The 56,519-nt window shown below is 69.8% G+C and carries 53 protein-coding genes (1 of these 53 only partly in view); 12 read left to right on the top strand and 41 right to left on the bottom strand.

The features are described 5' to 3' along the window. The first annotated feature begins 623 nt into the window (after positions 1-623). The 3 genes from PC39_RS05805 to trhA all read left to right on the top strand — a co-directional run bounded on the left by PC39_RS05805 (position 624) and on the right by trhA (position 4,081). On the top strand, positions 624-1,859 hold the full coding sequence (locus PC39_RS05805) for an NAD(P)/FAD-dependent oxidoreductase (protein ID WP_353252417.1): 1,236 nt from the start codon (positions 624-626) through the stop codon (positions 1,857-1,859). A gap of 66 nt (positions 1,860-1,925) precedes the next feature. Beyond that, positions 1,926-3,311, top strand: coding sequence for an oxygen-independent coproporphyrinogen III oxidase (gene hemN, locus PC39_RS05800; RefSeq protein WP_353252416.1), 1,386 nt, complete (start codon positions 1,926-1,928; stop codon positions 3,309-3,311). 104 nt (positions 3,312-3,415) lie between these two features. Further along, on the top strand, positions 3,416-4,081 hold the full coding sequence (trhA, locus tag PC39_RS05795; RefSeq protein ID WP_353252415.1) for a PAQR family membrane homeostasis protein TrhA: 666 nt from the start codon (positions 3,416-3,418) through the stop codon (positions 4,079-4,081). Positions 4,082-4,257: 176 nt separating this feature from the next. On the opposite strand, the gene PC39_RS05790 is transcribed toward trhA, so the two are convergent. Both PC39_RS05790 and PC39_RS05785 read right to left on the bottom strand, forming a co-directional pair. Next, a complete protein-coding gene (locus tag PC39_RS05790) occupies positions 4,258-5,823 on the bottom strand; it encodes a UbiD family decarboxylase (protein WP_353252414.1) in 1,566 nt (521 codons plus the stop codon). Between the two features lie 8 nt (positions 5,824-5,831). Further along, the gene (locus PC39_RS05785) at positions 5,832-7,136 is read right to left on the bottom strand and encodes an acyl-CoA dehydrogenase family protein (protein ID WP_353252413.1); all 1,305 of its coding nucleotides are present in this window, start codon (positions 7,134-7,136) and stop codon (positions 5,832-5,834) included. A gap of 176 nt (positions 7,137-7,312) precedes the next feature. Here PC39_RS05785 and ubiU point away from each other — a divergent pair, with 176 nt between their 5' ends. The 3 genes from ubiU to ubiT are packed head-to-tail and all read left to right on the top strand — an operon-like array spanning position 7,313 to position 9,702. Further along, positions 7,313-8,320, top strand: coding sequence for a ubiquinone anaerobic biosynthesis protein UbiU (gene ubiU / locus PC39_RS05780; protein WP_353252412.1), 1,008 nt, complete (start codon positions 7,313-7,315; stop codon positions 8,318-8,320). Positions 8,321-8,326: 6 nt separating this feature from the next. Beyond that, positions 8,327-9,214: a U32 family peptidase gene (locus tag PC39_RS05775; RefSeq protein WP_353252411.1), complete on the top strand. Its 888-nt coding sequence runs from the start codon at positions 8,327-8,329 to the stop codon at positions 9,212-9,214. Further along, complete coding sequence (gene ubiT, locus PC39_RS05770; protein WP_353252410.1) at positions 9,211-9,702, top strand: ubiquinone anaerobic biosynthesis accessory factor UbiT; 492 nt, start codon at positions 9,211-9,213, stop codon at positions 9,700-9,702. The genes PC39_RS05775 and ubiT overlap by 4 nt, the downstream gene beginning before the upstream one ends. On the opposite strand, the gene PC39_RS05765 is transcribed toward ubiT, so the two are convergent. From PC39_RS05765 to PC39_RS05750, 4 genes are all read right to left on the bottom strand, one after another. Further along, positions 9,681-10,937, bottom strand: a complete 1,257-nt coding sequence (locus PC39_RS05765; RefSeq protein ID WP_353252409.1) for a D-amino acid dehydrogenase — start codon at positions 10,935-10,937, stop codon at positions 9,681-9,683. The two genes, ubiT and PC39_RS05765, sit on opposite strands and share 22 nt — an antisense overlap. A gap of 106 nt (positions 10,938-11,043) precedes the next feature. Further along, positions 11,044-12,999: an FTR1 family protein gene (locus tag PC39_RS05760; RefSeq protein ID WP_353252408.1), complete on the bottom strand. Its 1,956-nt coding sequence runs from the start codon at positions 12,997-12,999 to the stop codon at positions 11,044-11,046. Positions 13,000-13,346: 347 nt separating this feature from the next. After that, positions 13,347-13,844 (bottom strand): SRPBCC family protein, encoded by a 498-nt coding sequence (locus PC39_RS05755; RefSeq protein WP_353252407.1) that lies wholly within the window; start codon positions 13,842-13,844, stop codon positions 13,347-13,349. A 70-nt stretch (positions 13,845-13,914) separates the two neighbouring features. After that, positions 13,915-14,136 (bottom strand): hypothetical protein, encoded by a 222-nt coding sequence (locus PC39_RS05750; RefSeq protein WP_353252406.1) that lies wholly within the window; start codon positions 14,134-14,136, stop codon positions 13,915-13,917. 706 nt (positions 14,137-14,842) lie between these two features. Here PC39_RS05750 and fabA point away from each other — a divergent pair. Both fabA and PC39_RS05740 read left to right on the top strand, forming a co-directional pair. After that, positions 14,843-15,358 carry a 3-hydroxyacyl-[acyl-carrier-protein] dehydratase FabA gene (gene fabA / locus PC39_RS05745; RefSeq protein WP_353252405.1) on the top strand — a complete coding sequence of 172 codons (516 nt, stop codon included), beginning with the start codon at positions 14,843-14,845 and terminating at the stop codon, positions 15,356-15,358. Positions 15,359-15,398: 40 nt separating this feature from the next. Then, positions 15,399-16,616: a beta-ketoacyl synthase N-terminal-like domain-containing protein gene (locus tag PC39_RS05740; RefSeq protein WP_353252404.1), complete on the top strand. Its 1,218-nt coding sequence runs from the start codon at positions 15,399-15,401 to the stop codon at positions 16,614-16,616. A 176-nt stretch (positions 16,617-16,792) separates the two neighbouring features. On the opposite strand, the gene PC39_RS05735 is transcribed toward PC39_RS05740, so the two are convergent. From PC39_RS05735 to PC39_RS05710, 6 genes are read right to left on the bottom strand one after another with little or no spacing between them, the layout of a single operon-like run. Next, positions 16,793-17,104 (bottom strand): helix-turn-helix transcriptional regulator, encoded by a 312-nt coding sequence (locus tag PC39_RS05735; RefSeq protein WP_353252403.1) that lies wholly within the window; start codon positions 17,102-17,104, stop codon positions 16,793-16,795. A gap of 50 nt (positions 17,105-17,154) precedes the next feature. Continuing rightward, positions 17,155-18,951 carry a thiamine pyrophosphate-binding protein gene (locus tag PC39_RS05730; protein WP_353252402.1) on the bottom strand — a complete coding sequence of 599 codons (1,797 nt, stop codon included), beginning with the start codon at positions 18,949-18,951 and terminating at the stop codon, positions 17,155-17,157. After that, on the bottom strand, positions 18,948-20,579 hold the full coding sequence (locus tag PC39_RS05725) for an FAD-dependent oxidoreductase (protein ID WP_353252401.1): 1,632 nt from the start codon (positions 20,577-20,579) through the stop codon (positions 18,948-18,950). Before PC39_RS05725 ends, PC39_RS05730 begins: the two co-directional genes overlap by 4 nt. Further along, positions 20,576-22,099, bottom strand: a complete 1,524-nt coding sequence (locus tag PC39_RS05720; RefSeq protein WP_353252400.1) for a GMC oxidoreductase — start codon at positions 22,097-22,099, stop codon at positions 20,576-20,578. Before PC39_RS05720 ends, PC39_RS05725 begins: the two co-directional genes overlap by 4 nt. After that, a complete protein-coding gene (locus PC39_RS05715) occupies positions 22,092-22,538 on the bottom strand; it encodes a hypothetical protein (protein ID WP_353252399.1) in 447 nt (148 codons plus the stop codon). Before PC39_RS05715 ends, PC39_RS05720 begins: the two co-directional genes overlap by 8 nt. 45 nt (positions 22,539-22,583) lie before the next feature. Continuing rightward, positions 22,584-24,242, bottom strand: a complete 1,659-nt coding sequence (locus PC39_RS05710; protein WP_353252398.1) for a ferredoxin-like domain-containing protein — start codon at positions 24,240-24,242, stop codon at positions 22,584-22,586. A 123-nt stretch (positions 24,243-24,365) separates the two neighbouring features. Between PC39_RS05710 and PC39_RS05705 the strand changes: the two genes are divergently transcribed. Then, entirely contained in the window at positions 24,366-24,536 is a 171-nt protein-coding gene (locus PC39_RS05705) for a hypothetical protein (RefSeq protein WP_353252397.1), read from the top strand. Positions 24,537-24,555: 19 nt separating this feature from the next. Here PC39_RS05705 and moaB read toward each other — a convergent pair whose 3' ends face one another. The 10 genes from moaB to PC39_RS05655 form a co-directional block, all read right to left on the bottom strand. Continuing rightward, the gene (gene moaB, locus PC39_RS05700; protein ID WP_353252396.1) at positions 24,556-25,086 is read right to left on the bottom strand and encodes a molybdenum cofactor biosynthesis protein B; all 531 of its coding nucleotides are present in this window, start codon (positions 25,084-25,086) and stop codon (positions 24,556-24,558) included. Between the two features lie 19 nt (positions 25,087-25,105). Further along, positions 25,106-26,311, bottom strand: a complete 1,206-nt coding sequence (locus PC39_RS05695; RefSeq protein WP_353252395.1) for a molybdopterin molybdotransferase MoeA — start codon at positions 26,309-26,311, stop codon at positions 25,106-25,108. After that, positions 26,308-26,739, bottom strand: a complete 432-nt coding sequence (locus PC39_RS05690; protein WP_353252394.1) for a hypothetical protein — start codon at positions 26,737-26,739, stop codon at positions 26,308-26,310. Before PC39_RS05690 ends, PC39_RS05695 begins: the two co-directional genes overlap by 4 nt. Beyond that, the gene (locus tag PC39_RS05685) at positions 26,736-27,491 is read right to left on the bottom strand and encodes a peptidylprolyl isomerase (RefSeq protein ID WP_353252489.1); all 756 of its coding nucleotides are present in this window, start codon (positions 27,489-27,491) and stop codon (positions 26,736-26,738) included. The genes PC39_RS05690 and PC39_RS05685 overlap by 4 nt, the downstream gene beginning before the upstream one ends. Positions 27,492-27,551: 60 nt before the next feature. After that, positions 27,552-28,238 (bottom strand): respiratory nitrate reductase subunit gamma, encoded by a 687-nt coding sequence (gene narI, locus PC39_RS05680; RefSeq protein ID WP_353252393.1) that lies wholly within the window; start codon positions 28,236-28,238, stop codon positions 27,552-27,554. Between the two features lie 13 nt (positions 28,239-28,251). Then, positions 28,252-28,965, bottom strand: a complete 714-nt coding sequence (gene narJ / locus PC39_RS05675; protein ID WP_353252392.1) for a nitrate reductase molybdenum cofactor assembly chaperone — start codon at positions 28,963-28,965, stop codon at positions 28,252-28,254. Next, positions 28,962-30,509 (bottom strand): nitrate reductase subunit beta, encoded by a 1,548-nt coding sequence (gene narH / locus PC39_RS05670; RefSeq protein ID WP_353252391.1) that lies wholly within the window; start codon positions 30,507-30,509, stop codon positions 28,962-28,964. The genes narJ and narH overlap by 4 nt, the downstream gene beginning before the upstream one ends. Before the next feature lie 154 nt (positions 30,510-30,663). Continuing rightward, positions 30,664-34,413, bottom strand: a complete 3,750-nt coding sequence (locus PC39_RS05665; protein WP_353252390.1) for a nitrate reductase subunit alpha — start codon at positions 34,411-34,413, stop codon at positions 30,664-30,666. 88 nt (positions 34,414-34,501) lie between these two features. Further along, entirely contained in the window at positions 34,502-36,106 is a 1,605-nt protein-coding gene (locus PC39_RS05660) for an MFS transporter (RefSeq protein WP_353252389.1), read from the bottom strand. Positions 36,107-36,195: 89 nt separating this feature from the next. Beyond that, the gene (locus tag PC39_RS05655) at positions 36,196-37,533 is read right to left on the bottom strand and encodes an MFS transporter (protein WP_353252388.1); all 1,338 of its coding nucleotides are present in this window, start codon (positions 37,531-37,533) and stop codon (positions 36,196-36,198) included. Positions 37,534-37,714: 181 nt separating this feature from the next. On the opposite strand from PC39_RS05655, the gene PC39_RS05650 reads away from it, so the two are divergent. Continuing rightward, complete coding sequence (locus PC39_RS05650; RefSeq protein ID WP_353252387.1) at positions 37,715-38,941, top strand: alginate export family protein; 1,227 nt, start codon at positions 37,715-37,717, stop codon at positions 38,939-38,941. Positions 38,942-39,021: 80 nt separating this feature from the next. Here PC39_RS05650 and PC39_RS05645 read toward each other — a convergent pair whose 3' ends face one another. Next, on the bottom strand, positions 39,022-39,417 hold the full coding sequence (locus PC39_RS05645) for a SirB2 family protein (protein ID WP_353252386.1): 396 nt from the start codon (positions 39,415-39,417) through the stop codon (positions 39,022-39,024). A 93-nt stretch (positions 39,418-39,510) separates the two neighbouring features. Between PC39_RS05645 and PC39_RS05640 the strand changes: the two genes are divergently transcribed. After that, positions 39,511-40,221 carry a Crp/Fnr family transcriptional regulator gene (locus tag PC39_RS05640; RefSeq protein ID WP_353252385.1) on the top strand — a complete coding sequence of 237 codons (711 nt, stop codon included), beginning with the start codon at positions 39,511-39,513 and terminating at the stop codon, positions 40,219-40,221. A 17-nt stretch (positions 40,222-40,238) separates the two neighbouring features. Here the strand turns inward: PC39_RS05640 and PC39_RS05635 are convergent, their stop codons facing one another. The 18 genes from PC39_RS05635 to PC39_RS05550 form a co-directional block, all read right to left on the bottom strand. Beyond that, on the bottom strand, positions 40,239-40,670 hold the full coding sequence (locus PC39_RS05635; protein ID WP_353252384.1) for an Rrf2 family transcriptional regulator: 432 nt from the start codon (positions 40,668-40,670) through the stop codon (positions 40,239-40,241). A gap of 134 nt (positions 40,671-40,804) precedes the next feature. Beyond that, the gene (locus tag PC39_RS05630) at positions 40,805-41,500 is read right to left on the bottom strand and encodes a TSCPD domain-containing protein (RefSeq protein WP_353252383.1); all 696 of its coding nucleotides are present in this window, start codon (positions 41,498-41,500) and stop codon (positions 40,805-40,807) included. Between the two features lie 76 nt (positions 41,501-41,576). Continuing rightward, the gene (locus PC39_RS05625) at positions 41,577-43,733 is read right to left on the bottom strand and encodes an adenosylcobalamin-dependent ribonucleoside-diphosphate reductase (protein ID WP_353252382.1); all 2,157 of its coding nucleotides are present in this window, start codon (positions 43,731-43,733) and stop codon (positions 41,577-41,579) included. 101 nt (positions 43,734-43,834) lie between these two features. Beyond that, positions 43,835-45,034 carry an NnrS family protein gene (locus PC39_RS05620; protein ID WP_353252381.1) on the bottom strand — a complete coding sequence of 400 codons (1,200 nt, stop codon included), beginning with the start codon at positions 45,032-45,034 and terminating at the stop codon, positions 43,835-43,837. Positions 45,035-45,056: 22 nt separating this feature from the next. Continuing rightward, complete coding sequence (gene fdxA, locus PC39_RS05615; RefSeq protein WP_353252380.1) at positions 45,057-45,380, bottom strand: ferredoxin FdxA; 324 nt, start codon at positions 45,378-45,380, stop codon at positions 45,057-45,059. 37 nt (positions 45,381-45,417) lie between these two features. Beyond that, a complete protein-coding gene (locus PC39_RS05610) occupies positions 45,418-46,014 on the bottom strand; it encodes a hemerythrin domain-containing protein (protein ID WP_353252379.1) in 597 nt (198 codons plus the stop codon). A 118-nt stretch (positions 46,015-46,132) separates the two neighbouring features. Then, positions 46,133-46,582, bottom strand: coding sequence for an azurin (gene azu / locus PC39_RS05605; protein WP_502950853.1), 450 nt, complete (start codon positions 46,580-46,582; stop codon positions 46,133-46,135). 166 nt (positions 46,583-46,748) lie between these two features. After that, positions 46,749-47,540 (bottom strand): sulfite exporter TauE/SafE family protein, encoded by a 792-nt coding sequence (locus tag PC39_RS05600; protein WP_353252377.1) that lies wholly within the window; start codon positions 47,538-47,540, stop codon positions 46,749-46,751. Further along, the gene (gene ccoS, locus PC39_RS05595; RefSeq protein ID WP_353252376.1) at positions 47,537-47,728 is read right to left on the bottom strand and encodes a cbb3-type cytochrome oxidase assembly protein CcoS; all 192 of its coding nucleotides are present in this window, start codon (positions 47,726-47,728) and stop codon (positions 47,537-47,539) included. The genes PC39_RS05600 and ccoS overlap by 4 nt, the downstream gene beginning before the upstream one ends. Beyond that, entirely contained in the window at positions 47,725-50,181 is a 2,457-nt protein-coding gene (locus PC39_RS05590) for a heavy metal translocating P-type ATPase (RefSeq protein WP_353252375.1), read from the bottom strand. Before PC39_RS05590 ends, ccoS begins: the two co-directional genes overlap by 4 nt. Next, entirely contained in the window at positions 50,178-50,699 is a 522-nt protein-coding gene (locus PC39_RS05585; protein ID WP_353252374.1) for a FixH family protein, read from the bottom strand. Before PC39_RS05585 ends, PC39_RS05590 begins: the two co-directional genes overlap by 4 nt. Before the next feature lie 5 nt (positions 50,700-50,704). Beyond that, positions 50,705-52,141, bottom strand: coding sequence for a cytochrome c oxidase accessory protein CcoG (gene ccoG / locus PC39_RS05580; RefSeq protein ID WP_502950850.1), 1,437 nt, complete (start codon positions 52,139-52,141; stop codon positions 50,705-50,707). Further along, the gene (locus PC39_RS05575; protein WP_353252373.1) at positions 52,138-52,437 is read right to left on the bottom strand and encodes a hypothetical protein; all 300 of its coding nucleotides are present in this window, start codon (positions 52,435-52,437) and stop codon (positions 52,138-52,140) included. Before PC39_RS05575 ends, ccoG begins: the two co-directional genes overlap by 4 nt. Before the next feature lie 9 nt (positions 52,438-52,446). Next, positions 52,447-53,376 carry a cytochrome-c oxidase, cbb3-type subunit III gene (gene ccoP / locus PC39_RS05570; protein WP_353252372.1) on the bottom strand — a complete coding sequence of 310 codons (930 nt, stop codon included), beginning with the start codon at positions 53,374-53,376 and terminating at the stop codon, positions 52,447-52,449. After that, the gene (locus PC39_RS05565) at positions 53,373-53,552 is read right to left on the bottom strand and encodes a cbb3-type cytochrome oxidase subunit 3 (protein WP_353252371.1); all 180 of its coding nucleotides are present in this window, start codon (positions 53,550-53,552) and stop codon (positions 53,373-53,375) included. Before PC39_RS05565 ends, ccoP begins: the two co-directional genes overlap by 4 nt. Positions 53,553-53,557: 5 nt before the next feature. After that, on the bottom strand, positions 53,558-54,187 hold the full coding sequence (ccoO, locus tag PC39_RS05560; RefSeq protein WP_353252370.1) for a cytochrome-c oxidase, cbb3-type subunit II: 630 nt from the start codon (positions 54,185-54,187) through the stop codon (positions 53,558-53,560). Positions 54,188-54,202: 15 nt separating this feature from the next. Continuing rightward, positions 54,203-55,627 (bottom strand): cytochrome-c oxidase, cbb3-type subunit I, encoded by a 1,425-nt coding sequence (ccoN, locus tag PC39_RS05555; protein ID WP_353252369.1) that lies wholly within the window; start codon positions 55,625-55,627, stop codon positions 54,203-54,205. A 265-nt stretch (positions 55,628-55,892) separates the two neighbouring features. Further along, positions 55,893-56,318: a potassium channel family protein gene (locus PC39_RS05550; RefSeq protein ID WP_353252368.1), complete on the bottom strand. Its 426-nt coding sequence runs from the start codon at positions 56,316-56,318 to the stop codon at positions 55,893-55,895. Between the two features lie 136 nt (positions 56,319-56,454). On the opposite strand from PC39_RS05550, the gene PC39_RS05545 reads away from it, so the two are divergent. Beyond that, a protein-coding gene (locus PC39_RS05545; protein ID WP_353252367.1) for an OmpW/AlkL family protein crosses the window boundary here: on the top strand, positions 56,455-56,519 show its 5' end (the start). 574 nt of this gene lie beyond the right edge of the window; only the first 65 of its 639 coding nucleotides appear in the window; the start codon lies at positions 56,455-56,457; its stop codon lies beyond the right edge, outside the window.

The following is a 56,519-nucleotide window of genomic DNA, read 5'->3' as shown; positions in this document are numbered from 1 at the left end:
TGATGGGCGCCTTGGATCGTGCCCGGGGCAGACTTTCGTGCCGGATCCGTCATCCGGACCATCCCCGGCCTGACGAACGTCGCCCTGGGGCCCGGATAGCCGCTGCCGGGGCTTCCGGGACAACAGTCAGTTTCCTCTGTGACCCTCTGTGCGCCTCTGTGGTCCATGTTCTTACCGGCCGTTTGCCGAGGCGCTTTCCGCCGTCGTGCTCTTCGACAGGAGGATGCCGGGAACGCTTCGCTTATCGCGGCCTACGGGCTTTGGTTGGCGGGGTATGAAACCACAGAGGCGCACGGAGGCGCGCAGAGGTTTTTGAGGGGGCTCTGGATCGAGTCCGGGGCAGGCTTCTTTGCGGCGTCCGGGACGACAGTCATTTCCCTCTGTGTGCCTCCGTGCGCCTCTGTGGTTAATTTTCTGGATGGCCGTTTGCCAAGACGCTTCCGGCGAGTCGCCGGGGATACCGGGAACGCTTCGCTTACCCCGGTCCATGGTCTGCGTTCGCTCGCTACGTCTTGTAGGCACCCTCTGAGCTGAGTTGATCTGGATCAAGGATGTCCGCGCGGGCATCTATATTCTCTTGTGCTCCATTAACATGCTTTTATATTCACTAAATGAATAACGATATGACGCAATCGCCTGACGATCGGCACCACCGGGTCGTGGTGGTCGGCGGCGGCGCCGCCGGCATCGGGTTCAGCGCCGCCCTGCGGCGGCGGGCGCCGGACCTGGACATCGCCCTGATCGAGCCGTCTGACCGGCACTGGTACCAGCCGGCGTTCACCCTGGTGGGCGGCGGCTGCTATCCGCTCGAACGCACGGTGCGGGACCAGGCCGACCTGATCCCGCCCGGCGTGACCTGGATCCGGGCCGCCGCCGAGTCCTTCGACGCCGATAGCCGGGCGGTGATCCTGGCCGACGGGCGCCGCGTCGGTTACGACCGGCTGGTGCTCTGCCCCGGGTTGCAGCTCGACTGGGACGCGGTCGAGGGTCTGCCCGAGACGCTCGGGCGCAACGGCGTCGCGAGCAATTACGATCCGGCGACCGCGGCCTACACTTGGGACTGCCTGCGCGATCTGCGTCACGGGCGGGCGCTGTTCACGCAGGCGCCCATGCCGATCAAGTGCCCCGGCGCGCCGCAGAAGATCGCCTACCTGGCCGCCGACCACCTGCGCCGCGTCGGTCGCCGGCACGCGGTGGATATCGAGTTCGCCACGGCCGGCGAGGCGCTGTTCTCCGTGCCGGCCTTCGTGGCGCCGCTGCAGGCCGTGGCCGAACGCCACGGCATCGGCTTGCGCTATCGCAAGAACCTGATCGCGGTGGACGGCGAACGCGGCCGTGCCCGATTCCGGGTCGCGGACGACGCGGGCGGCACGCGCGAGGTGGAGGAGGCGTTCGATTTCCTGCATGTCACGCCGCCGCAGAGCGCGCCGGATGTCATCAAGCGCAGCCCCTTCGCGAACGAGGCCGGTTGGGTGGATGTCGATCCCCGCACCCTGCGGCATCCGCGGTATCCGGAGGTGTTCGGGCTCGGCGACGCCGGCTCGACGCCCAATTCCAAGACCGCGGCGGCGGTGCGCTCCCAGATCCCGGTGGTGCGCGACAATCTGCTGGCCGGTCTCGACGGCGACGATGCGCCCGCGGCCTACGATGGCTACGGGGCCTGCCCGGTGACCACCGCCCGGGGCCGCGTGCTCCTGGCCGAATTCCGCTACGGCGGCGAGGTCACTCCCAGCTTCCCGCTCGATCCGACGCGCGAGCGGCGCAGCATGTGGCATTTCAAGAAGGACTTCCTGCCCTGGTTCTACTGGAACTGGCTGCTCAAGGGACGAACCTGGGATATCGGCCACCGACCGTATTGATCCAGATCAACCACGCCGGGCGGCGAACGCGCTAGCCTGCGGCCACGTTCAAGGGGATTCGACGCCGTGACCGCACAGGCCGCCTTCGATATCGATCTGATCCGCCGGTACGACCGCAACGGGCCGCGCTACACCTCGTATCCGACCGCACCGCAGTTCCGGACGGATTTCGGCGAGGCCGAGTACCGCGAGCGCGTCGCCGCCGGCAACGACGCCGGCGGCCCGTTGTCGCTGTACCTGCACCTGCCGTTCTGCGCCAGCCCCTGTTTCTACTGCGCCTGCACGCGGGTGGTCACGCGTCAGCCGGAGGTGATCGCCGGTTACGTCGACAGCCTGCGCCGGGAGATCGCGCTCCAGGGCGCGCTGTTCGACGCCGGGCGCACGGTCTCGCAGCTCGCCTGGGGCGGCGGCACCCCGACCTACCTGACGCCGGCCCAGACGGCCGGACTGATGGAGGACCTGGACAAGCATTTCGAGCTGGACACGGGGGCGGGCCGCGAGTTCACCATCGAGATCGATCCGCGCAGCGTGGACCCGGCCGCCGTGGCCCAGCTCGCCAGCCTCGGCTTCAACCGGGCCAGCCTCGGCGTGCAGGATTTCGACCGCGACGTGCAGCGGGCCGTGAACCGCGTGCAGTCCGAGCGCCAGGTGACGCTGGTGCTGGACGAGCTGCGCCGCACGGGTTTCCAGTCGGTCAACTTCGACCTGATCTACGGGCTGCCGCGTCAGACGCCGGGACGCTTCGCCGCCACCCTGCGCGAGGTCCTGCTGCTGCGTCCGGATCGCATCGCCCTGTACAGCTATGCCCATCTGCCCGAGCTGTTCAAGCCCCAGCGGCGTATCCGGGCGGAGGATCTGCCGTCGCCCGAGGTCAAGCTCCGGCTGCTGGGGCAGGCGATCGACAAACTGGTGGGGGCAGGCTACGTCTACATCGGCATGGACCATTTCGCGCTGCCCGACGACGATCTCGCCGTGGCCCAGCGCGAGGGCCGCCTGTACCGGAATTTCCAGGGCTATTCCACGCACCGCGGCTGCGATCTCGTGGGCATGGGCATGAGTGCCATCTCCAGTGTCGCGGACAGTTACAGCCAGCACGACAAGCGGGTGCCGGATTATCGCGAGGCGGTGGACGCGGGCCGGCTGCCGGTGCTGCGGGGCGTGCGCCTGACCGCGGACGACCGTCTGCGGCGGGACGTGATCCAGCGCCTGATGTGCGACAGCCGCCTGGATTTCGCCGAGATCGAGCGCCGCCACCATATCGTCTTTCCGGACTATTTCGCGGACGAGCTGGATGCCCTGATGCCGATGGACGAGGACGGCCTGGTCGCGGTGGACGAGGGCGGCATCGACGTGCTGCCCCGCGGGCGGCTGCTGCTGCGGGCCATCGCGATGGTGTTCGACGCCTACCTGGCGGCGCCGGCGCAGCCGGCGCGGTTCTCGCGGGTGATCTGACACTCGCCTGACACGATGGGCGTCCAGACTGGGGAACGCCGGGTGGGTTCCGGTGTCCCCGTTGACGGAGACGGTGCGTCCCACCGACGGTTTCGGGAATAGACATGGAGACGGCCATAACGGCACCGCAACGCATACGGGAAGAGATCGCCAACGCCGTGACCCACGGCATCGGCGTGCTGCTCAGCATCGGCGGCGGCGCCACCCTGGTGACCCTGGTCGCGATCTACGCCGGCGCCCGCGAGGTCGTCGGCAGCCTGGTGTTCGTGATCAGCCTGGCCCTGCTTTACTCGGCCTCGACCCTCTATCACGCCATCCCGCACCCGCGCGCCCGGCACCATCTCAAGGTGCTCGATCATTGCGCGATCTACCTGCTGATCGCGGGGACCTACACGCCGTTCACGGTGGCCGCGCTGCGGGGCGGACTGGGCTGGTCGCTGTTCGGCGCGGTCTGGGGCCTGGCCCTGCTGGGGATCGTGTTCAAGCTGTTCTTCACCGGCCGCCTGCGGGTGCTGTCCACCGCCGCCTATGTCTTCATGGGCTGGCTGGCGGTGATCGCCTTCGTGCCCATCAGCCGCGAGCTGGAGCCGGCCGCGCTGCAGTGGCTGATCGCCGGCGGCGTCGCCTACACGGCCGGCACGTTCTTCTACCACAACGAGCGCCTGCGCTATTCGCACGCGGTGTGGCATCTGTTCGTGCTCGCCGGCAGCATCTGCCACTTCAGCGCGGTGGTGGCGCAGTTCGTGGTGCCGGCGGTAGCGGCTGCCTGACGGCGGATGCGGGCCGGCGAATCGCAGGCATCCACGGATGACGCAGATTTCACTGATTCCAATACGTTGCGTTCTTGGCCTGCGTCCATCCGCGCAATCCGCGGGTTAAAGTCTTCGGGAACAGGGGCCATGCCTGGCATTCCGGGAAGGCTTCGATAGCATTTTCCGGCCTACGCTTACCCTGGTCCTGTACCCATGATCTCCGGCCAGAGGGCATCCACGCGGGCGCTGACCTCGAGGTCGGGGACGATCTCCCGGCCCCATTCGCGGTCGGTCTCGCCCGGCCATTTGCGGGTGGCGTCGATACCCAGCTTGCCGCCCAGGCGGGGCGCGGGGCTGGCGAAGTCCAGGTAATCGATGGGCGAGCGGTCGACGATGGTGCTGTCGCGCGCCGGGTCGGCGCGGGTGGCCAGGGCCCAGATCACGTCATCCCAGTCGCGCACGTCGATGTCGTCGTCGGTCACGATCACGTACTTGGTGTAAGTGAACTGACGCAGGTAGCTCCACACGCCCATCATCACGCGCTGGGCGTGGCCCGGGTAGCGCTTGCGGATGCTCACGCAGGCGATGCGGTAGGAACAGGCCGCGGGCGGCAGGTAGAAATCGACCACTTCCGGGAACTGCTTCTGGAGCAGGGGAATGAACAGCTCGTTGAGCGCCTGCGCCAGCACCGAGGGCTCGTCGTGGGGCGACCGGCCCATGTAGGTGCCGTGGTAGATCGGGTTGTCCCGGTGGGTGATGCAATCGATGGTGAGAACGGGGTAGTGGCCCCGGGCGTTGTAGTGGCCGGTGTGGTCGCCGAACGGACCTTCCAGGGCCTCCTCGCCGGGCGTGATGTGTCCCTCCAGGACGATCTCGGCGGTGGCCGGCACCTGCAGGTCGCTGGTCAGGCAGCGCACCAGCTCGCTGCGGGTGCCGCGCAGCAGGCCGGCGAATTCGTACTCGGAGACCGTGTCCGGGATCGGGCTCACCGCGGCCAGGGTGGTCGCGGGGTCGGCGCCGATCACCACGGCCACCGGGAACGGCTGTCCGGGATGGCATTCCTGCCAGTCCCGGAAGTCGCCCGCGCCGCCGCGATGCGCCAGCCAGCGCATGATCACCTTGTCGCGGGCGATCACCTGCTGGCGGTAGATGCCCACGTTCTGGCGCGCGGCCCGGGGCCCGCGGGTGACCACCAGGCCGAAGCTTATCAGCGGCCCGGCGTCTTCCGGCCAGCAGGTCTGGATCGGCAGCCGGCCTAGATCGATCTCGCCGCCGCGCAGGCGGTTGTCCTGGCAGGGGGCGTGCCGCACGAGCCGCGGCGTGGTGTGGAGCACGTGGCGCAACTGCGGCAGTCGCTCGACCGCCTGCGCCAGGCTGCGCGGCAGGTGCGGCTCGCGCAGGAACGCCAGCAGCCGCCCCAGCTCACGCAGCTCGGCCGGGGAGCGCCGGCCCATGCCCAGGGCCACGCGCTCGGTGGTGCCGAACAGGTTGCCCAGTAGCGGGATATCGTGGTTGCCGGGCCGTTCGAACAGCAGGGCGGGGCCGTCCGCCACCAGGGTGCGCCGGCAGACCTCGGTGATTTCGAGCCGCGGGTCGACCGCCACGCCGACCCGGCGCAGTTGTCCGCGCCGCGCCAGGAACGCCAGGAATCCGCGCAGGTCGGCAAAACCCGTGCCCGGCGGCCGCAGGCCGGCGAGCGGCGACGCCGCCGGGTCGCGGTCGCCGGGGATGGCATGCGGTGCCGGCGCGGAATCGCCCATCGTTTGCGTCAGAGCCGGTCCTCGTCCATCAGGTAATGGCCGCCCTTCAGGGCCAGGACGTCGTTGGAGCCGTCCTCGATCATGGCCGCGCGGCAGTCGCGGAGGATCTTCTCGATCGGATACTCGTGGGTGAGGCCGTTGCCGCCGAAGAGCTGCAGGGCGTCGCTGGCGACATCGAACGACATCTGCGTGGCGGTGATCTTGGCCGCGATCGAGGCCTGCACCGCGGGCAGGTCGGCCGCGTGGTTGTAGTGCACCACCCGGCGGCTCAGGGCCGCGGAGGCCTCGATGCGGCGGAACATGTGGAAGAGCTTGTAGGCCACGAGCTGGTGACGGACGATCGGGACGCCGCCCTGCCGGCGTTCGTGGGCGTACTCGTACGCCAGGTCGTAGGCACCGCGGGCGACGCCGGTCCAGGTCGCGCCCATCAGGGCGTTGGCCTCGGTCAGGATGCAGTAGACCGCGCGCTGGTAGTCCTCGGGGCCGGCCAGGACATAGTCCAGCGGCACCTCCACGTCTTCGAAGAAGAGTTCGCCCTGGGGATTGCCGCGCTGGCCGTGCTTCTCCAGGGGCTGGCCGCGCGAGATGCCGGGCAGGTCGAGCGGGAGCACCAGCACGCAGCCGTGGGCCGGGTCCGGGCCGTCGCCGGTGTCGGCGGCGCAGTACAGGATGCAGACCTCGGCCACGGTGCCGTTGGAGACCCAGGCCGATTTCTGGCCGTTCAGTACCACCCGGTCGTTGTGGAACCGGGCGACGGTGTTGGGACGCCCGTGCCGGCCGTCCGGGTGTCGGAGCATGCCCGCCGGATCCAGGGTGTCGCTGCCGTGGTCGGGCTCGGTGATGGCCCAGCAGCCGAGCGTCTCCTCGGGGAAGCGTTCCATCAGGAAGCCGTTGCCGAACAGCGCCGAGAGATAGTGCGGCAATGTGCTCGCGCCGGCCGAGATCGCCAGGCCGCCGTCGCCGTAGCCCAGCTCCTCGTAAGCGATGCAGAACATCCGCGCGCGCTGCTCCGGCGGCAGGGCCAGCAGCATCTCCAGGCGGACCCCGAGATCGAGCAACTGGCGCCGGAAGTCCCAGTACGGCGAGTCCTCGGCGATCACCCGGGCGGCGCTCATGCGGTCGAGGCGTTGGCCGATGGGTCGCATGACCTCCAGCGCGAACTTGCGCAGGGTCTGCTGGAACATGCGTTCCATGTCGTTCAGCGGCGGCTCGATCCCGAATCCGCCGAGCCGGGCCCGGGGGTGCGCGGGCCAGCCGTGGATCGGGCTGCCGCCCCCGCGGCCGGTGTCGCCGGCCGCCCGCGTCGCTGCCATGGCCATTCGTTCTCCTCCTGCTCCGCGTCTCGCGGCGAAGCCTTGGTGTCGTATCGTCCCGCCGGACGGGCAGGGCCAGATTGGCCGTGCTCCCCGGCACCGTCCTTGATGAAGATCAAGGCCGCGCGGGGCCGGCGCGACTAGGGTCGTCGACGGTTTCACGGTTGCGGAGCGTCATGGAACTGGTCTGTCCCGCCGGTAATTTCCCCTCGCTGCGGGCCGCGGTGGACGCGGGCGCGGACGCGGTGTACATCGGCTTCCGCGACGAGACCAACGCGCGCCGATTTCCGGGCCTGAACTTCGATCCGGAGACGGCCCGGCGCGGCGTCGCCTATGCCCACGAGCGCGGACGGCGGGTGTTCGCGGCCATCAATACCTATGCCCAGGCGGGCCGCTGGCCGGAATGGGAGGCCGCGGTGGACACCGCGGCCGCCGTCGGGGTGGACGCGCTGATCGTGGCCGACGTCGCGGTCCTGGATCACGCCCGCCGGCGGCATCCGGACCTGCCCCTGCACCTGTCGGTGCAGGCCTCGGCCACCAATCCGGCCGCCCTGCGTTACTACCGCGAGCGCTTCGGTGTCCGGCGGGCGGTGCTGCCCCGGGTGCTGTCGCTGGCCCAGATACGCCGGGTGGCCGGCGAGGGCGACCTGCCCCTGGAGGTGTTCGGCTTCGGCGGGCTGTGCATCATGGCCGAGGGACGTTGTCACCTGTCGTCCTATCTCACCGGGGAGTCGCCCAACCGCAACGGCATCTGCTCGCCGGCCTGGGCGGTGCGCTGGTCGCAGACGGATGACACCGTGGAGGCGCGGCTCAACGACGTGCTGATCGACCGTTACGGCCCCGGCGAGCAGGCCGGTTACCCCACCCTGTGCAAGGGGCGCTTCCGGGTGCCGGGCCATGCCGGCGGGCGGGCGTTCCACGCGCTGGAGGAACCGACCAGCCTGAACAGTCTCGCCTGCCTGCCGGAGTTGCACGCGGCGGGGGTCGCGGCGGTCAAGATCGAGGGCCGGCAGCGCAGTCCGGCCTATGTCGCGCGTGTGACGGCGGTCTGGCGGCGCGCGATCGACCATCTGCTGGCCGCGCCGGCGCGTTTCGCCGTCAGCGGGGAATGGCAGCGCACGCTGGCCGGCTTGTCCGAGGGCACGCAGACGACCCTGGGCGCCTACCACCGTTCCTGGCAATAGAACCGCATGCGCATCTCCCTCGGCCCCGTTCCCTACCACTGGCCGCGCGCCGATCTGCTGGATTTCTACGCGCGCGCGGGCGAGTCGTCAGCGGACGTGATCTACGTCGGCGAGACCGTGTGCGCCAAGCGGCGCGAGCTGACCCCGGACGATTGGCTCGACATCGCGGCGCGCCTGGCGGAGACGGGCAAGGAGGTCGTTCTCTCGACCCTGACCCTGATCGAGGCGGCATCCGAACTGGGGACGGTCAAGCGCCTGTGCGGCCAGGGACGCTTTGCCGTGGAGGCCAACGACATGGGGGCGGTGCAGCTTCTGGCGGCGCAGGCGCGGAGCTTTGTCGCCGGCACCGCGATCAACATCTACAGCGGCCGGACGCTGGCCGTCCTGCACCGCGACGGCCTGCGGCGCTGGGTGGCGCCGGTGGAGCTGGGGCGCGACGCGATCGAAGGCATCCTGGACGAGGCCGGCGCCCTCGGCGTCCGCGACGGCATCGAAACCGAGGTGCTGGGCCACGGGCGGCTGCCGTTGGCCTGGTCCGCCCGCTGCTTCACGGCGCGCGCCGCCGATGTGCCCAAGGACCGCTGCGGCTTCCGGTGCATCGAGCACCCCCGCGGCCTTCCGGTGCACACGCAGGAGGGCCGGCGGGTGTTCACCATCAACGGCATCCAGACCCAGTCCGGTGCCGTCTGCGATCTGTGCGACCTCTGGCCGGAGCTGGCGGCCGCCGGGGTGGATATCTTCCGGGTCGCCGCCGAGGGTCGCCACAGCCTGGCGGTGGTGGAGGCGATGGCCGCGGCCGTGCGTGAACGCCGTGCGCCCGAGTTGCCGCCCGATGACGAGCCCGTCTGCCGCGGCTACTGGCTGGGCGCGGCCGGCATGGAACCACCCGCGTGAGCGCGGCCGACCTGGCCGCGGCGCTGGCGCGCCGGCTGCCGCCGCCGCCCGTGTCGGCGGTGCCGTTCCCGCTGCAGCGGCTGGCGCTGGAACGGGCGCTCGCGCTGGCTTTCCGCGAGCCGCTGGCGCGTGGTGAGTTGGCGTTCCTGGAAGGCCGGCGGCTGCGGGTGGCGGTCACCGACCTGGGACTGGCTTGGGACATCACGCATGTCCGCGCCGCCCTGCGGGTCCTGCCGCCGGGACCGGCGCCGGACGTCGACCTGCGTTCCGACCTGCGGGGCTTCGCGTTGCTGGCCACGCGCCGTGCCGATCCGGACACGCTGTTCTTCCGGCGGCGGTTGGCGATCGCCGGCGACACCGAGCTGGGGCTGGCCTGCAAGAACCTGATGGATGCCCTGGAGCCCGAGGACTGGCATCCCCTGGCGCCGGTCGTGCTGGCGGCCGTGGGGCGCTGGCTGGACCCGCCTCAGGGCGTCAGGCGCCGGTAGCTCAGTTCGTCCAGGGCCAGCGCCGGCGGTGCCCCGCTCACCGCATCGGCCACCAGCCGGCCGGCACCGGCGGCGAAGGTCCAGCCGAGATGGCCGGTACCGGTCGCCAGGTACAGGCCCGGTGCCGGGGTCGGGCCCAGCAGGGGGCGGCCATCCGGCGTGGTCGGCCGCAGGCCCGCCCAGGGCTCGGCCGTGGCCGGATCGAGGCGGGCCGCCAGGTCCGGGAGCACGGCCCGCAGACCTCGAAGCAGGGCCTGGCTGCGGCGCGTGTCGGTGCGCCGGTCGTAGCCGGCGAATTCGGCGAAACCCGCGACCCGGAGCCGGTCGCCGAGCACGGCGGCGACCACCTTGCGCTCGCCGTCGATCAGCGGCGCATGCGGTAACGGTGCCCCGGGCGGTAGCGGCAGGGTCAGCGAGTGGCCCTTGACCGGGTAGATCGGCAGGCGCAATCCGGCGGGCCGGGCCAGGGCGGGGCTGTAGCTGCCCGCGGCGAGCACGCAGGCGTCGCCGCGGAAATCCCCGGCGGGGGTGGCCGCGCCGGTCACGGCGCCGTTCTCGACCAGCAGGCGCGTGACCGGGGTGGCGAGCCGGAACTCGGCGCCCCGCTCGCGGGCCCGCGAGGCCAGGGCACGGGTGAACAGGCAGGCGTCGCCGCTCTCGTCGTCCGGGTACAGGAGACCGCCGGCGAAGCCGTCGGCCAGTGTGGGCTCGCGCGCCGCCAGCGCGCGCCGGTCCAGGATCTCGGAACGCACGCCGGCATCCGCCAGGATCGCGGCCTCGCGGCCGGCGGCGTCCAGGCCCGCCTGGTCGCGGAACACCGCCAGGCAGCCGGCGGTGCGCGCGTGGTAATCGAGCCCCGTTCTGTCGCGCAGTTCGCGCATCACGGCCAGGCTGTACACGGCGAGACGGGCGTTGGCGCGCAGCGAGCGCTCGAAGCGGTCGCGCCGGCTGTGGCGCAGGAAGCTCAGGCCCCAGCGGGCGAGGCCGGGCAGGGCCGAGGGCCGTACCGCGATAGGCGCGTCCCGCCGGCCGATCCAGCGCAGGGCCTGGCGGACGACGCCGGGCGCGTTCCAGGGGGCGGCGTTGCTGGCGTGGATGATGCCGCCGTTGGCGTGACTGGTCTCGTCGGCTATGGCGCGGGCACGGTCCAGCACCACCACATCGTGGCCCCGCTCGGCGAGGAAATAGGCGGTGCTGGTGCCCAGCAGACCGGCTCCGATGACAATGACGCGCACGGACGCTCCCGAGAGAATGCGGTGAGTGTCGCGCCGCGGTCCGGGGGCGGCGCATCCGCCGCCCATTCTACGCCTCTCGCGCCGGGAAACGGCCGTGCCGGCCGGCTCATGCCGCGGCGCGCGACCGGGTCAGGTGGTTGTAGGCGAAGCCGGCGATCACTGCCGCCAGTACCAGGGCCTGCAGCGCCAGACCCTCGAGATTGGGATGGATGCCCAGCAGCGGTAGCCGGATGAAGTCCACCGGGTCGACGGGCAGTGTGCCGGCTTCCTGCAGGGCGGCCACGCCCTTGCCGGTGAAGACCACCGCGAGGACCACGATCAGTAGCGCGCTGGCGGTGAAGAACTGTCCGATGGGCAGGCGCGCGCTGAAGCGGAAGATGGCCCAGGTGACCGCCGCCAGCGCCACGGCCGCGGCCAGCAGACCCGCCAGCAGGGCGGTGTGGTCGGCCTGCATCCACAGTGCCTGGTAGAACAGGATGGTTTCGAATATCTCGCGATAGACGGTGAGGAACGCCAGCAGCGTCAGCGCCCAGAGACTGCGACGGGCGAGTGCGCTCTCCAGCCGGTCCGAGATGAACCGCCGCCAGCGCTGGGCGTAGCTGCGGTTGTGCAGCCACCAGCCGACGTACAGCAACAGCCCGGCGGCGGTCAGCGCCACCACCCCCTCCGTGGTTTCGCGGCTGGCGCCGCTGATCGCGATGAAACGGCTGGCCAGGAACCAGGTCGCGATGCCGGCCAATACCGCGAGGATCCAGCCGCCATGGACGTAGGGCAGGGCCTCGTGCCGGCCGGAACGGCGCAGGAACGCGAACACGGCGGCCAGCACCAGAATCGCCTCCAGACCCTCGCGGCCGAGGATCACGAAACTGGCGGCGAAGCTGGCGACGGGCGACATGCGGTCGCCCGCCAGGCGTTCCTTGGCGCGCGCGAGGGCGTCCCCGATCCGGTCCGCCCCGGCGGCGACCCGAGCCACGGGTGCCGCGCCGGCGATCAATTGGCGGTGATCCTGCATCAGGCTCTCGATCTCGCGCATGAGATCGGGCGCGACGGCGCCCAGGGCGGGCTCGGCCAGTTCGAAGCCGTCGAGATACGCGCTGAGTCCCAGGCGTCGGGCCCGTTCGGTGTCGCCGCGGCGATAGGCCTCGAGACTGCGTCGGATCAGCTCGCCGGTCCGGGTCAGGTGTTGTGCGGGGCCGGCGGCGGCCACGGTCGACGGATGGTCGCGCAGGTAGGCGCTGACGGGGCGGGCACCCTCGCCGACCCGTTGCCGCAGGTCGGCCACGCTGGTCCGGGTCAGTGCCTCCAGATCCGGCAGGGCGCGACGGAAGCGGGGGTCGTCGCGCCAGAGATCGGCGCCGGTTTCGCGTTCCGCGTCGCTGTAGGCGAGTTGGCCGACATGGAAGGCCAGGGCCCAGCGTTGGTCCGTGTCGAGATCGGCGAAGCCCGGCATGGCGGTATCGTCCACGCCGAGCGTGATGGTGTTGAACAGCCCGAGCAGGGTGCGCCGCTCCTGGCGTGTCCGGTCGTGGAAGTCCGTGGGCGCGGGGCGCATGCCCGTTGCCGCCGGGCCGTCGCCGCGGCCGGTCTTGCCGTGACACGACGCGCACCGGGCTTGATACAACGATGCCGCGCGCGCGGTGTCGGGCGGGCGCGCCGGGGTCAGTGCCACCGGGTAATGGATCAGCACCTTTTGCTGCAGTTCGGTCGTGAGTGCGCTAACCCGCGCTCCCGCCGCCCGCCGCGAAATGGCCCGGGACAAGTCGGTGGCCAAGGATTGGAGTCCCTGCCGGGCGGGTCGCGCGGGCAGCGTCGCGAGCTTTTCCCGGATCAGGGCGGCGAATTCCACCTGTTCGGCGTATTCGGCCTCGTCCAGGACCCGGCCGTCGACCACGAACTCGGGATATTCCACACCGACATAGTCCAGCATCTGCAGGATCGCCTGGACCTCCGGCCCGGTGTCGTCCGGTGCGGCCGCGGCCGGTGCGGGACACCAGAACAGCCACGGCAGCAGGGCGAGCAGGCCATGGCACAGAAGACGTGACAGCGGTGCGGCATGCGTCATGATCGCCATTATAGTGCGAATGATTCTCAAAATATCTTATAGGCTGGCTCCGGGTGCCTTGACGCCGGTCAAGAGTGCGCCCGTCGCGCCGGGGCGCGGACAGCTTTGGTTTCATTGCCGGCGGCGTGAAAAAAATCCCGGGACTTGATCCAGATCAATGCCGGCCCTTCCGGTCCGGCACATACTGGACATCGTTTCCTCCCCCGGCGCATTCATCGCGCCAACCCCTTTCGCCCGGGCTCCCCTCGCTCTGCCCGGGCGACTTTATTTTCGGATGTCGGAAAACACGCACGGCCGGGCCCCGGTGGGTGCCCGGCCGTCGTCACGGCTGGAAAGGGACGGGGGTGTCAGCCGCTCAGTGCGGCCCGGCACTGGTCGCGCGCCGCAAGAAAATGATCGAAGGGGAAACGGATCGACACCCCCTCAAGGCTGGCCATCAGCATCTGCAGGTGGCTGTCCCAGCCCGCGCAGGCCTTGGCGATATCCTCGTCGGCCGGCAGGCGCAGGGTCAGGCTCAGCCGCGAGCCGTCATCCGCCGGCCGGATTTCCCAGCGCACCGGGCGCTCGGGGCCGGTGCCGTCGCTCCAGGAGTACTCCAGGAGGCGGGGCGGCTCGGCGGCGCGCACCGTGCTGTCGATGGGGATGCCGCTGTCCTGGAAGTCGATGCGGGCGCGGCCGCCCGGCCGCGCCTCGACGCTGCCCGGCGCCAGCCATTCGCCCAGCTTGTCGGCGTCGGTCAGCATCGACCAGACCGTCTCCGGCGGTTGATCGAGCCGGTAGGCGACGCGGAATTCGTAACCGTCCGCGCCACGCTCGATGCGGAATTCCTCGGGGGTCGGGGACATGTCTCGGCTCCGTGGCGATGTGTCGGACGCCGACGTTAGCCCCGGCGCCGGCGCCGTGCCTTGACGCGCATCAAGGGCCGCCGTCATGGGATTCGGCCGCCCGGCTCTCGCCCGCGTTCAGGCGCGACTGGAAGCGGTGCGTGCCGGCGACCAGGAACGGCCGCTTGCCGTCCAGGCCCAGCCGGCGCAGGTGCTCCGCCATGGGATGGCGGCTGTCGCCGACGGCCAGTCGCACGCTGCCGTCCAGCAGGACCGCCGCGGCGTCCGCCGGCGCATGGAAGAACGCGAGCACGTTGCTGGTGTCGGAGGGCCTGCTAACACTTCCCCCGTGTGCCGCGTTGCAGTCCAAAATCGTGCCAGACAAGGCGCGTGGCGCCGCGCCTTGGCCGGGCGCCAAGGTCAAGCCACGCAACGCCGGATGGCGCGATTTTGGGCGCAACCCGTTCGCCCCGAGAGGCGGAGCGGGGGCCCGCCGCGCAGCGGGGGGGTGCGACCCTCGGCGGGGCGACATCCGCCCGTACCGGGGCAAACGTCCGCCCGCCGGCGGTCGCATCCCGGCTTGCGCCGGGAACCCTGCTCCGCGCCTCGTGCGGATGGGACGGCGGCCATTTTCCCGCAATCCTGCGTTGCCGCTAGCTCGCGTATGCCCGCTACGCCACGCTCCCGGCGCCTTGTCTTGCGAAAAAATGGCCGCCGGCGCGGCGCACGGGGGAAGTGTTAGCAGGCCCTTTAAACGGTGCCGGCGCGGGTCTCGAACGAGGCCCGCGGCCCTCCGAAGAAGGGGTCTCTCTCGGCATTGCGGCGAGCGGTGACGGTCATGGCCGGCTCCTGCTTGGCGTCCCGGGACGTGCCGGCGGGACGGTATCGTTGTCGCCCCAGCTTCGGGCGGTGGACGCCGTGTTGCCTTGACGCCGATCAAGACCTGCCACGGAGGGTCAAGACCCGCCGGCCGGCTCTTGGGATACTCTAGGGCTCCCGAACATGGTGTGGAACGGAAGTTGACGGACAGACAGACCAGCTATTCGCGCGAGGAACTCGAGGCCTGCGGCCGTGGCGAGCTCTTCGGCCCGGACATGCGCATCCCCATCGACGAGATGTTGATGGTGGACCGGGTCACCCACGTCAGCGACAGCGGCGGCAAGTACGGCCGCGGCGAGCTGGATGCCGAGCTCGATATCCGGCCCGACCTGTGGTTCTTCCGGGTGCATTTCCCCGGTGATCCGGTCATGCCGGGCTGCCTGGGGCTGGACGCGCTCTGGCAGATGCTGGGGTTCTATCTGGCCTGGAGCGGCGGCAAGGGCCGCGGCCGCGCGCTGGGCGCGGGCGAGGTCAAGTTCTTCGGCCAGGTCCTGCCGGACGCCAAGCTGGTCCGCTACCACCTCGACATCAAGCGCGTGATCAACCGCAAGCTGGTCATGGGCATCGCCGACGGCACGGTCTCGGTGGACGGGCGCGAGATCTATTCCGCCCAGGGACTGCGTGTCGGCCTGTTCCAGAGCACCGAAGGCTTCTGAAGACCGCGCGTCACCCAAGAGCACGAGGAGCAAACGCATTATGCGACCCGTCGTCATCACCGGCATGGGCATCGTTTCCAGCCTCGGCAACGATGTCGCCGAGGTCACCGACTCCCTGCGGACGGTCCGCTCCGGGATCGGCTATTCCGAGGAGGCCGAGGCCGCCGGGCTCAGCAGCCACGTCTGCGGCCAGATCCGGCTGGACCCGGCCGAGCACATCGACCGCAAGCTGTATCGCTTCATGTCGCCGGCCTCGGCCTACAGCTATCTGGCCGCGCTCGAGGCCATCGAGGGCGCGCGGCTGACCGACGCCGATCTGCGCAGCGAGCGCACCGGCCTGATCACCGGCTCCGGCGGCGCCTCGACCTCGCAGGTGATGGAGGCGATCGACGCCCAGCGCGAGAAGGGCCTGCGCGGCGTGGGGCCGTTCCGGGTGCCGCGCACCATGGGCAGCTCGATCAACGCCTCGCTGAGCACGGCCTTCGGTATCACCGGCATCAACTACAGCATCACCTCGGCCTGCGCGACCAGCGCCCACTGCATCGGCCATGCCGCCGAGCAGGTGGCCAGCGGCCGCCAGGACATCGTGCTCGCCGGCGGCGGCGAGGAGGTGCACTGGACCCTGTCGGTGCTGTTCGACGCCATGCGCGCGCTCTCGCGCAAGTACAACGACCGCCCGGAACAGGCCTCGCGGACCTACGACCGTGACCGCGACGGTTTCGTGATCTCCGGTGGCGGCGGCATCGTCGTGGTGGAGGCGCTGGAGCACGCCGAGCGGCGCAAGGCGCCGATCCTCGCCGAGATCGCGGGCTACGGCGCCACCTCGGACGGTGCCGACATGGTGGCGCCCTCGGGCGAGGGTGCGATCCGTTGCATGCGCCAGGCGCTGGCGACCTGTGACGGCCCGGTGGGCTACATCAACACCCATGGCACCAGCACGCCGGCCGGCGACATCGTCGAGCTGCAGGCGATCCGCGAGGTCTTCGGCGACGACATGCCGGCGCTGGGGTCGACCAAGCCGCTGACCGGCCACGCCCTCGGCGGTGCCGGCGTGCACGAGGCGATCTACTCGCTGATCATGCAGCGGGAGCGCTTCATCACGCCCTCCGCCAACATCGACAACCTCGATCCCCAGGCCGAGGGCTACCCGATCGTGCGCGAGCGCCGCGACGACGTGGACCTGCCCTACGTGATGAGCAACAGCTTCGGCTTCGGCGGCACCAACGCCACGCTGATCCTGGGCGCCGGCAGCGACTGAGCGCGCGGCAGAAAGAAAAGTGCGATCCACAGATTTACACAGATTGACGCCGATTCAGGCGGTCAGGAGTCGCCGCGTTCGTCCGTGAAGGACGCCGGAGCGACTGGCGCGTGACCGTGCGCCCGGTTTCAGACAGAAATCCGTGAAATCGGTGTAATCAGTGGATTCCGAACTTGTTACCCGGAAGCCGCCCGCCGCGACAGGCGATACTGCGACGGGCTGCGGCCGGTCCAGCGGCGGAAGGCGCGGCTGAAGGCGCTTTGCTCGGAGAAGCCGAGCCTCAGGGCGATATCGGTCAGGGGGGTCTGGGTGCCGGCCACGTAGAGCTGCGCCGCCTGCTGCCGGACCTGGTCGAGCAGGGCGGCGAAGGACTGGTTCTCCCGCTTGAGCCGGCGGTGGAGGGTGTAGCGGCTCATGTCCAGGCGCTGCGCGATGGCGTCGGCGCGCACGCAGCCCTTGTCCATTTGCTCCCGTACCAGTTCGCGCACGATAGCCGCGAAGCTGGTCGGTCGCCTCCGATCCCTCCTGACGTCGTCTCTCATCCCGTCACCCTGCGTGCCAGGGCCCGGCCCACGAATCGGAACCGGTCGCCCAGCGGAAAGCGTTTCAGCACCGTGCGCACCACGCCCTGCGTGAAGCGAGTGTGCTTGCCGTAGTCGATGCGTACGTCGGCCACGACGGGGCGTCCGGTTGCCGCCGTTTGCAGCGCCTCCTCGATACCGCCGGGGATGGCGTCGTCGTCCCCGATGACGAGGTAGTGCGCGCCGGTGGCCCGCGCGATCCCGTCCGGATGGAATTCGCCGAGCACGGTGCAGACCTTGCGATTGTACGGGATTTTCTGACCCTGGGAGATCTGGGAGAGTTCCCCGTCGTGGAACACGAAGATCACCGGCGCCGCGCCGGCCGTGCTCGCGGTCAGCAGTTCCAGCCCGGTCATGAGGAAGGCGCCGTCGCCGACGATGCCCACGACCTGGCGCTCGGGGTTGGCGAGCTTGGCGCCGATCGCCGCCGGCACGCAGTAGCCCATGCAGTTGAAGTCCGTGGGCGAGATGAAGCCGCGCGGCGACAGATTCGGCCACAACTCGGCGGCCAGGAAAGTATGGTTGCCGTCGTCCACGGCCACGATGGCGTCGCGCGCCAGCCGGTCGCGCAGGACGTCGAAGAAACGGGCGGGATTCACCCGGTCGGTGCGGTGCCGGTACCAGGTCTCGCGATAGCCGCGCTTGTCCGCGGCGATGCGCTCGGCCGCCCGCGAGCGGCGTTTGGCGTGCCTGTCGCCCAGGTTCTCCAGGCGTTGCCGCAGGGCCGGCAGGGCGAGCCGCGCGTCCGCCGCCAGCGGCACCGCCGCCGGGTAGTTGCGGCCGGGCACGGCCGGGTCGATGTCGATATGGATCAGGTTGTCCGGCACCTCGCAGCCGAAGCTGCCGGTAGGGATCTCGGCGAAGCGCGTGCCCACCGCGAGCAGGCAGTCGCAATCGCGGAAGGCGTTGTAGGCCGCCGGCACCGCCGCCTGGCTGAAGCCCATGCCGGTGTGCAGGGGATGGTCGGCGGGGAACACACTCAGGCCCTGCAGGGTGGTGCTCACCGGCGCGCCCAGGCGGTCCGCGATGGCCACGAGATCGTCCACGGCGTCGACGGCGCCCCAGCCCGCGAACAGTCCCGGCCGTTCGGCGGCGGCGAGCCGGGCGGCGGCATCGTCCAGCCGGCGCTCGTCGTCCGCGCTCAGCGGCGCCGGTGCCGGTACCTCGAACGCCGGTACCGAGGGCACCCGCGCGCGGGTGAGCTGGAGGTTGACCGGAATCTCCACCAGCACCGGCCCCGGCACGCCCGACACCGCCTCGCGGTAGGCCTCGAACAGGGTCGGCACGATCTCGTCGTGGCGCTCGACGCGCCGGGCCCGCTTGGTCACGTGCGCGGCGAGCCCGAGCTGGTCCAGCTCGTGGATCTGGTAGCGGTAGGGCAGGTCGGTGCGCACGCCGCCGGAGATCACCAGCATCGGAATGCCGTCCAGGAAGGCCTCGCCGATGCCGCTCATGGCATGCGTGAGACCGGCGGCCGGCACGATCAGCATCACCCCGATGCGCCCGCCGCCGGTACGGCTCATGGCGTCCGCGATGAAGGCGGCACCGGCCTCGTGCGTCACCAGCACGGGCTGGATGCGCTCGGACTGGCCGAGTTCGTCGTAGAGCTCGGTGTTGTGCACGCCGGGGATGCCGAAGGTGTGGCTCACCGGCAGCCGTTCGAGCGCGTAGCGCGCCAGCCAGGCGCCGCTGCGGCGGCCGTTGAGGGGAATCGATGCGGTGTTCGTGTCGATGCGGGGTGCTTGTTCGGTCATGTCGCGATCCCTCCGCCGAGGTGTTGTCCGAGCCTGCGCCCGGTGAGGATGCAGCCGCCCAGGAAGGTGCCTTCCAGGGAACGCTTGCCGTTGATGCCGCCGCCGCCGAAGCCGGCCGCCTCGCCCACCGCGTAGAGGCCGGGCACCGGCGCGCCGCTTTCGGCCAGGACGCGGCAGTCGAGGTCGGTCTGGATGCCGCCGAGGCTCTTGCGGCTGAGGATGAAGGCGCGCACGGCGATCAGCGGGCCGGCGCGCGGGTCCAGGATCGCCTGGAAGCGGCAGGTGCGCAGCCGGTCGCCGCGGTAGGCGCGCGCCTGGGCGATCCGGCGCAACTGCGGGTCGTTGAAGAAGCGCGGACCGCGCCCGATCTCGTCGTCGTAGGCGCGGATGTCGGCGAGCATGCCTTCGGCGTCCACCCGCAGGCCGTAGAGATTGCGTCCGTCCATCGCCCGTGCGAGGGCGGCGGGCGTGTCGGCGGCGACGAGATCCTCGGGGCATTCGGCCAGCAGCCGCGCGAGCAGTTCGTCGTTGCCGAACAAGGCCTGCCGCAGCAGCTTGATCCGTCGTTTGTTGCGGAAGGCGTCCATGAAGTCGTAACCGGAGACCGCCAGCTCGCGCCGGGCGATGCGCCGGTTCATCACCAGCCAGGAATACTGGCCGGGCAGGCCGAGCACGGTCTCGACCAGGTGCCGGGTATCGGTGTTGGCGACCAACGGCGGCGGGCCGACGCGGCGGCCGCGGGCGTCCAGCCACAGGGCCGAGCGCGGCGGCACCAGGCTCAGGCCGTCGTCGGGGCGCAGCCGCCGCGGGTGGTGCACGCCGGCGGCGTAGTGCCAGTGGCGGTCGAGGTGGGTCAGGCGGGCGCCGGCGCCGGCGGCGGCCTCGTGCAGGCGGCCGTCGCCGTGGATGTGGCCGCCGTTGAGCAGCTTCGCGGGCGGTGTCCCCCAGGGCCGGTGCCAGTGGGCGCGGACCCGCGACAGGTCGCCGCCGCAGATGCCGCCGGCCGCGATCACGACGTGCTCGGCGCGCAGCCGGAAGTCCGTGCCGTCGTCCTCGCGCACGCCGTGCAGGCCGACCACCCGGCCGTTCTCGGTATCCAGGCCGGTGACGTCGTGGCCGAAGCGCAGGTCGAGACGGTCGGCACGCGGGTGTTCGGCCAGCGCCTGTCGCAGGCGCGTGACGATCTCCCCGCCCAGGCCCCAGACGACGTGCCAGCGGGGCACCGAGTTGCCGGGCCGGTCCCAGCCCCGTTCGGGCCAGTTGACGACCGGCAGGAAGCGGACACCGAGGCCGTGCAGGTAGCGGTGGATGGCTTCGACGGAGGTCTCGCAGTAGCACTCGGCCCAGGCCCGCGGCCAGTGGTCGTCGGGGCCGAACTCGGCGTAGCTCTCCCAGTCGCGCAGGGCCAGGCCGGGGTTGTCGCGTATTCGCGCGCGGCGCTGCTCCGGGGTGCCCGCCAGCAGGATGCCGCCGAAGGCCTCGCGCGCCAGGCCGCCGCAGCGCTCGGCCCGGTCCTTGTCCAGTACCGTGACCCGGCGGCCCCGCGCCAGCAGCTCGTGCGCGGTCACGAGACCGGCCAGGCCGGCGCCGGCGATCACCACGTCCGTGTTCTCCGGCGCCGGGGTCATGCCGCCGCCTCCGCGCGGACCCGCCCGGTGTCGAGGTCGTGACGGACCGCTTCGGCGACCCGGTCCGCGAGAGCCATGACCGTGAGATAGGGGTTCACTTCGACCGAGTCCGGGAACAGGCTGGCATCCGCCACGTACACGCCCGGCAGGCCGCGCACGCGCCCCCGAGGGTCGGTCACCGAGGTGGCGGGGTCGGCGCCCATGCGGCAGCCGCCCATCAGGTGAGCGGCGCTCAGGACGACGCGGCCCGCCGCGAGGCGGTCCGGGCGTATCCGGGAGACCAGCCTGTCGGCGTCGCGGCGATGGGTGAAGAAGTTCGGCGCCCCCGGCAGGTGGGCGCGTACCGCCCCCGCCGCGAAGAATAGCCGGCCCGCGGCCCGGATCGCCTCGGCCATGGTGCGGCGGAGGTCGTCGTCCACGCGGTAGTGGACCCGCGTGCGACCGGCGCGGTCCAGCTCGATGCGGTTGTCCGGCCGGGCGCGGTCGAGCAGCAGCGCCAGGATTTGCTGTTGGCGATCCATGCGCGCCATCAGCGCGTCCGGCTCCGGACCCAGGCCGACGAGATTGCGCGCCGTGGCGAAGGGCGGATAGAAGCAGGTCTCCAGCAGGAACCGGCCCCGGGCGGCGAAGCGGTCGCAGTAGTAGCTCTTGGGGTGACCCAGCGAGCCGTTCACCGCACCCCGGTGCTCGGCGACCAGTGTCAGCGCCGGATGGCAGGTGAAATAGCGCCCCAGGGCCGGCCAGCGGCGTCGCCAGTGCCGGTGGCTGCGCATCAGCAGGGCGGGGGTGTTCAGGGTGCCGCCGGCGAGCACGATGCGGCGCGCGCGGATGCGTACCGGCCCCGCGGGCAGGGGGCCGCCCGCGTCCGCCCGCCCGTGCAGCACGCCGTCCCCGATGCGTTCGATCCGGCAGTGCGGATAGACCGCGACGCCGGCGTGCTCGGCGGCCGGGATCTGGACCCGGGCGGTGCCCTGCTTGGCGAGCACGGCGCAGCCCAGGTTGCAGGTGTTGAGGCCGACGCAGCCGCGGGTATTCACCGGGAACTTGCGGACGTCCCAGCCGAGACGGTGGCAGCCGGCCAGGAACAGCCGGTTGTTGCGGTTGATCTCGGCGTCGTCGTGGTAGTGGACGCCGTTCTGGCGCGCGTAGCGCGCCAGGCGCGGCGCGAGGTCGGCGGCATCCAGCCCCGGTACGGCCCACTTGTCCAGGACCGCGGGCGGGGGCTCGAAGGTGACGCCGGTGTAGACGTTGGTGGAGCCGCCGACGCCGCGCGCCGCCGCCAGCGATATCTCGCCCGAGACGGTACGGATGCCGCCGCCGTCGAGGTAGTAGCGGTCGACCATCTCCATCTCGCGGCGGGTGTTGTCGGCGGCGCCGAAGCGGCCGCCCTCCTCGAACAGGGCCACGCGCAGGCCGTCGCGGCACAGCGGTGCCAGCGCCGCGGCCACGGTGCCGCCGCCGGCGCCCGAGCCCACGATGGCGATATCGACGTCGACCGTGTGCGTGCGGGCGTCAGTCACGCGGCACCTCCCGCAGCCGATAGCCCAGGTGCGGGTGCAGCGCCGTCTGGCCGTAGACGCCGAGACGGGCCAGCACGGTCAGTCCCTCGATACCCTGACGCAGACGGCCCGACCAGCGTGCCGTCGACAGCCGCTCCAGCGTCCGCCGTCGGCGGGCGGCGTCCAGGCGACGGAAGACGCGCCCGTGACGCAGCAGGCAGTAGCCGTCGATCGCGGCCAGCAGCAGCGCGAGCTGTCGGCGCACCGCCGCCGGTTGGCGGGACAGCGCGCGCGCCACCAGGGCGAGCGCGGCGGTTCGCTCCCGGACGTCGAACGCGGCGCTGGAGGGTACGAGGGTGTGTTGCAGGGCCTCGAAGCGTACCCGGGCGCGCGGCGACAGAGCCGCCGGCCGCGCATGCCCCGGATCGTTCTCCATGGTCGTGAGTGTGTTAACGGACATGGTCCCTTTTCTAATACGCGCGGCGGGACCTGGCCTTGATCCGTGTCAATTCGGCGCGTCGCCTGTATCGGTCGTTTCCAGGATGTCGGCGAGTACCCGCGAGACCGCGGGCGCGGGGAATTCGCCGGTGAGGCGGCGGGCGCGCGGCCGGCGATGGAACCGCCGCCGGTAATAGGCGCCGAAGCCCTCGTTCGCGCCGCCGCGGCGCGCCCAGTCCAGCAACAGCGGCCGTAGCGCCGGCACGATGTCCTCCGGCCGGATCCGGGAAACGTACAGGTCGCCCAGGCGCCCCTGGCCGGCGTCGCCGCCCAGGAATACGTCGTAGCGCCCGCGGCGCACGCCCACCACCCCGATCTCCGCGGAGTACGGTCGGACGCAGCCGATGGGGCAGGCGGCCAAACGCAGATCGAGCGCGGCGCCGGCGCGCCCGGTCTCGGCGAGCACCCGTTCCAGCTCGGCCGTGAGGCCGGCGAGCGCGCGCTGGGACTCGCACAGGGCGCGGCGGCAATGCGGCGGTCCCGTGCAGGTGACCGCGTGCACCGGTTCCGCCGCCGGGTCCGGCGGTGCCGCGCCATGACGGGCCAGCAGGCGTCGCGCCCGGCCCAGGGCCGGCGCGTCGAGACCGGTGAGCAGCAGGTTCTGGTCGGGGGTCAGGGCGAGGTCCGGCCGCAGGGCGGTGACCGCCTCGGCGATGCCGCGTCCGGGATTGGCGGCGGCCAGGCGGCCGCCGGGCACGGCCACGCAAAGGCTGTGGCGGCCGTCGTCCCCGCGACTGATGCCGCGCAGGTCGGGGGATTTCAGTGCGGGCCTCGGGCCGTCCCCGGCGACGCCCAGGTCCACGTATTCGCGCAGCCGCCTCCGGACCCAGGTGCCGCCGCGCTCGGCCAGCAGGTACTTCAGCCGGCAGCGACGGGCGTCGGTCGGATCGACGGCATCGCGTACCAGGGCCACGGCGGCGTCCACGGTGGCCTCGGCCGCGGACAGCGGCACACGGCCCAGCAACATGGCGGGGGTCGCGAAGCTGTCGGCGTAGCCCCGGTACAGGCTCATGCCGCCGCCGGCATAGACGGACGCGTACCAGATACCGTCGTGGTCGCGGTCCAGCAGGAGGCCCAGGTCCTGGCCCAGCAGATCGCCGGAATTGTCCTCGGGCAGGGCGACGCCGACGGTGAATTTGCGCGGCGGGTGTGCCGGCAGGTCGGCGGCCGCGTCCGGATCGTCGAGACAGGCGGCGACGCGTGCCGGCAGGGACGAGTCCGGGGTCGGGTAAAGCTTGTCGCAGAGGCGCTCCGCGAGGCCCGCAGCCACCTGCAGACGGGCGTTTCCGGCTCGCGGCACGGGCCCGGATACGTTATACTCCAGCCCGCTCGCGTCGCAGCCGAGCGCGAGTCCGGCCCGGCGCAGGGCCGCGATCGCCGCCGGGACGTCCGCCGGGTCGATACCGTGCAATTCGACATTACGGCCCCCGGTCAGACGCAAGTCGCCCGTCGGCGTGAACCACGCCGCCACCTCGATCAATCCGAGATAGCGCTCGGCATCGAGGCGACCGCAGGGAAGCTTGAGCCGCAGCATGCACCGCCAGCGTCGCGGACCGGGTCCGCGGCGCGCGTCGCGGTCCTCCTGCAAATGGATTCCGCCATAACGAAGCCGTGCCAGGGCGGTCCGGCTGCGGGCGGCTGCGGGCTTGTCGTTCGCGTCGCTCATGATGCGTCACCAGCGTCGCGCCTGCGGGTATGCGGTGTCCTTGATGCAGGTCAAGGAGCCGACGGGCCCGTCCGGATATCTTGATTACGTGAAGCGAACACCCACCACCACGGGAAGAGGAAAATGACCGCCAAACTGCGCCTGCTGCCGCTGCTCGTCTCGCTCCTCATGGTCATCGCGCTGATGATCACGGCGGCTCTGAGCACCCCCACGATCGCCGCCAACGGGCACGCCGCGCAGGGTACCGTGACCAGTTCCGCCGAGGGTGACGCGGCCGCCGGCCGTCACGGCTGACGGCGGCCGCCGGACGGACTCAGCGCTCGTCCAGCCTGGGGATCAGGGAGACGAAATTGCAGGGTTGGGTGCGGCTGTCGAGCTGCGCCCCCAGGATGCGGTCCCAGGCCGTGGCGCAGGCGCCCGTGGAGCCGGGCATCCCGAAGATCAGGGTGGCGTTGGCGGTGCCGGCGAAGGCGCGGGACTGGATTGTCGAGGTCCCGATCTCCTCCAGCGAGTAATACCGGAACAGTTCGCCGAAGCCGGGGATGTCGCGGTCCAGCAGCGGTTCCAGGGCCTCGGGCGTGTTGTCCCGGCCGGTGATCCCGGTGCCGCCGGTGACCAGCACGCACTCCACCCCCGGATCGTCGATCCAGGCCGACACCACCGCCCGCAGGCGGTAGATGTCGTCGCGTTCCAGGCGCCGGTCCGCCAGTTCGTGGCCGGCACCGTTCAGGCGTTCCACGAGCAGGTCCCCCGAGGTGTCGTTCGCGGCGGTGCGCGAGTCGGAGACCGTGAGCACGGCCATCTTCAGGGGGCGGAAGGGCTTGTCGCTGCATTGTCGGGACATGGGGATGCCTTTGTCTCGGTCAGGCCAGGAGGCTGTCCATGGCGTAATAGTCCAGCGGCATGCCGGCCGCCACCCGGGTCCCGGCCGGCACGTGGGCCAGGCCGTGCGCCCAGGCCGCGGAGCTGAGCACGCCCGAGCCCTGGCTGGGATAGGCGGCGAGCCGGCCGTTTTCCACCCGCACCCGGAGGAATTCGTCGCGCTTGCCGGGGCGGTCGCGCTCGAAGCCGGCGGGCACCGGCACGGGGGTCGCCAGGAGGGTGTCCCGGCCCTGCATGCGCCGGATGGCGGGCGCCGCGAACAGCAGGAAGGTCGCGAATAGCGACACCGGGTTGCCCGGCAGTCCCAGGAACGGCGTCTCCGCGACCCGGCCGATGGCCAGGGGCTTGCCCGGCTTCATCGCCACCTTCCAGAGGTCCAGGCGCCCGAGTGCTTCCACCGCCGCCTTCACGTGATCCTCGTCGCCCACGGAGACGCCGCCGCTGGTCAGTACGAGGTCGGCCGCCGCGGCCGCCCGCGTCAGGGCCTCGCGCGTGGCCTCCGGGGTGTCCGCGACCCGTTCGGGCGGCAGGGGCTCGCAGCCCAGGCGCCGCAGCAGGGCGGCGGCCAGCGGGGCGTTGGAGTTGTAGATGCCGCCGGGCGGCAGCGGCTGACCGGGCGGCACCAGCTCGTCGCCGGTGGCGAGTACGGCCACCCGCAGGCGGCGTCCGACGTCGAGGGCGTCGGCGCCGACCGAGGCCGCCAGGCCGAGGTCCTGCGGCCGTAGCCGGCGGCCGGCCGGGATCACGACATCACCCGCGCGGATGTCCTCGCCCGCGGCGCGGATGTTGGCGCCGGCGCCGGGAAAACGATCGATACGCACACTATCCCCGGTCTCCGTGCAGTCCTCCTGCATGATCACCGTGTCGGCGCCCTCGGGCACCGGTGCGCCGGTGAAGATGCGGGCGGCGGTGCCGGAACGCAGGGGTACCGGGCCGACGCCCGCGGGGATGCGCTGCGATACCGCCAGCTCGGTGCCGCCGTCGGCGGCCACGTCCGCCGCGCGCACGGCGTAGCCGTCCATCGCGCTGTTGTCCCACGCGGGCACCGACACCGGTGCGACCAGGTCGTGGGCCAGGATGCGATCGAGGGTCTCCTCCAGGGGCAGCCGTTCGCTGCCCGTGTCCGCCCGGGCGAGCCCGGCGAGCAGCCGCTCGCGGGCCTCGGTCACGCTGAGGGCGCCGCTCATAGCAGCGGGTTCTCGATACGGATCGGCTGGCCCTCGCGGTCGAAGCAGGCGAAACGGCTCAGGTCGCCGCCGGTGAGGATGGCCTTGGCCATGCGCTTGAGATGGGTGTCGCATTCGTCGCGGCCGGGCGCGCGGCCGTCGCGGCCGGCCAGCACCGCCAGCATCAGGAACTGCCAGGGCTGCCGGGTCTCGTCGGCGGCCGCGACCACGTCGTCCAGACGGAGCTCCGGGCTCAGCAGCAGGTCGCGGACCATCATCGGGGTCAGGCTGCCCTCGTTCTCGGCCGGGACCTCGGTGCCGTCGGGCCGGCGGTGGAACACCGGCTCCACGCCCACCAGGACCACCAGGAGCTTGGCCGGCTCCGGCTCGTCGGCGGCCATGGCCACCAGGTCGTCGAAGCTCTCGATTTGCGGGGTCGGTGAATTCATTGCATCAGCGGACTTGCGTCGGCCTCCAGGTCGATGCCGGAGATCTCGGCATCGGCGATCAGGACCTGCAGGTACTGGCTCACGGCGCGGCGCCAGGAGCGTTCCCGCAGGTAGTCGGCGATCATAAGGCGTACGTCGTCATAGTCCAAAGGCTCGCCGCCCGACCGCGCCAGGACCTCGACCACGTGGAAGCCGTAACGGGTCTCGATCGGGCGCTCGGCCAGGCCCGCCGGCAGCCGCAGGACCACGTTCTCCAGCTCGGGCACGGTCTGGCCGCGGCCGACGAGGCCCAGGTGGCCGCCGCGCTCGGCGGAGGGGCAGCGCGAATGCGCCGCGGCCAGCTCGTCGAAGCGGTCCGGGTCGGCCTGCAGCGCCGCCACCAGTTCATCGGCCCGGTCGCGGGCCGCCGTGCGCCCCTCGGCATCGTCGGGGGCCGCGGCCAGGAGGATGTGGCGCATCTCGATCTCGCGCGGGGAGCGGAAGCGGTCGCGGTTGGACTCGAAGTAGCGCCGGCAGGCGGCCTCGTCGGCCTCGGGCACGGGCACCTCGCGGTCGAGCAGCTCGTCGATGGCGGCGTCCAGCCGGTCCTGCGTCTCGATGCCGATCTGCTTGGCGCGCTGGCGCAGCAGCTCGCGCACCGCCAGGCGGCGTGTGGCCTCGGCGCGCTTCTCGTCGATCGTGCCGGTCTCGACGTAGCCCGATTCCAGGTTGATCTGCTCCTCGGGGATGAGCACGCGGTTGACCAGGGGCATTGTCACGGTCGTTTCCTCAAGCGTTGTATCTCACGAATGGCTTGCCTTGAGCGTTCGGCATCAGACCCGGCGCTGGCGGACCACTTGGTACTGGCGCGTGACGTAGGTCAGCGGCGCGCTCCAGATGTGCACCAGGCGCGTGAACGGGAACACCAGGAAGGTGGTCACGCCCAGGAAGATGTGCAGCTTGTAGACCCAGTGCACGTTGGCCACGAAATCCGCGGCGCCCGGGCGGAAGGTCACGATGTGCTGCGCCCATTCGCCCAGCACCAGCATCACCGAGCCGTCCAGGTGCTGGTAGGACACGGGGATGGTGAACAGGCCGAGCACGAGCTGCGCGTAGAGCAGCAGCAGGATGAAGATGTCCATTCGGGTCGAGTGGGCCCGCACCTTGGGATGGAACAGCCGCCGGTGCAGCAGGATGGTGGCGCCCACGATCGCGAGGGTGCCCGCGATGCCGCCCGAGACCATGGCCAGGATCTGCTTGCTGCCGGCGGTGAGCCCCAGGTAGGGATACAGCCAGTGCGGCATGAGCAGGCCGATCAGGTGGCCGAAGAACAGGAAGATCACGCCCACATGGAACAGCAGGCTGCCGATCTGGAAGCGCGGGGAATTGTCCAGAAGCTGGCTGGAGTTGGTCTTCCAGGTGTACTGGCTCATGTCGAAGCGCACGAGGCTGCCCAGCAGGAACACGGTGCCGGCGACGTACGGGTAGAACTGGAAAAGCAGTTGGTTCAGGTAATCCATGGTCTCGTTCTCCCTAGTGGTCCGGACGCGCGGCCGGCCGTTCGGTCGGGTATTGTCGGGTGGCGCCGCAATCGGTCTGCGGTTCGTCGGGCCCGAAGGTCACCGGCGCTTCCTGCCACACCCGGTCCAGCGCCGCGGGGGTGTCGTCGCGCTGTTCCTCGGAGGCCATCCTGGTCAAGGCCTCGGGCATGGGATCGACGTCCAGCAGCCGCAGCAGCACCCGGAACGGCGCGGCGTGGCGGCTGCCCCGCTCGGCGAGACGGACGTGGATGCGCTGGAGGATATGGCCGGTATCCGCCAGCCAGGCTCGCGCCTCGCTCTCGGGCAGCAGGGCGGTGAACTCCAGGAACATGGGCAGGTAATCCGGCAGTTCCCGGCAGTCGATGGCCAGGCCGTGCTCGCGGTAGGCGTTCGACAGCTCGATCATGGCGGGCCCGCGGTCGCGCGATTCGCCGTAGACATGCTCGAACAGGTACAGCGATACCTTCTTGCTGCGATCGAAGGTCTCGACGAAGGCGGCCTGGGTCTCCAGCAGGTCGCTGTCGGCCAGCCAGGCGACGCAGTCGGCCAGGGCCCGGCGGTCGTCGGCGTCGAGCTCGGGCCGTGCCGCCAGCACGCCCTCGAGTTCGCGGACGTGCGCCCGCAGCGCCGTGTCCGGATAGCCCAACAACAGTGCCACGGCCTTCAGGGCCGGAGCGAGGTCCTGCGCCGGCGTGCCCACGGTCATTTGCGGGCCTCCTCGGCCGGTGCCGGCTCGTGTTCGCGCTGGCGCGGGCTCTTGCTCCCGAACAGGTTGGTGCGGGTCACGCCGTGGGTGTGGCAGCCGTCGCCGAAGCTGAAGCCGCAACCGCTGCGCTCGCCGTACGGGTCCGGCGTGCCCAGCTCGCGGTGGTTGGTGGGGATCACGAACCGGTCCTCGTAGTTGGCGATCGCCATGGTCTGGTACATGTCCTCGAGCAGGGTTTCGTTCAGGCCCACTTCCTCCAGGACATCGTGGCGCGGCTCGCCCTCGACCGTCTGCGAGCGCTTGAACACGCGCATCGCCAGGAGCCGCCGCAGGGCGTGGGTCACCGGGCGCTCGTCGCCGCCGGTGAGCATGTTGGCCAGGTACTTGACCGGGATGCGCAGCGATTCGACGTCCGGGATCAGGCCGTGCCAGCCGACCTTGCCGGCGTCGGCCGCGGCCTGCACCGGCGACAGCGGCGGCACGTACCAGACCATGGGCAGGGTGCGGTACTCGGGGTGCAGCGGGAAGGCGACCTTCCAGTCCACCGCCATCTTGTAGACCGGCGAGCGCTGCGCGGCCTCGATCCAGGAGTCCGGCACGCCGTCGGCGCGCGCCTGGCGGATCACCTCCGGGTCGTGCGGATCCAGGAAGATATCGAGCTGGGCCTCGTACAGGTCCTCCTCGTTGGGCACGCTCGCCGCTTCCTTGATGCGGTCGGCGTCGTACAGCAGCACGCCCAGGTAGCGGATGCGGCCGACGCAGGTCTCGGAGCACACGGTCGGTTCGCCCGACTCGATGCGGGGATAGCAGAAGGTGCACTTCTCGGATTTGCCGGACTGCCAGTTGTAGTAGATCTTCTTGTACGGGCAGCCGGAGATGCACATGCGCCAGCCGCGGCACTTGTCCTGGTCGATCAGGACGATGCCGTCCTCCTCGCGCTTGTAGATCGCGCCCGAGGGGCAGCTCGCCACGCAGCTCGGATTCAGGCAGTGCTCGCACAGCCGGGGCAGGTACATCATGAAGGTGTGCTCGAACTGCCCGTAGATCTCCTTCTGCACGTTCTCGAAGTTGTAGTCGCGCTTGCGCTTGGCGAACTCGCCGCCCAGGATCTCCTCCCAGTTCGGCCCCCACTCGATCTTCTCCATGGGCTTGCCGGTGATCGCCGAATAGGGCTTGGCCGTGGGCTGGGCCTTGGACGGGCCGGCGTTGTGCAGGCGCTGGTAGTCGAAGTTGAACGGCTCGTAGTAGTCGTCGATCTCGGGCAGGTGGGGGTTGGCGAAGATCTTCGCCAGCAACCGCCACTTGCCGCCCTGCCGGGGCCGGATGTCGCCGCCGTTGGTGCGCACCCAGCCGCCCTGCCAGCGGTCCTGGTTCTCCCAGTCCTTGGGATAGCCGACGCCGGGCTTGGTCTCGACGTTGTTGAACCACATGTACTCCGCGCCCTCGCGCGAGGTCCACACGTTCTTGCAGGTCACCGAGCAGGTGTGGCAGCCGATGCACTTGTCGAGGTTGAGGACTTTGCCGATTTGCGCTCTGATTTTCATGTCGAGACCTCCGCATAACGTAGCGAGCGAAGACAGGTTGGCCGCCGCCGGCGCGCGGTAAGCGCGGCGTATGCGCCAATACGTGAGGGCTTATGCACTGTGGGGGAGCACCGCCGGCGGCCGAGATGTCGAGCGTAGTAGTTAGGCGGAGGTCTCATCGGACGTACTCCTGCTGGAGAATTGACTCGTCGTCCCCTTCCAGCCAGTCGACGCGATCCATCTTGCGGAGCACGACGAACTCGTCGCGGTTGGAGCCGACGGTGCCGTAGTAGTTGAAGCCGTAGCTCTGCTGGGCGTAGCCGCCGATCATGTGGGTCGGCTTGACCACCGCCCGGGTCACCGAGTTGTGGATGCCGCCGCGGTTGCCGGTGATCTCGGAGCCGGGCGTGTTCACGATGCGTTCCTGGGCGTGGTACATCATCGCCATGCCCTCGCGAACCCGCTGCGAGACCACCGCGCGGGCGACCACGGCGCCGTTGACGTTGAAGACCTCGATCCAGTCGTTGTCCTCGACCCCGGCCTTGGCCGCGTCGGTCTCGGAGATCCAGACGATGGGGCCGCCGCGCGACAGGGTCAGCATCAGCAGGTTGTCGCTGTAGGTGCTGTGGATGCCCCACTTCTGGTGCGGGGTGATCCAGTTGAGCACGATCTCCGGGTTGCCGTTGGGCTTGGTCCCGATGATCTCCTTCCAGGTCTTGGTGTTGACCGGCGGCCGGTAGGCGACAAAGCCCTCGCCGAAGCCGCGCATCCACTCATGGTCCTGGTAGAACTGCTGGCGGCCGGTCAGCGTGCGCCAGGGGATCAACTCGTGGACGTTGGTCCAGCCGGCGTTGTAGCAGACCTTCTCGGACTCGATGCCGGACCAGGTCGGCGACGAGATGATCTTGCGCGGCTGCGCCTGGATGTCGCGGAAGCGGATCTTCTCCTCTTCCTTGTTCTCGGCCAGGTGCGCGTGCTCGCGGCCGGTGAACCTGGAGAGCGCGTTCCAGGCCTTGACCGCGACCTCGCCGTTGGTCTCCGGCGCCAGGGACATGATCGCCTCGCAGGCGTCGATCGCGGTCTCCAGGCGCGGCCGGTCGTGATGGGCGCCCTCGGCGACGTGGCGGCCGTTGAGCTTGCCCAGGTATTCCACCTCGTGTCCGGTGTCCCAGGAGATGCCCTTGCCGCCGTTGCCGAGCTTGTCCAGCAGCGGGCCGATCGAGGTGAACCGTTCGTAGGTCGCGGGGTAGTCGCGTTCCACCGTGAGGATGTTGGGCATGGTCTTGCCCGGCACCGGCTCGCACTCGCCCTTCTTCCACTCGGCCACGCCGAACGGCTGACCCAGCTCCGCCGGGGTGTCGTGCAGCAGGGGCAGGGTGACGATGTCGGTCTCCACGCCGAGTCGGCCGTCGGCGACCTCGGAGAACTTCCTGGCGATGCCCTTGAAGATGTCCCAGTCGGAGCGCGACTCCCAGGCCGGGTTCACCGCCTCGGACAGCGGGTGGATGAAGGGATGCATGTCCGAGGTGTTGAGGTCGTTCTTCTCGTACCAGGTGGCGGTGGGCAGCACCACGTCCGAGTACAGGCAGGTGGTGGACATGCGGAAGTCCAGGGTCACCAGCAGGTCGAGCTTGCCCTCCGGGGCCTGCTCGTGCCAGACGACCTCCTCGGCCCGCTGCTCGCCCGGGTCGCCCAGGTCCTTGCCCTGGACGCCGTCGTCCGTGCCCAGCAGGTGCTTGAGGAAATACTCGTGCCCCTTGCCGGAGGAACCCATCAGGTTGGAGCGCCAGACGAACAGGTTGCGCGGGAAGTTCTCCGGCGCGTCCGGGTCCTCGCAGGCCAGCCGCAGGTCGCCGGACTTGAGCTGCTCGACCACGTACTCCTTGATGTCCTTGCCGGCGGCCACCGCCTCGCGGGCGACCTGCAATGGGTTGCGGTTGAGCTGCGGCGCCGAGGGCAGCCAGCCCATGCGCTCGGCGCGCACGTTGTAGTCGATCAGGCTGCCGGGCCAGTCGTCCTTGTCCGCGAGAGGCGAGAGGATCTCGTCGATGGCGAGCTTCTCGTAGCGCCACTGGTCGGTATGGGCGTACCAGTAGGAGGTGCCGTTCATGTGCCGCGGCGGGCGCGCCCAGTCGAGGGCGAAGGCCACCGGCAGCCAGCCGGTCTGCGGCCGCAGCTTCTCCTGGCCCACGTAGTGCGCCCAGCCGCCGCCGCTCTGGCCGATGCAGCCGCACATCACCAGCATGTTGATGATGCCGCGGTAGTTCATGTCCATGTGGTACCAGTGGTTCAGGCCGGCGCCGAGGATCACCATGGACTTGCCCTGCGTCTTGGCGGCGTTGTCCGCGAACTCGCGCGCGACCCGGGCCACGTGATCGGCGGGGACGCTGGTGATCGCCTCCTGCCACTTGGGCGTGTAGGGCACGTCGTCCTCGTAGGAGGTCGCGCAGGTGTCGCCCTCGAAGCCGCGATCCACGCCGTAGTGGGCGACCATCAGGTCGAACACCGTGGCCACGGCGACGGTGCCGCCGTCGGCAAGCCGGAGGTGCTTGACCGGCACCTTGCGGTGCAGCACCTCCTGCTGCTCGTTGTGATCGAACTGCTCGTGCTCGACGCCGCCGAAGTAGGGGAAGCCGACGGTGGCGATGTCGTCGGCGTGATCCTTCAGCGACAGGCGCGGTTCGATGTCGCCGCCCGTGGTCTCGGCCTTCTGCTCCAGGTTCCAGCGGCCGCTCTCGTCCCAGCGCGAGCCGATGGTGCCCTGCGGGACCACCGGCGCGTCCGCGCCCTCGTCCCAGACCAGGGTCTTCCAGTCGCCGTTCTTGAGCGAGTCGCCGTCCGGCAGCTCGCTGGCCCGCAGCAGCCGGCCCGGTACCAGGCCGCTGGCGTGTTCGTCCAGCCGCACCAGCATGGGCATGTCGGTGTACTGGCGGCAGTAGTCGCGGAAGTACGGCGTCGGGTTGTCGACGTGGAATTCCTTGAGGATGACGTGGCCCAGGGCCATGGACAGGGCCGCGTCCGTGCCCTGCTTGGGCGACAGCCAGAGATCGGCGAACTTGGTGGCCTCGGCGTAGTCCGGCGAGCAGACCACGATCTTGGTGCCGTTGTAGCGGGCCTCGGTCATGAAATGGGCGTCCGGCGTGCGCGTCTGCGGCACGTTGGAGCCCCACATCATGATGAACTTGCTGTTGTACCAGTCGGCCGACTCCGGCACGTCGGTCTGCTCGCCCCAGGTCATGGGCGAGGACGGCGGCAGGTCGCAGTACCAGTCGTAGAAGGACAGGCAGACGCCGCCGATCAGCGACAGGTAGCGGGTGCCGGCGGCGTAGGACACCATCGACATCGCCGGGATCGGCGAGAAGCCGGCGATGCGGTCCGGCCCCCAGCGCTCGACGGTGTGAGCGTTGGCGGCGGCGATGAGTTCGTTGACCTCGTTCCAATCGGCCCGCACCAGCCCGCCCAGGCCGCGGCGCTTCTGGTAACTGCGGCGCTTGTCCTCGTCGCCGACGATCGCCGCCCAGGCATCCACGGGATCGGCGTGCTCGGCGCGCGCCCGGCGCCACAGCTCCAGCAGGGTGCCCCGCACCATGGGGTACTTCAGGCGCGCGGCGCTGTAGATGTACCAGGAGTAGCTGGCGCCGCGCGGACAGCCCCGCGGCTCGTGGTTGGGCAGGTCGGGCCGCGTGCGCGGATAGTCCGTCTGCTGGGTCTCCCAGGTGACCAGGCCGTCCTTGACGTAGATCTTCCAGGAGCAGGCGCCGGTGCAGTTCACGCCGTGCGTGGAGCGCACGATCTTGTCGTGCTGCCAGCGCTGGCGGTAGGCCTTCTCCCAGGACCGGTCCTCGTCGGTCGTGCGGCCGTGGCCGTCCGCGAACTCGTCGCGGGTGCGCTTGAAGTACGTCAGGCGATCGAGAAAGTGACTCATGGCTAAGCTCCTGGGGACGGCGTGCCGGGACCGCCGGTGTCCGGACCGGTGGTCCCGCACGGCATGCCTTGGATGCGACGGGATATGTTCATGGGTTGCGGATGTAGGCGTTGCGGCGGAGGTAGAACCACCAGTTCACCGCCAGGCAGACGGCGTAGAAGGCGGCGAAGCCGTACATGGCGTATTCGGGGTTGCCGGCCTGGATCTGGTCGCCCATCACCCGCGGGGCGATGAAGGCGCCGTAGGCGGCGACCGCGGAGGTCCAGCCCAGCACGGGCCCCTTCTTGGTCTTGTCGAAGATCACGCCGATGGTGCGGAACGTGGAGCCGTTACCGATGCCCGATGCCGCGAAGATCAGCATGAACAGCAGCAGGAAGGGCCAGAAGTAGTCCTGGGGCGATGCCGAACCGTAGGCCAGCATCATCACGTAACCGACCGCGACCGAGGAGACCACCATGACGGCCGAGATAAGCTGGGTCACGATGGAGCCGCCGACCTTGTCCGATATCCAGCCGCCGACCGGGCGGATCAGGGCGCCGATGAAGGGCCCGATCCAGGCGTAGGTCAGGGCGCTGGGGCCGTCGGGATTGGCGACCCGCTCGACCGTGCCGTCGGCCCCGGTTTGCGCCATGTAGCCGAAGATCACCTCGATCGACAGGGGCAGGGCGGCGGAGAAGCCGATGAAGGAGCCGAAGGTGGCGATGTAGAGCACGGTCATCGACCAGGTGTGCCGCTCGCCGAAGATCGCGAACTGCTTCTTCAGGCTGGCCTGGATACCGCCGGGGATCAGCCGCATCAGCACCAGCGTGAGCACGATGATCAGCGGCAACGCGAGCCACATGTTGAGCAGGTCGAGACCCACCGGCTCCGGCAGGTAGAGATACAGGCCGATCGCCGCCGCCAGCAGACCGACGGCGTACAGCCCCAGGATCTTGCCGAAGGCGGCCAGCGGATGGCCGGGCTCTGGGGTAACGCTGCGCAGGTTGTTCATGCCCCACCAGGCCGCCACGCTGGCCGGGATCAGTAGTAGTGCCCAGAGCAGGGCGGCGTTCTGGATCCAGGTGTCGGTGCCGGCCTCGATGCGGCCGATCAGGGTGCCGCTGGAACGCTCCAGCGGCATGGGGTCGCCCGCCAGGGAGCCGAAGACCGCCGCCGTCATCACCAGCGGGATCAGGATCTGCATGGTGGTGACGCCGAAGTTGCCCAGGCCGGCGTTGAGGCCGAGCGCGAGGCCCTGCTGGCGCTTGGGGAAGAAGTTGGAGATGTTGCTCATCGAGTTGGCGAAGTTGCCGCCGCCGATGCCGGACAGGAAGGCGTAGAGCTGGAATTCCCACAACGGGGTGTTCATGTCCTGGAGCGCGACGTAGGCGCCGACACAGGGCAGGATCATCAGCGCGGTGGTCAGGAAGATGGTGTTGCGGCCGCCGGCGATGCCGATCATGAACGAGGCCGGGATGCGTAGCGTGGCGCCGGTCAGACCGGCGATCGCGGTCAGGGTGAACAGTTGGGTCTCGCTGAAGGGGAAACCCAGGTTGAGCATCTGGACCGTGATCATGCCCCACATCAGCCAGACCGCGAAGGCCAGCAGCAGGCAGGGTATGGAAATCCAGAGGTTGCGGTTGGCGATGCGCTTGCCGTCCTTCTCCCAGAAGGCGGTATCCTCGACGTCCCAGTGGACGATGTCCTTGGCCATTTTCCGGTCCTCGTTGTCGTCGGCCCCGAGGCGGGGCCGCTCCCGCTAAGTGTTCTTGTGTGCCGCCGGCACGGGGCCGGCGGCGCGCGTCAGGACGCGCTTTCCCGCTCCCGCTTGTAGTCCGGCTGGATCTCGGGCAGGTAGCGGAACCGCTCCTCCTCGGCCAGTGCCGGCACCCGGCGGCGTTCCATGCGCAGGATCGCGAAGTGCATCCAGGTCAGGGACACGGCGACGACCAGGAACAGCAGCATGAAGCAGCTAGTCCAGACGCCGGTGAGATCGTTCATCACGCCGAAGCCGATGGGCAGGAAGAAACCGCCCAGGCCACCGATCATCCCGACCAGGCCGCCGACCGAGCCGACGTGATCGGGGTAGTAGACGGGGATGTGCTTGTACACGGCGGCCTTGCCCAGTGACATGAAGAAGCCGAGCACCACCGTGAGCAGCGTGAAGGCCGCGATCGGCACCCCGAAGGCGAATTCGATGGGGCCGTCGATGCCCGACACCACGTAGCGGGTATCCGGGTAGGAGAGGACGAACAGGCAGGCCAGCGAGACGATGAAGGTCCAGTACATCACCGTCCGCGCGCCGAATTTATCCGAGAGCCACCCGCCGAGGGCGCGGAAGACCGAGGCCGGCAGGGCATAGAGTGCCGCCAGCGTTCCGGCGGCCCCCAGGCTTAGGCCGTAGGCGCCCACATAGTAGCGGGGCAGCCAGGAGGCGAGCGCGACGAAGGCGCCGAACACGAAGAAGTAGTAGAGCGAGAAGCGCCAGACCTGGAGGTTGGCCAGCGGCGCGAGCTGCTCGCGCAACGGGGTCGGCGCCGAACCTTCCTCGCGGCGCCGGCGCAGGCGCGGATCGTCCTCGGTGATCAGCCAGAACAGCACCGCCATGCCCGCCAGCACCGCGGCGTAGATCAGGGCGGTCCGCTCCCAGCCGAAGGCGACCACCAGGAAGGGGGCGCCGAAATTGGTCACCGCCGCGCCCATGTTGCCGGCGCCGAAGATGCCCAGGGCCGTGCCCTGGTGCGTCTTGTCGTACCACTCGGAGGTGTAGGCGATGCCGACGATGAAGGAGCCGCCGGCCAGACCGACGCCGAGCGCGGCCAGCAGGAAGATGGCGTAGGTCTCGACCGAGGCCAGGAGATAGACGGCGACGGACGTGGTCAGCATGAGCACCGTGAACACCAGGCGCCCGCCGTATTTCTCCGTCCAGATGCCCAGAAACAACCGGCTGATGGAGCCGGTGAGCACCGGCGTGGCCACGAGCAGGCCGAACTGGGTCTCGCTCAGACCCAGGTCCTGTTTGATCTTGACCCCGATGATCGAAAAGATCGTCCACACCGCGAAACACACGGTGAAGGCCAGGGTCGACGTCGCCAGCGCCTTGTGCGCCTTGGACGGGTTGTATTCTTCCGGGGCCAACATGCTCGACTTCCGCCTTTGAGCTCTTGCCCGGCTATGGTGCAATTCAACCGTGCCTCGCTCCTTGACCAACGTCAATGATTCGCGCCAGAAAAGCGATTGACATCGGTCAAGGCAGGCGGCGGGAAGCTGCCCTAAAACGGTGCCTTCGTGCCATGACATTGCAGCGACGGGAGACGGCGATATGACCAAGACGGCCCGCATTCCAATCGGACTTACCGCGACGATCCTCATGCTGGCGGCGCTTCCCGGAGCCCGGGCGGCCGATGGGGCGACCGGCCTTGAGCGGGCCCTGACGTCGGGAACGACGCATGTCGACGCACGTCTTCGCCACGAGCGCGCGGAACAGGACAACGGCTTGCGCGATGCCGACGCCACTACCTTGCGGCTGCGTCTGGGATATCAAACGGACACCTGGAACGGCCTGGATGCCTTGGCCGAGTTCGAGGGCACCTTCGCCATCGGCGGCGAGGACTACAACAGCGGCCCGGCTTTCCTGGACAGCACCAACGGCCATACCGGCTACACCACGATCGCCGATCCCACGGACGAGCAGATCAACCGCGCCTGGCTGCGCTATCGCGGCCCGTTCGATACCGAAGCGAAGGTGGGACGCCAGCGGCTGATCCTCGACAACGCCCGTTTCATCGGCAATGTCGGTTGGCGCCAGAACGAGCAGACCTTCGACGCGGTCAGCCTGGTCAACAACCGCCTGCCGGGCGTGGTGCTGCGCTATGCTTGGGTGCGCAAGCAGCATTTCGTGCTCTACAACGACAACAAGATGGACACCCATCTGTTGAACGCCAGCTATGCCTACGGCCCCGAGTTCGCGCTCAGCGGCTACGGCTACTTCGTCGACTTCCGCGACGACAGCGGCCCGCGGGCGCCCGGCGCGCCGGACCACAAGGTCTTCGGGTTGCGCGCGACCGGCGATATCGGCGGTGTCCGCTACGCCCTGGAGTATGCCGATCAGAGCGATCACGCCGACGCGCCGTCGTCGGTCGACGCCGAGTACTACCTCGCCGAGATGAGTGCCGATGCCGGGCCGCTGGGTCTGACCGCCGGCTACGAGGTGCTCGGGGGCGACGGCACCTACGGCTTCCAGACGCCGCTGGCCACCAACCATGCCTTTCAGGGGTTCGCCGACGTGTTCCTGACCACGCCCGCCAGCGGCGTGCGCGACCGCTACGGCTCGCTGTCGGCGACCTGGGCCGGCTTCCGCGGCACGGCCATCTACCATGACTTCCGGTCCGACGAGGGCAGCGGCGATCTGGGCAGCGAGGTCGATCTGGTGGTGGCGCGGCCGTTGACCTCGCGACTGAACGCACTGGTCAAGTATGCTGACTACAGCGCCGACGATTTCGGCGTCGACACCCGGCGTTTCTGGGTGCAGGCGGAGTACGCTTTCTAGGCGTTTGCCGGAGACAGTGACGCTCAACGCCGCCCCTGCACGCGGGAAATGGCGGGATCGCCTTTCCCGGCGACAGCTTCCTAGAACAAGGCGACCGGCCCGGCCGGATGGTGCGCCAGGGCCGTGGTCACGATATAGCCGAACACCGCGAGCGCGGCCGCGAAGGCGGTCGCGCGCACCCGCCGCGTGCGTCCCCGCTTGAGCGCGATCGTGCCCAGGACGATGTAGGCGATCAGGGCCAGCACCTTGGCGGTGAGCCAGCCGTGCACGAACGGGTATTGCCGCAGGATCAGCATCAGACCCAGGGCGCTGGCCAGCAGCAGCGTGTCCACGAGGTGGGGCAGCACGCGCACCCAGCGCCGCCGCAGGCGCTCCGGTGCCGTCAGCATCCACCACCCGCGCAACAGGAACAGCGCCAGGGTCAGCGCGACCGTGGCGAGGTGGATTTGCTTGAGCAGGGGGTACCAGGCGGCCATCGCGGGTCATCCTGACGCCGGCGCGCGGCGGTTGCAATCGGCGCGGGTCTCGCCGATTCTCTCCCTCGATCCGGATGCAATCGAGGGAGGGTGATGACACCGCCGAAACCGGCCCCGCCCGCCGAGGCGGAGCTGCGCGGGCACCCCGTGCTGGGGGCGCTGAGCGACGAATTGCTGGCCCGCGTGCTCGCGGGCACGCGCGTGGTGCGGTTGCGCCAGGGCGAGAGCCTGTTCCGTCAGGGCGAATCGGCCGACCGCTTCTACCTGGTCCGCAGCGGCCACATCAAGCTGTACCGGATCGCGCCGGACGGCAACGAGAAGATCATCCATCTCGCCGGCCCGGGCGAGAGCTTTGCCGAGGCGGTGATGTTCATGCGCGGCCGCAGCTATCCGGTGCATACCGCCGCGGTCGAGCCGAGCGAACTGCTGGGCGTGCCCACCGAGCCGGTGCGCGAGACCCTGGTCGCATCCACCGACGCCTGTTTCGGCATGCTCGCCCAGCTCAGCATGCGCTTGCGCGAGCGGGTCGCCGAGATCGAGTCCCTGTCGCTTCAGAACGGTGTCCTGCGCCTGGCGAGTTTCCTGTTGCGGGAGGCGCCGCGACCGGGGACGGACGGCACCGAGGTCATCCGCCTGAACCTGTCCAAGAAGGTCCTGGCCTCGCGGCTGTCGCTGCAGCCGGAAACGCTGTCCCGGCTGTTGCGTCGGCTGGAGGAGAGTGGCCTGATCCGGGTCGACGGGCCGGAGATCACGGTCCTGGACCGGGCGGCGCTGGAGGCCGCGGTCGTCACCGGCGATTGCTGACGCGCCGGGGGTGGCGCCTATGCCGGTGCGAGCTGTCGGCGCAGTTCCCGACGCGGCGCGATCAGGTCGGCCAGCGTGTAGTCGTCCAGGGTGGCGATGAAGGCGCCCAGGGCGTCGTCCAGGGCGCCGCGCAACACGCAGGCGGGCGTCAGCCGGCAGGCGTTGCCGGCGCCGAAGCATTCGACCAGCTCGAAGCCGCTTTCCATGCGGCGCACGACGTCGCCCACGTTGATGTCCGCCGGCTCGCGGCCCAGGCGGATGCCGCCGTGTTTGCCCCGGATCGTTTCGATATAACCCAGCCGCCCCAGTTCGTAGACCACCTTCATGATGTGGTTTCGCGAGATGCCGTAGCAGGCCGCGATCTCCGAGATCGTGGCCCGGTCGCGATCGGTCACGCCCAGGTACATCAGGACCCGCAGCGAGTAGTCGGTGTACTGGGTCAGTTTCATGAAACGGTCGCCCGGCGGGACGCGATCCGTGGTGAACCTTCGTAAGCAGTATATCCGTTACTTTTTTATGGCGATAGCCGCCAGGGCCGTGGTGCCCGGACCGGCATGACAGCCGCGCTGGTGGCGGATGCCGTTCAACCGCATTTGGAGTCGCCACAGTTCAGGCAGGTGAGGCAGCCGTCCATGAGCACCATGGCCTTGGTGTGGCACTTGCCGCAAAGTTGGGCGCCTTCCGGGAACTCGGCGGTGCTGTCGTCGCACTGGGCGTCGACCTGCTTCTGCGGTTGTCGGGCCTCGATCTCGGCGCGCTTGGCGGCGATGAACGCCTTTTGGTGCTCGTCCAGGGTGTCGTCTTCGAGCAGCCCGATATGCTTGAGATGCTGTTCGATGATCTCGCCGATCTCGGCCACCAGGGAGGGCATGAACTTGCCGCCCTTCTTGAAGTAGCCGCCCCGCGGATCGAACACGCTCTTGAGCTCTTCCACCAGGAAGGTGCAGTCGCCGCCCTTGCGGAATACGGCGGAGACGATGCGCGTCAGCGCCACGATCCACTGGAAGTGGTCCATGTTCTTCGAGTTGATGAACATCTCGAACGGCCGTCGTGTCTCGTGTTCGGTGCCGGCGTTGAGCACGACGTCGTTGATGGTCACGTAGAGGGCGTGGTCGGACAGTGGCGTCTTGACCTTGTAGGTCTTGCCCTCGAGCCGCTCCGGGCGCTGCACCCGCTCGTGCATGTGCTCGATCTCGGGCGCCTGCGGCGTCTCCGTCGGCGCGGTCTCGGGCCGGGCTACATCGTAGTCGACGATCTTGCGGTCGATCTTTATCGCCATGATGTTTCCTTCTCCCTTGTGCGTTTTAGAGGGTGTTTGCAAAACGTAGCAGCGCAGTAGTTTTGCAAGCTTCCTCTCAGAAGCGGCCGTAATAGCCTTCCTTTAGGGCGTCGAACAGGTTGGCGGCGGTGTGGGTCTCGCCGTCGTATTCGATCTCGTCGCCGCCCTTTGCCTCGACCACCGAGCCGTCGTCCAGGACGAAGCGATAGGTGGTGTTGCTCAGGTCGCTCTCCTTCACGAGCACGCCCTGGAAGGCCTCGGGGTTGAAGCGAAAGGTGGTGCAGCCCTTCAAGTCCCGCCGGTAGGCGTAAAGATAGATGTCCTTGAAGTCCCCGTACGGGTAGTCGGTGGGGACGTTCGCCGTCTTGGAGATGCTGGAGTCGATCCATTTCTGCGCCGCCGCCTGGACATCGACGTGCTGGCGGGGCGTGATCTCGTCGGCGGTCACGAAGTAGTCCGGCAGGTTGCGCGTCGCCGGATCGGTGGCCGGGCGCGCCTCGGCGTCCACCAGATGCCGGTAGGCCAGCAGCTCCATCGAGAACACATCCACCTTTTCCTTGGACTTGCGGCCCTCGCGGATCACGTTGCGGAAGTAGTGATGGGCGAAGCTGGGCTCGATACCGTTGCTGGCGTTGTTCGCCAGCGACAGCGAGATGGTGCCCGTGGGCGCGATCGAGCTGTGGTGGGTGAAGCGCGCGCCGCGCTCGGCGAGTTGCGCCACGAGGTCGGGATCCTCGGCCGCGATCCTCTGCATATAGCGGCTGTACTTCGCGTGCAGCACGCGTCCCGGCACTGTCTGGCCCGATTCGTAGCCGTCCGCCACCATCTCCGGGCGACGGCGCAGCATCGCCTCGGTGACCGTGAACGTCTCGTCCATGATCGGCGCCGGCCCTTTCTCCTCGGCGAGTTGCAGGGCCGTGCGCCAGCCCTGCAGGGCCATTTCCTTGGCGGCGCGCTCGGTGAACGCCAGCGACGCCGGTTCGCCGTACTTCATGCGCAGCATGGTCAGTGCCGAGCCCAGGCCCAGAAAGCCCATGCCGTGGCGGCGCTTGCGGAGGATCTCGTCGCGCTGCCGCGCCAGCGGCAGGCCGTTGATCTCCACGACGTTGTCCAGCATGCGGGTGAAGACATCGACCACCTCGCGGTAGGTCTCCCAGTCGAATCGGGCCTGCTCGGAGAAGGGGTCGCGCACGAAGCGGGTCAGGTCGATCGAGCCCAGCAGGCAGGCGCCGTAGGGCGGCAGGGGCTGTTCGCCGCAGGGGTTGGTGGCGCGGATGGTCTCGCAGAACCAGTTGTTGTTCAGTTCGTTGACACGGTCGATGAGGATGAAGCCCGGTTCGGCGTAGTCGTAGGTGGCCGTCATGATCATGTCCCAGACGCCCCGGGCCTTGACCTTGCGGTATATCCGGCAGGCCACCGCGCCGTCCTCGCGGGTGACATAACCCGCGGTGGCCGGCCACTCGCGCCAGATCACCTGCGCCGGATCGTCCAGATCGACGCCGCCGTCCGCGGCTTCCTCCGCCAATAATGGGAAGGCCAGAGGCCATTCGTCGTCATGCGCCACGGCCTGCATGAACTCGTCCGTGACCAGCAGCGAGAGGTTGAACTGCCGCAGCCGGCCGGCCTCGCGCTTCGCGCGGATGAAGTCCAGGACATCGGGATGCCCCACGTCGAAGGTGGCCATCTGCGCGCCGCGGCGACCGCCGGCGGAGGAGACCGTGAAGCACATGCGGTCGTAGATGTCCATGAAGGACAGCGGCCCGGAGGTGTACGCGCCGGCCCCGGAGACATAGGCGCCCCTGGGCCGCAGCGTGGAGAACTCGTAGCCGATGCCGCAGCCGGCCTTCAGGGTGAGTCCGGCCTCGTGCACCTTGGCCAGGATGTCGTCCATGGAGTCGCCGATGGTGCCCGAGACCGTGCAGTTGATGGTGGAGGTGGCCGGTTTGTGCGCCAGGGCGCCGGCGTTGGACACGATGCGCCCGGCGGGGATGGCGCCGTGGCGCAGCGCCCAAAGGAACTTCTCGTTCCATTCGTCCCGTGCGGCGGGCGTGGTCTCGATCTCCGCCAGCGCCCGCGCGACCCGCTTGAAGGTGTCGTCCACGTCCCGGTCCACGGGACGCCCGTCCTTGGTTACGAGGCGATACTTCCGGTCCCAGATGTCCAGGGACGCCGGCTGCAGCGGGATGCCGCCGACGGCACCCGACAGGGTATGAACTGCCGCGGCATCGGCCATGGCGTACTCCTCCTATATGGTGCCGCCGACCCTATCCGCCCCCAATATGCTGTGCCTTGATATAGATCAAGCACCACATATTGCGGCGTGCTATGAGGGTGTCAGCCCGGCCTGCCGTCGGCCCGAGGCCGGCTCAGGATCGGCCAGTAGGCGATGACGAACAGGCCGAAGCCGACCGCCCAGGCGAGGGCGCTCGCGCTCACGCCCAGCCGGTAGTCGAGCAGGCCCAGGGCGGCGGCCACGCGCAGCAGGCCGGCCGCCAGGACCGCGGCGTACATGCCGAGGCCGAATGGCGGCAGGGAGAGGGCGCGGCCCGTATGTCCCAGGGACACGCGGGTCATCACGCCCATGATCAGGGTACCGGCGGCGCCGGCGGTCACCGCGTGAATCCAGGCCGTGGGAATGATGCCGTCGGCGAAGGGTTGCAGGCCCTTGAGCAACAGTGCCGCCACGATCCAGAGATAGCCCAGGTGCAGGATCCACAGCAGCGGCTCGCGCCAGACGTGCCAGCCGCTCCAGAGCGTCAGCCGCGCGCCGTTGGCGACGCTGGCGGCCAAGGCGAGCAGCGCGCCGGCCAGCGGCAAGCCGGGGATCAGGTCGACCGGGATCATCAGGGCCGTGGCGGCGATGGCCGCGCGGTCCAGGTTCGGCAGGCGCTGGACCACGTCCGGGTCCTCGCCGTGGATGCGCAGCCAGTTCGCCGTGAAGGCGGGCGTGATGCGGCCGGCGATCACGACCATCAGCAGCGTGATCAGGTTCAGTGCCAGGCGTTCGCCGGCGATCGCGGTCGCGGTCCATCCGAGCGCCTGCAGGTGGAACAGCAGGTTGGCCAGCGCGAACAGGCCGATGACGCCGGCCAGGAACAGGTTGCGGCGGTTGCCGTAACGAAGGAGTACGCGCGCGATGTAGATCGCGAGCACCGGCAGGTAGGCCAGATCGACCGCGGCCACCAGCCAGGCCGGCAGCCAGGTGCCGGTCCACATGGCGGCACGCCCCGCCAGCCACAACGCGACCAGGGCGAGCAGACCCCGGCCGGCCAGCGGCGGCGCGCCGGTCCAGTTGGTCATGGCGGTCAGCAGGAAGCCGGTGATCGCCGCCGGCAGGAAACCCAGCAGCATCTCGTGCGCGTGCCAGCGCACCGGCGCGTCGCCGAGCGACAACGGCCAGCCCCCGAACAGGTAGCCGACCCAGGCCAGCACGCCGACCGCGGCGTAAAGCGCCGCGAGCAGGAAGAAGGGCCGGAAGGGATAGGCCAGCAGGATCGGCGCGTTGCGGGCGTGCGCGGACATCACGTGGGCCATGGCGGGTCTCCCTGTCGTCGGGCTAGCGTTCCAGCAGCCGCAGCTTGTCGCGGATGCCGTTCCATTCGTCGGCGTCCTCGGGCGCCGGCTTCATCTCGGTCAGAACGGGCCATTCGCGGGCCAGCTCGGCGTTGATCTCGAGGAAATGCCGCTGGTCCTTGGGCAGGTCTTCCTCGGGATAGATCGCGTCGGCCGGGCATTCCGGCACGCACAGGCTGCAGTCGATGCATTCCTCCGGGTCGATGGCGAGGAAGTTGGGCCCTTCGTGGAAGCAGTCCACCGGGCAGACTTCGACGCAGTCGGTGTACTTGCACTTGATGCAGTTGTCGGTGACGACGTAGGTCATTGTTCTCTCCGGATGGCGATGCGCCGTGCCCGCGCCGTCAGCCCTGCGAGCAGACCGGGCAGGTGGCCCGGGCCGTCCCCGCCCAGGCCGCGGGCCCGGCCCCCTGGACGATCAGGCGATCGGCCAGGGCGCGATATTCGTGGTCGTTCCCGGCGCCGGCCGCGTCGGGCAGGGCGGCCGTCAACGCCCGTCTCTCGTCGGGGGCCAGCGAAGCCTCCAGGGGGCGGAAGACTTCGTTGTCCTCGCGGCACAGGTGCTCGCGGTAGTCGGCCACGAACACGCCGGCCAGGGATACCAGGTCGGCGCGGCGCACCGGCTGGCCCGACAGGACGCTGTCGGCGGCGTCGATCAGTGCCCGGCCCCGTCGCCGCAGGCGTTCATGATCCGCCGCCAGGCGGGCGGTGCGGGCGCCGAGCGCGGGACGGCGGGCCAGCACCTGTTCGAAGACTTGTTCCTCCAGCGGCAGGTGATCGCTGCCGCCATCGCCGTCCAGGTAGCGCACGATCTGGCGCATCAGGTCGTAATCGGGCGTGTCGTCGGCGTTCAGGGCGTGCCGCTGGCGGTCCAGGACATGGAGCAGGCCCGCCAGGTTGCGGTGTTCCCGCCGCAGGAGCTGCAGGATGTCGTCGGCCATTTCAGCGTCTCCGCCTGGGTTGGTTGCCTTAAAGATGTATCAAATATACATCTTTAAGGCAACAGCCGTCCTCCTGACGGATCGGCGCGGCGCCCGTTCGGCGCCGCGCCGGAATCGGTCACTTAACGATCAGCTTGCCCTTCATCATGCTGAAGTGGCCGGGGAAGGAGCAGAAGTAGGTGTAGTCCCCGCCGGCCTCGAGCTGCGAGACGTCGAAGGTGATGCTGGTGCTCTCGCCGCCGCCGACCAGATCGGTGTGCACGATCACGCGGTCGTCCTCCGGCGGGACGTAGGCGTTGTCGGCGCCGGCCTGCATGCCCGCCTGGGCCACGGCCTGATAGTCGGCGCTCTCGGTGAGCACCCAGTTGTGGCCCATCTGCTGGACCGACATCTTGCCCACGTGCTCCAGGGTCAGGGTGACCTTGTCGCAGCCCGCGGGCACGACCAGCTCGGACTTGTTGTACTGGATCTGGTCGTTGCCGGTGATCGACAGCTCGCAGTCCCCGGCCGCGGCGGGGCCGGCGGCGAACAGGGAGCCCAGCGCGATCAGGGCGAACGTGGCTTTCAGCTTGCGCATGTGTTTCCTCCAGGATGTGGATGGCTCGCGGGTTGTGCGCGGCGACGGTGCCGCGACCCGGCCGCCCGCGAATGGACCGGGTTGGGGCGACCACGGTGGCGCCGCGGTCGCCATGTCGCAGTCTCCATCGTATACGTGCGGGCCGCCTTGATCGGAGTCAATTTCCGGATATCGGCGCGTGCCCGTTCGGCGCGGTATTCGTGCCGTCGTCCGCCGGCATGGTGCCATGATTGTGTGTCGTGCCGGCGGCACCCTGCGCATCGTGGCCGGCGTGCATGAAGCGCATCGCCGGCGGTGCCGCCGCGGTCCACAGTCCGAGCAGGACGACCAGCGCGCCGGCCAGGCGGCGGAACGCCGTGTTGCGGCTGAGTCGCTGCAGGCGGGCGGCCGCGGCGCCGGTGGCGATCATCGCCGGGGCCGTGCCCAGGCCGAAGGCGGCCATCAGGCCCGCGCCTTCCGGGGCGCCGCCGCTGGCGGCGGCGGCAAGCAGCATGGCGTATACCAGTCCGCAGGGCAGCCAGCCCCACAGGGCGCCCAGCGCCAGGGCGGACAGCGGCCCGCGGCGCCCCATCAGGCGCCCGGCATGGGGCGACAGCCGGCGCCACACATGCATGCCGGCACGCTCGATCGGTCGCAGCAGACGCCAGTTCAGGGCCACCTGCAGGCCGATCGCGATCATCGCGGCGCCGGCCAGCACGCGCAGGGCGACCGGGGCATAGCCGGCGTGCAGGGACTGGCCCAGCCACAGGCCGATGCCGCCGGCGATCGCCCCGGCCACGGCGTAGCTGGCGATGCGGCCGGCGTTGTAGAGCAGGGCCGAGACCAGCGGCCGGTCGCGGCCCTGCATGCCCAGGGCGATGGCGATGCCGCCGCACATGCCCAGGCAATGGGAGCTGCCGACCAGTCCCGCGACCAGCGCCGCGGCCAGCGTCGCCTCGGTGCCGCTCACGTTTCGTCGCGGTCCGGCTCGTCTTCGGTCTCGTCGCGCCGCGGCTTGTCGTCGTCGTCGAGCAGGATGCGGTAGGCCGGACTGTCGAGGTCGTCGAACTGGCCGCTGCCCACCGCCCAGAAGAAGGCCCAGACGGCCAGCGCCACCAGTACCAGGCTGAGCGGGACGAGGATCAGGATGATGTTCATCGCGATGCTCCCAGCGCCGGAATGTCGCATGCCGTGTCGGCGTCGCCGGGGACGGGCGCGGCGCGCTCGCGGCCGAGCCGCGCGGCGTTGGCCACCACCAGCAGGGAACTGGCGGACATGCCCAGCGCCGCCATCCAGGGAGCGACCAGGCCCGCCGCGGCCAGCGGCAACGCCACCGTATTGTAGCTCGCGGCCCAGGCCAGGTTCTGCCGTATCACCCGCAGGGTGCGGCGTGCGATGGTGACGCCCGCCACCAGGTCGCCCAGGCGGCCGGCGGTCAGCACCATGTCGGCGCTGGACTGGGCCAGCACCGAGCCGCTGCCCATCGCCACGGAGACATCGGCGCCGGCGATCACCGGCGCGTCATTGACGCCGTCGCCGACCATGACCACGCGCCGGCCCGCCGTTTGCAGATCATGCATGCGCGCGAGTTTGTCCTCCGGGGTCATGCGGGCGTGCCAGGTTTCGATGCCCAGTTCGCGGGCCAGGGCCGCCACCGGCCCCGGCCCGTCGCCGCTGGCGATCTCCGGGGTGAAGCCCAGGCGCTGCAGCTCGCGTACCGCGGCGCGCGCCTCGGGGCGTATGGCGTCGGCCAGGCGGAAGGTCGCGATCGGACCGTCATCGCCGGCCAGCGTCACTTCGGTGCCCTCGTTGTCCGTCGCCTCGGCGGCGCCCACCCAGTCGGGCCGGCCCAGGCGCAGACGACGGCCGTCGACGACGCCCTCGATGCCGCGGCCGGGATGCACCCGGACGGCCCGGGCCTCGCGGCCGTCGCGGTGGGCGCGGAACGCCTGCGCGATCGGGTGCTCGGAGTGCGCCTGCAGCGCCGCGGCCAGGTGCCGCGCCTCGGCGGCGTCGCCGGCATGGACCACGGTCTCGTTCAGGCTCAGGCGGCCGAGCGTCAGCGTGCCGGTCTTGTCCAGGAGCAGGTGGTCGGATTTCGCCAGGGTCTCCAGGGCGCCGGCACGCGCGACCAGCAGGCCCTGGCGGGCGAGGCGGGCGGTGGCCGCGACCAGGGCGGTCGGCGTGGCCAGCGACAGGGCGCAGGGGCAGGTGACCACCAGTACCGCCAGGACGATGGGGAAGGCATGCGCCGGGTCGGTCTGCCACCAGTAGAGGCCGGTGGCGGCGGCGGCGAGCAGGACGCCGGCCACGAACCAGCGGGCCACGCGGTCGGCGACCACGGCCAGGCGCGGGCGCTGCGACTGGGCGCGGTCGAGCAGCCGCACGATGCCGGCCACCAGGGTGTCCTGGCCGACGCGGGTGATCTCGATGTCGATGGGCGCGGTGAGATTGACGCTGCCGCCGACCACCGGTCGGCCGACGCGCTTGGCCACCGGCATGAACTCGCCGGTGAGCAGGGATTCGTCCAGACGGCTGTCGCCGGCGACGATACGGCCGTCGCTGGGCACGGGGTCGCCCACCGGCACGCGCACGCGATCGCCCACGGCCAGTTCCGCGAGCGCGACCCGCTCGGTGTCGCCCGCCGCCGTCACCCGCAGGGCGGTCGCCGGCAGCATCCGGGCCAGGGCGCCGGTGGCGCGCGACGCGCGGTGGCGGGCGGCCATCTCCAGGAAGCGCGCCACCGACAGGAAGAACACGAACATGGTCACGGAGTCGAAGTAGATCTCGCCCCCGGCGAAGATGTGCCAGACGCTGGCGGTGTAGGCGCCGCCGATGGCCAGGCTCACGGGCACGTCCATGCCCGGGCGACGCGCGCGCAGATCGCGCCAGGCCCCGCGCAGGAACGGCATGCCCGCGTAGAAGAACACCGGCGTGGCCACGAGCAGGCTGATGCCGCGCAGGAAGCCGGCGATGCCCGGGTCCATGTCCTCGTGAATGGCGCCGGCATACAGGGCCACGGCGTACATCATCACCTGCATCATGCCGAGTCCCGCCACGATCAGACGCTTGAGGGCGGCGCGGCGCTCGCGGGTGATGGCCGGCAGGCTTTCGCTGGCCGCCAGCAGGTGCGGCCGGTAGCCGAGGCCGGCCATGCGCCGCAGCAGGCCGGACAGCGCCGCCCGCGCCGGATCCCAGCGCAGCAGGGCGCGGCCGGTGGCGGGATTGACCTGGATATCGGTCACGCCCGGCTCGGCGCCGAGCACCCGCTCGATCAGCCAGGCGCAGGCGGCGCAGGTCAGCCCCTCGACCAGCAGCACCGCCTCGCGCTGATCGTCCGGCAGTCGCCGGACATAGGGGCGTTGCACCGCGTCGCGGTCGTAGGCCTGCCACTCGTCGGCGGCGACCCGGGCGGGCGACGCGGGGGTCGGCGCCGGCGCGGTACGGAAGCGATAGAAGTCGTCCAGTCCGCTGTCGGCGATCAGGCTCGCCACGGCCTCGCAGCCGGGACAGCACATGGGACGTTCGACGCCGTCGATGCGCGCGGTCCGGACGGGGCCGGGCGGCAGGGGTTCGCCGCAGTGGTAGCAGGCCTCGCCGGTCGCGGTCACGAGTCCTTGTCGCCGAGGCGGGTGTCGAGATGCAGGGACTCGGCGTCGGCCGGCAGGCGCCCGGTCAGGCGCCAGGCGCCGTCGGGCGGTGTCAGGCGCACGTCGTAGCGGCCCTCGATGAGACCGCCGGCCTCGCCGTGGTACACGCCCGCGCTGTTGCGGGTCAGGACCAGGACACGATCGCGGCTGGCCTCCAGCGGGTGCGCCAGCGTCAGTTGCAGGGTGTCGGGCGCTTGTGCCGGCCGTTCCAGCAGCAGACTGACGTGGCCGCCGGCGCGGTCGGCGCGCAGGCGCGCGCTCGCGTCCAGGCGGGCCGCGGCGGCATCGCGGCTGCGGTCCTCGGTGTAGGTCAGGCCGATCTTGGCGTAGTCGTCCACCACCAGGGAGGGCGGCCCCGCCATGGTGGCCAGGATGACGGCCCAGAACGCGATCGCCGCCGCCGGCGGCAGCATCAGCAGCCACGGCCACACGTGCCGGTACCAGGGACGGCTCGGAGCGTGGAGGGTGTGGGTGGTCATGCGGCTCACCTGCTCAGGGGCGTGTGGAAACGGGTCTGCTCCACGGCGGCGTCGCCGCTGTCGTCGAGGGCGCGCACGCGCAGCCGGATATCGTGGCCGCCACCGGCCACCGCGTCGCCGTCCACGCGCACTCGCGCGGGCACGTTGCGGACCTCGCCGGGCTCGACTTCGATACGGGCCGGATCGGTCTCCACCGAGTAGGCCGGGGCGTCCACCACCTCGACGGCATAGGTCCGCGGCGACTGGCCCATGTTCATGACCTTGAGGGTGTAGACGTTTTCGACCATGCCGTCGTCCACCATGCGGTAAAGGGCGTTGCGGTCCGGGATCACGTCCAGGCGCAGGGGCGTGCGCAGGCCGATACCGGCCAGAAAGGCCGCGCCCAGCACCAGCAGCAGCGCGGCGTAGATCAGCACGCGCGGCCGGAGCAGCTTGGCGGGCTTGCCTTCCAGGGCGTTCTCCGTGGTGTAGCGGATCAGCCCCCGGGGATAGCCCATCTTGTCCATCACCTGGTCGCAGGCGTCGATGCAGGCCCCGCAGGCGATGCACTCGTACTGGAGGCCGTCGCGGATGTCGATGCCGGTGGGGCAGACCTGGACGCACATGGTGCAGTCGATACAGTCGCCCAGGTCCAGGGACTTGGGGTCCGCGCCGCGCTTGCGCGGGCCGCGCGGCTCGCCGCGTGCCTCGTCGTAGGAGATGACCAGGGTGTCGCGGTCGAACATCGCGCTCTGGAAGCGCGCGTAGGGGCACATGTACAGGCACACGTTCTCGCGCAGGAAACCGGCGTTGCCCCAGGTGGCGAAGCCGTAGAACAGGGTCCAGAAGGCTTCCCAGCCGCCCAGGTCGAGAGTGAGCGCCCGCGCCCCCAGGTCCGTGATCGGCACGAAGAAGCCGACGAAGGTGTAGCCGGTCCACAGGCCGAGCACGACCCAGGCGCTGTGCTTGGCGGTCTTCTTGAGGATCTTGTCCGCGGTCCAGGGGGCCTTGTCCAGCTTCATGCGCTTGAGGCGGTCGCCCTCGATCTTGCGCTCGACCCACATGAACACCTCGGTCCACACGGTCTGCGGACAGGCGTAGCCGCACCAGACGCGACCGGCCACGGCGGTCACGAAAAACAGACCGAGGGCGCAGATCACCAAAAGCAGGGTCAGGTAGATGAAGTCCTGCGGCCAGAAGGTGATGCCGAAGACGTAGAACTGGCGAGCCGGCAGGTCGAACAATACCGCCTGGCGGCCGTCCCAAGGGACCCAGGGCAGCAGGTAGAACAGTCCCAGCAGGGCGAACACGGCGAACGTGCGCAGCCGCTGGAATGTGCCGTGTACCTCGCGCGGGTAGACCTTCTCCCGCGACTGGTACATGGAGATCGGCTGCGGCGGCACGTCGGCCAGCCGCTCGCGGCGGCGGGCGGCGCGGTCGTTATCGGTCCGGGCGTCGCTCATCGGGTGTCGGGGTCTCGGCGGTCCCGTCGCCGGCCGGCGGCCGGCGACAGGAGGACGTAGGTCAGGGCGCCGGAGGCGGCGCAGATGATCCAGAACATGAAGAAGCCTATCGCGTAGCCGGCCTCGCGAGAGATCGGTGCGTGCGGCAGGGTCTGGGCCCGCAGCGTGGCCGGGTCGATGTTCGCGAAGAACACCGTGGTGGCCACGCCGGCGACCAGGAAGGCCGGCCAGAGGATCGCGCCCCAGACACGGATCCGGTCGCGGGTCGCCGGCGGATACTCGGTGACGTTGGTCATGGCGGTTCCCTATTGTGCTCCGGACTCGCCGTTCGCGTCACCGTCACCGTCGTGCGACAGGCTGTAGACATAGGCCGCGACCACGTGCGCGCGGTCCTCGCCGAGCAGTTCGCGATGCGCGGGCATCCGGCCCTGGCGGCCGTTGCGGACGATGTCGCGGATGGTCTCGATCGAGCCGCCGTACAGCCAGGCGTCGTCGGTCAGGTCGGGGGCGCCGAGCATGGTGTTGCCGGTGCCGTCGGCGCCGTGGCAGGCCGCGCAAGTGGTCTTGAATACCGGCTCGCCGGCCTTGACCAGGTCGGGACGATGGGCGTCGCGGCCGTTCAGCTCGTAGACGTAGGCCGCCACCTGGCGTACCTCCAGATCGCTCAACTGTTGGCTCCAGGCCGGCATGACGCCGCTGCGCCCGTTCAGGATCGAGTGCTTGATCGCCTCGGGCGTGCCGCCGTAGAGCCAGGCACCGTCCGCCAGGTTGGGATAGCCGGGCGCGCCGCGGGCGTCCGAGCCGTGGCACACGGCGCAATTGTTGGCGAAGATGCGCTGGCCGGTGGCCACCGCCTCCTCGTTGCCCGCCAACTGCGGCACCGGCGTGGCGGCGTATTTCTCGTACAGCGGGGCGTAGCGTTCCTCGGCCGCGGCGACTTCCTCGCGGTACTCCTTGTACTGGCTCCAGCCCAGCAGGCCCTCGAATTTGCCCAGCCCCGGGAACAGCGCGAGATAGATGAAGCCGAAGACGATGGTGATGTAGAACAGCCACAGCCACCAGCGCGGCATCGGATTGTTGTATTCGGTCAGATCCTCGTCCCACACGTGGCCGGTGGTGTCCGACTCGCTCGCCTCGCCCGGACGGGGCTTGGCGGTCCAGCGGATGAGCCACCAGCACGCCAGGATGTTGGCGACGGTGAAGACGATGATGAACCAGCTCCAGAACTCATTCATTGCCGGGTTCCCCTGCGGCTGTCGTTGTCGTCGCCCCGCTCGCCCTCGTCGAGGGGCAGGCGCGAGGCTTCATCGAAATCCTTGCGGCGGCGGCCGCTGTAGGCCCAGAACACGATGCCCACGAAGATCACCAGAAAGACCAGCGTGACCAGGCCCATTAACGTTCCCAGGTCCATCGCCGTTACCGTCCCTGCTGACCGGCCTGACGGCCGACCTCGACGCCCAGGCCCTGCAGGTAGGCGATCATCGCGTCCATCTGGGTCTTGCCCTCGAGCTTGGCGCGGGCCTGCTCGATCTGCTCGTCGCTATAGGGCACGCCGAGCCACTCCTGCTGGACCTCCATGCGGGTGATCACGGAGTCGACGTCGACCTCGCGCTCGGCCAGCCAGGGGAAGCCCGGCATGTTCGACTGGGGCACCACATCGCGCGGGTTCATGAGGTGCGCGCGGTGCCACTCGTCCGTGTAGCGGCCGCCCACGCGCGCCAGGTCCGGGCCCGTGCGCTTGGAACCCCACTGGAACGGCCGGTCGTAGACGTACTCGCCGGACAGCGAGTAGTGGCCGTAACGCTCGGTCTCGGCCCGGAAGGGGCGGATCATCTGCGAGTGGCAGTTGTAGCAGCCCTCGCTGACATAGATATCGCGCCCGGCCAGCTCCAGCGGTCCGTAGGGCTCCACGCCTTCCGCGGCTTCCGTGGTGCTCACGGTGAAGAACAGGGGCACGATCTCGACCAGACCGCCGATGCTGATCACGATCACGATCAGGATGGCCATCAGGCCGATGTTTTTTTCGACTACTTCATGCGACGCCATTGCTGTCTCTCCTGATTACGCGGTCGCGGTGGCGGAGGCGGTCGCCGGCTGCGGCTGCGGCCGGATGGTGCGCCAGACGTTCCAGGCCATGATGAACATGCCAGCGAGGAACAGAAGGCCCCCGAGCAGGCGCACGGCGTAGTACGGATAGGTGGCCTCCAGCGACTGGATGAAGCTGTAGGTCAGCGTCCCGTCCGGGTTGCTGGCGCGCCACATCAGGCCCTGCATGACACCGGCGATCCACATCGCGGCGATATACAGGACCACGCCGATGGTGCTCACCCAGAAATGCAGGCTGATGGCCTTGACGCTGTACATCGACTCGCGGCCGTACAGGCGGGGTATCAGCACGTAGAGCGAGCCGATGGTGATGAAGGCCACCCAGCCGAGGGCGCCGGAGTGCACGTGGCCGATGGTCCAGTCGGTGTAGTGGGAGAGGGCGTTGACGGTCTTGATCGACATCATCGGCCCCTCGAACGTGGACATGCCGTAGAACGACAGGCTCACGATCAGGAAGCGGATGATCGGGTCGTCGCGCAGTTTGTGCCAGGCACCCGACAGGGTCATGATGCCGTTGATCATGCCGCCCCAGGAGGGCGCCAGCAGGATCAGCGAGAACACCATGCCCAGCGACTGCGCCCACTCGGGCAGCGAGGTCCAGTGCAGGTGGTGCGGGCCGGCCCACATGTAGATCGAGATCAGGGCCCAGAAGTGCACCACCGACAGTCGGTAGGAGTAGATCGGCCGTCCGGCCTGCTTGGGCACGAAGTAATACATCATCCCCAGGAAGCCGGCGGTGAGGAAGAAGCCCACCGCGTTGTGGCCGTACCACCACTGCACCATGGCGTCGACCGCGCCCGCGTAGACCGGATACGAGTGTGTCCAGGAGGTCGGGATCGCCAGGTTGTTGACGATGTGCAGCACGGCGATGGTCAGCACGTAGGCGCCGAAGAACCAGTTCGCCACGTAGATGTGCTTGACCTTGCGCATCGCGATGGTGCCGAAGAACACCACGGCATAGGCCACCCAGACCAGGGTGATCAGCACGTCCAGCGGCCAGATCAGCTCGGCGTACTCCTTGCTCTGGGTCAGGCCCAGCGGCAGGGTGATCACGGCGCCGACGATCACCGCCTGCCAGCCCCAGAAGGTGAAGGCCGGCAGCTTCCACTTCTCGCCGAACAGCGGCGCGCTACAAGTGCGCTGGACGACGTAGTAGGACGTGGCGAACAGCCCGGAGCCGCCGAACGCGAAGATCACCGCGTTGGTGTGCAGCGGCCGCAGGCGGCTGAAGGTCAGCCACGGCACGTCGAAGTTCAGGGCGGGCCAGAGCAACTGGGCTGCCAGGAGCACCCCCACGGCCATCCCCACGATGCCCCAGATCACGGTCGCTATCGCGAACTGGCGGACCACCTTCTCGTTGTATTTCGGTGTCGAGTCCATGTCCCTCTATCCGGTCGTTGCGCCGCCGGTCCCCGCCGGCATGCGCTGTGGCTACACCTCGTGCGCGCCCGTGTCGGCGGCACGCGCTAACCTTACCAGCCGGCGCGGGGCGCGGCGTTTGATCTGGATCAAATACCGGTGCACGAAGGCCCGGTAGGGCGTGCGGTGCGGGCCCGGCCTCGGCCGCGTCCGAGGAGGTGCTCGGATGCTTGATCGACGCGGGATCTCCCGGTCCCGTGATGGGACGGCGCGTTTCGGCGGCGTCCTACTGCCGTTTCCAGTAGCGGGTCATCTCCATGAACATGAAGGAGGCGGTCCAGGTGATCAGCAGGAAGCCGGTCAGACCCTCCAGGCCCGCCAGGAAGCGGATATCGCCTTCGGGCTGGATGTCGCCGATGCCCAGGGTGGTGTAGGTGGTGAAGGAAAAGTAGACGCAGTCCAGGAAGGTGCCGTCGAAGTTGCCCGCCAGGCGGCCGTAACCGTCCAGATGCAGGGTCAGATGATAGCCCGCCGCGAAGATCCAGACCTCGACGATGTGGGCGGCCAGGGCGCCGCACAGGGCGATCAGCACCCGCGCGCGGTGGCGAACGGTCAGGCGTGGGATCACCCGCCCCAGGCGGTACAGCATCTCGTAGTGGACCAGTACCGCGATGGCCACGATCAGGGTGTTGAGGATGTAGGTGTCGATCATGCCGGTCTCCCTGCGGCCACAGGCTAACCCATGCAGGTCCCGGATGTCCGACTTGATCTGGATCAAAGCATGCGGCCGCGCCGGGCCCTAATGTTCGCCCCGGATTCACCACCACAGCGAGCAAGGACGAAATCCGATGACCAAGAAACTGCATTTGATCGCCGCCCTGGCGGCGGGGGGGCTGACGGCGTTCGGCGGTGC

Source organism: Salinisphaera sp. PC39 (assembly GCF_040361335.1).
In the GTDB taxonomy this organism is placed as follows: Bacteria; Pseudomonadota; Gammaproteobacteria; order Nevskiales; family Salinisphaeraceae; genus APNM01.
The sequence above is the reverse complement of the archived record's forward strand: the minus strand, read 5'-3'. Positions and strand labels throughout refer to the sequence as shown.

Coding starts and splice junctions, on each gene's coding strand:
- PC39_RS05805 (WP_353252417.1), top strand. CDS start 624: ATGACGCAATCGCCTGACGATCGGCACCACCGGGTCGTGGTGGTCGGC.
- trhA (WP_353252415.1), top strand. CDS start 3,416: ATGGAGACGGCCATAACGGCACCGCAACGCATACGGGAAGAGATCGCC.
- PC39_RS05790 (WP_353252414.1), bottom strand. CDS start 5,823: ATGGGCGATTCCGCGCCGGCACCGCATGCCATCCCCGGCGACCGCGAC.
- PC39_RS05785 (WP_353252413.1), bottom strand. CDS start 7,136: ATGGCAGCGACGCGGGCGGCCGGCGACACCGGCCGCGGGGGCGGCAGC.
- ubiU (WP_353252412.1), top strand. CDS start 7,313: ATGGAACTGGTCTGTCCCGCCGGTAATTTCCCCTCGCTGCGGGCCGCG.
- PC39_RS05775 (WP_353252411.1), top strand. CDS start 8,327: ATGCGCATCTCCCTCGGCCCCGTTCCCTACCACTGGCCGCGCGCCGAT.
- PC39_RS05760 (WP_353252408.1), bottom strand. CDS start 12,999: ATGACGCATGCCGCACCGCTGTCACGTCTTCTGTGCCATGGCCTGCTC.
- PC39_RS05755 (WP_353252407.1), bottom strand. CDS start 13,844: ATGTCCCCGACCCCCGAGGAATTCCGCATCGAGCGTGGCGCGGACGGT.
- PC39_RS05740 (WP_353252404.1), top strand. CDS start 15,399: ATGCGACCCGTCGTCATCACCGGCATGGGCATCGTTTCCAGCCTCGGC.
- PC39_RS05730 (WP_353252402.1), bottom strand. CDS start 18,951: ATGACCGAACAAGCACCCCGCATCGACACGAACACCGCATCGATTCCC.
- PC39_RS05725 (WP_353252401.1), bottom strand. CDS start 20,579: ATGACCCCGGCGCCGGAGAACACGGACGTGGTGATCGCCGGCGCCGGC.
- PC39_RS05715 (WP_353252399.1), bottom strand. CDS start 22,538: ATGTCCGTTAACACACTCACGACCATGGAGAACGATCCGGGGCATGCG.
- PC39_RS05710 (WP_353252398.1), bottom strand. CDS start 24,242: ATGAGCGACGCGAACGACAAGCCCGCAGCCGCCCGCAGCCGGACCGCC.
- PC39_RS05705 (WP_353252397.1), top strand. CDS start 24,366: ATGACCGCCAAACTGCGCCTGCTGCCGCTGCTCGTCTCGCTCCTCATG.
- moaB (WP_353252396.1), bottom strand. CDS start 25,086: ATGTCCCGACAATGCAGCGACAAGCCCTTCCGCCCCCTGAAGATGGCC.
- PC39_RS05695 (WP_353252395.1), bottom strand. CDS start 26,311: ATGAGCGGCGCCCTCAGCGTGACCGAGGCCCGCGAGCGGCTGCTCGCC.
- PC39_RS05690 (WP_353252394.1), bottom strand. CDS start 26,739: ATGAATTCACCGACCCCGCAAATCGAGAGCTTCGACGACCTGGTGGCC.
- PC39_RS05685 (WP_353252489.1), bottom strand. CDS start 27,491: ATGCCCCTGGTCAACCGCGTGCTCATCCCCGAGGAGCAGATCAACCTG.
- narI (WP_353252393.1), bottom strand. CDS start 28,238: ATGGATTACCTGAACCAACTGCTTTTCCAGTTCTACCCGTACGTCGCC.
- narJ (WP_353252392.1), bottom strand. CDS start 28,965: ATGACCGTGGGCACGCCGGCGCAGGACCTCGCTCCGGCCCTGAAGGCC.
- narH (WP_353252391.1), bottom strand. CDS start 30,509: ATGAAAATCAGAGCGCAAATCGGCAAAGTCCTCAACCTCGACAAGTGC.
- PC39_RS05665 (WP_353252390.1), bottom strand. CDS start 34,413: ATGAGTCACTTTCTCGATCGCCTGACGTACTTCAAGCGCACCCGCGAC.
- PC39_RS05660 (WP_353252389.1), bottom strand. CDS start 36,106: ATGGCCAAGGACATCGTCCACTGGGACGTCGAGGATACCGCCTTCTGG.
- PC39_RS05655 (WP_353252388.1), bottom strand. CDS start 37,533: ATGTTGGCCCCGGAAGAATACAACCCGTCCAAGGCGCACAAGGCGCTG.
- PC39_RS05650 (WP_353252387.1), top strand. CDS start 37,715: ATGACCAAGACGGCCCGCATTCCAATCGGACTTACCGCGACGATCCTC.
- PC39_RS05645 (WP_353252386.1), bottom strand. CDS start 39,417: ATGGCCGCCTGGTACCCCCTGCTCAAGCAAATCCACCTCGCCACGGTC.
- PC39_RS05640 (WP_353252385.1), top strand. CDS start 39,511: ATGACACCGCCGAAACCGGCCCCGCCCGCCGAGGCGGAGCTGCGCGGG.
- PC39_RS05635 (WP_353252384.1), bottom strand. CDS start 40,670: ATGAAACTGACCCAGTACACCGACTACTCGCTGCGGGTCCTGATGTAC.
- PC39_RS05630 (WP_353252383.1), bottom strand. CDS start 41,500: ATGGCGATAAAGATCGACCGCAAGATCGTCGACTACGATGTAGCCCGG.
- PC39_RS05625 (WP_353252382.1), bottom strand. CDS start 43,733: ATGGCCGATGCCGCGGCAGTTCATACCCTGTCGGGTGCCGTCGGCGGC.
- PC39_RS05620 (WP_353252381.1), bottom strand. CDS start 45,034: ATGGCCCACGTGATGTCCGCGCACGCCCGCAACGCGCCGATCCTGCTG.
- fdxA (WP_353252380.1), bottom strand. CDS start 45,380: ATGACCTACGTCGTCACCGACAACTGCATCAAGTGCAAGTACACCGAC.
- PC39_RS05610 (WP_353252379.1), bottom strand. CDS start 46,014: ATGGCCGACGACATCCTGCAGCTCCTGCGGCGGGAACACCGCAACCTG.
- ccoS (WP_353252376.1), bottom strand. CDS start 47,728: ATGAACATCATCCTGATCCTCGTCCCGCTCAGCCTGGTACTGGTGGCG.
- PC39_RS05585 (WP_353252374.1), bottom strand. CDS start 50,699: ATGACCACCCACACCCTCCACGCTCCGAGCCGTCCCTGGTACCGGCAC.
- ccoG (WP_502950850.1), bottom strand. CDS start 52,141: ATGAGCGACGCCCGGACCGATAACGACCGCGCCGCCCGCCGCCGCGAG.
- PC39_RS05575 (WP_353252373.1), bottom strand. CDS start 52,437: ATGACCAACGTCACCGAGTATCCGCCGGCGACCCGCGACCGGATCCGT.
- ccoP (WP_353252372.1), bottom strand. CDS start 53,376: ATGAATGAGTTCTGGAGCTGGTTCATCATCGTCTTCACCGTCGCCAAC.
- PC39_RS05565 (WP_353252371.1), bottom strand. CDS start 53,552: ATGGACCTGGGAACGTTAATGGGCCTGGTCACGCTGGTCTTTCTGGTG.
- ccoO (WP_353252370.1), bottom strand. CDS start 54,187: ATGGCGTCGCATGAAGTAGTCGAAAAAAACATCGGCCTGATGGCCATC.
- ccoN (WP_353252369.1), bottom strand. CDS start 55,627: ATGGACTCGACACCGAAATACAACGAGAAGGTGGTCCGCCAGTTCGCG.
- PC39_RS05550 (WP_353252368.1), bottom strand. CDS start 56,318: ATGATCGACACCTACATCCTCAACACCCTGATCGTGGCCATCGCGGTA.